The sequence below is a fragment of the Bacteroides xylanisolvens XB1A genome, assembly GCF_000210075.1.
Classification (GTDB): Bacteria; Bacteroidota; Bacteroidia; order Bacteroidales; family Bacteroidaceae; genus Bacteroides; species Bacteroides xylanisolvens.
The window spans coordinates 4,452,241-4,495,071 of record NC_021017.1 but is presented as its reverse complement, the minus strand read 5'-3'; the positions used below and the strand labels follow the sequence as shown (position 1 = coordinate 4,495,071).

37 protein-coding genes and 1 pseudogene are annotated in these 42,831 nt (G+C 44.0%); 13 read left to right on the top strand and 25 right to left on the bottom strand.

The annotated features are described in order from the left end of the window. Positions 1 to 199: 199 nt before the first annotated feature. Positions 200 to 2,044: a vWA domain-containing protein gene (locus tag BXY_RS17180; protein WP_015532520.1), complete on the bottom strand. Its 1,845-nt coding sequence runs from the start codon at positions 2,042 to 2,044 to the stop codon at positions 200 to 202. A gap of 189 nt (positions 2,045 to 2,233) precedes the next feature. On the opposite strand from BXY_RS17180, the gene BXY_RS17175 reads away from it, so the two are divergent. The 5 genes from BXY_RS17175 to BXY_RS17155 all read left to right on the top strand — a co-directional run bounded on the left by BXY_RS17175 (position 2,234) and on the right by BXY_RS17155 (position 6,376). Continuing rightward, a complete protein-coding gene (locus BXY_RS17175; protein ID WP_134993224.1) occupies positions 2,234 to 2,890 on the top strand; it encodes a CDP-alcohol phosphatidyltransferase family protein in 657 nt (218 codons plus the stop codon). Next, the gene (locus BXY_RS17170; RefSeq protein ID WP_008016953.1) at positions 2,887 to 3,843 is read left to right on the top strand and encodes a phosphatidate cytidylyltransferase; all 957 of its coding nucleotides are present in this window, start codon (positions 2,887 to 2,889) and stop codon (positions 3,841 to 3,843) included. Before BXY_RS17175 ends, BXY_RS17170 begins: the two co-directional genes overlap by 4 nt. Before the next feature lie 209 nt (positions 3,844 to 4,052). Next, positions 4,053 to 4,523: a lysophospholipid acyltransferase family protein gene (locus BXY_RS17165; RefSeq protein ID WP_208946834.1), complete on the top strand. Its 471-nt coding sequence runs from the start codon at positions 4,053 to 4,055 to the stop codon at positions 4,521 to 4,523. After that, positions 4,524 to 5,096 (top strand): RNA polymerase sigma factor, encoded by a 573-nt coding sequence (locus tag BXY_RS17160; protein ID WP_009039742.1) that lies wholly within the window; start codon positions 4,524 to 4,526, stop codon positions 5,094 to 5,096. Continuing rightward, complete coding sequence (locus tag BXY_RS17155) at positions 5,093 to 6,376, top strand: energy transducer TonB (RefSeq protein ID WP_009039741.1); 1,284 nt, start codon at positions 5,093 to 5,095, stop codon at positions 6,374 to 6,376. Before BXY_RS17160 ends, BXY_RS17155 begins: the two co-directional genes overlap by 4 nt. 117 nt (positions 6,377 to 6,493) lie before the next feature. On the opposite strand, the gene BXY_RS17150 is transcribed toward BXY_RS17155, so the two are convergent. The 6 genes from BXY_RS17150 to BXY_RS17125 form a co-directional block, all read right to left on the bottom strand. After that, positions 6,494 to 7,366: a pyridoxamine kinase gene (locus BXY_RS17150; RefSeq protein WP_004304792.1), complete on the bottom strand. Its 873-nt coding sequence runs from the start codon at positions 7,364 to 7,366 to the stop codon at positions 6,494 to 6,496. Positions 7,367 to 7,701: 335 nt separating this feature from the next. Next, entirely contained in the window at positions 7,702 to 8,283 is a 582-nt protein-coding gene (locus tag BXY_RS17145; protein ID WP_004320694.1) for a LutC/YkgG family protein, read from the bottom strand. Further along, complete coding sequence (locus BXY_RS17140) at positions 8,280 to 9,665, bottom strand: lactate utilization protein B (RefSeq protein WP_004316181.1); 1,386 nt, start codon at positions 9,663 to 9,665, stop codon at positions 8,280 to 8,282. The genes BXY_RS17145 and BXY_RS17140 overlap by 4 nt, the downstream gene beginning before the upstream one ends. Next, positions 9,662 to 10,402, bottom strand: a complete 741-nt coding sequence (locus BXY_RS17135) for a (Fe-S)-binding protein (RefSeq protein WP_004304789.1) — start codon at positions 10,400 to 10,402, stop codon at positions 9,662 to 9,664. The genes BXY_RS17140 and BXY_RS17135 overlap by 4 nt, the downstream gene beginning before the upstream one ends. Positions 10,403 to 10,453: 51 nt before the next feature. After that, positions 10,454 to 10,999 (bottom strand): 7-carboxy-7-deazaguanine synthase QueE, encoded by a 546-nt coding sequence (locus tag BXY_RS17130; protein ID WP_004304788.1) that lies wholly within the window; start codon positions 10,997 to 10,999, stop codon positions 10,454 to 10,456. A 21-nt stretch (positions 11,000 to 11,020) separates the two neighbouring features. Then, the gene (locus tag BXY_RS17125; protein ID WP_004304787.1) at positions 11,021 to 11,377 is read right to left on the bottom strand and encodes a 6-pyruvoyl trahydropterin synthase family protein; all 357 of its coding nucleotides are present in this window, start codon (positions 11,375 to 11,377) and stop codon (positions 11,021 to 11,023) included. 129 nt (positions 11,378 to 11,506) lie between these two features. Here BXY_RS17125 and BXY_RS17120 point away from each other — a divergent pair, with 129 nt between their 5' ends. After that, positions 11,507 to 11,866 (top strand): YbaN family protein, encoded by a 360-nt coding sequence (locus BXY_RS17120; protein ID WP_004304786.1) that lies wholly within the window; start codon positions 11,507 to 11,509, stop codon positions 11,864 to 11,866. On the opposite strand, the gene BXY_RS17115 is transcribed toward BXY_RS17120, so the two are convergent. The 16 genes and pseudogenes from BXY_RS17115 to BXY_RS17040 form a co-directional block, all read right to left on the bottom strand. Further along, the gene (locus BXY_RS17115) at positions 11,836 to 12,402 is read right to left on the bottom strand and encodes a 5'-methylthioadenosine/S-adenosylhomocysteine nucleosidase family protein (RefSeq protein WP_004316179.1); all 567 of its coding nucleotides are present in this window, start codon (positions 12,400 to 12,402) and stop codon (positions 11,836 to 11,838) included. The two genes, BXY_RS17120 and BXY_RS17115, sit on opposite strands and share 31 nt — an antisense overlap. Positions 12,403 to 12,428: 26 nt before the next feature. Beyond that, positions 12,429 to 13,715, bottom strand: coding sequence for a Fic family protein (locus BXY_RS17110; protein WP_015532516.1), 1,287 nt, complete (start codon positions 13,713 to 13,715; stop codon positions 12,429 to 12,431). Between the two features lie 203 nt (positions 13,716 to 13,918). Beyond that, positions 13,919 to 14,785: a carbohydrate kinase family protein gene (locus BXY_RS17105; RefSeq protein WP_015532515.1), complete on the bottom strand. Its 867-nt coding sequence runs from the start codon at positions 14,783 to 14,785 to the stop codon at positions 13,919 to 13,921. 4 nt (positions 14,786 to 14,789) lie between these two features. Further along, on the bottom strand, positions 14,790 to 15,818 hold the full coding sequence (locus BXY_RS17100) for a zinc-dependent alcohol dehydrogenase (protein WP_015532514.1): 1,029 nt from the start codon (positions 15,816 to 15,818) through the stop codon (positions 14,790 to 14,792). After that, on the bottom strand, positions 15,815 to 16,900 hold the full coding sequence (locus BXY_RS17095; RefSeq protein WP_015532513.1) for an SGNH/GDSL hydrolase family protein: 1,086 nt from the start codon (positions 16,898 to 16,900) through the stop codon (positions 15,815 to 15,817). The genes BXY_RS17100 and BXY_RS17095 overlap by 4 nt, the downstream gene beginning before the upstream one ends. Before the next feature lie 21 nt (positions 16,901 to 16,921). Continuing rightward, the gene (locus BXY_RS17090) at positions 16,922 to 18,244 is read right to left on the bottom strand and encodes a mannitol dehydrogenase family protein (protein ID WP_015532512.1); all 1,323 of its coding nucleotides are present in this window, start codon (positions 18,242 to 18,244) and stop codon (positions 16,922 to 16,924) included. Beyond that, the gene (locus BXY_RS17085; RefSeq protein ID WP_015532511.1) at positions 18,231 to 20,468 is read right to left on the bottom strand and encodes a histidine phosphatase family protein; all 2,238 of its coding nucleotides are present in this window, start codon (positions 20,466 to 20,468) and stop codon (positions 18,231 to 18,233) included. The genes BXY_RS17090 and BXY_RS17085 overlap by 14 nt, the downstream gene beginning before the upstream one ends. Positions 20,469 to 20,508: 40 nt before the next feature. After that, positions 20,509 to 21,783, bottom strand: a complete 1,275-nt coding sequence (locus BXY_RS17080; protein ID WP_004313401.1) for an FAD-dependent oxidoreductase — start codon at positions 21,781 to 21,783, stop codon at positions 20,509 to 20,511. Further along, positions 21,783 to 23,159, bottom strand: a complete 1,377-nt coding sequence (locus tag BXY_RS17075; RefSeq protein WP_015532510.1) for a ComEC/Rec2 family competence protein — start codon at positions 23,157 to 23,159, stop codon at positions 21,783 to 21,785. The genes BXY_RS17080 and BXY_RS17075 overlap by 1 nt, the downstream gene beginning before the upstream one ends. Continuing rightward, positions 23,147 to 23,476 (bottom strand): hypothetical protein, encoded by a 330-nt coding sequence (locus tag BXY_RS17070; protein WP_004313403.1) that lies wholly within the window; start codon positions 23,474 to 23,476, stop codon positions 23,147 to 23,149. Before BXY_RS17070 ends, BXY_RS17075 begins: the two co-directional genes overlap by 13 nt. Before the next feature lie 17 nt (positions 23,477 to 23,493). Further along, positions 23,494 to 24,447 carry a DUF6772 family protein gene (locus BXY_RS17065; RefSeq protein ID WP_004304775.1) on the bottom strand — a complete coding sequence of 318 codons (954 nt, stop codon included), beginning with the start codon at positions 24,445 to 24,447 and terminating at the stop codon, positions 23,494 to 23,496. Positions 24,448 to 24,468: 21 nt separating this feature from the next. Further along, on the bottom strand, positions 24,469 to 26,208 hold the full coding sequence (locus tag BXY_RS17060; RefSeq protein ID WP_008775556.1) for a RagB/SusD family nutrient uptake outer membrane protein: 1,740 nt from the start codon (positions 26,206 to 26,208) through the stop codon (positions 24,469 to 24,471). 24 nt (positions 26,209 to 26,232) lie between these two features. Further along, positions 26,233 to 29,317, bottom strand: a pseudogene (locus tag BXY_RS17055) (SusC/RagA family TonB-linked outer membrane protein). 5 nt (positions 29,318 to 29,322) lie between these two features. Then, positions 29,323 to 30,687: a BACON domain-containing protein gene (locus tag BXY_RS17050; RefSeq protein ID WP_134993232.1), complete on the bottom strand. Its 1,365-nt coding sequence runs from the start codon at positions 30,685 to 30,687 to the stop codon at positions 29,323 to 29,325. A gap of 31 nt (positions 30,688 to 30,718) precedes the next feature. After that, positions 30,719 to 32,509, bottom strand: a complete 1,791-nt coding sequence (locus BXY_RS17045) for a sodium:solute symporter family protein (protein WP_015532506.1) — start codon at positions 32,507 to 32,509, stop codon at positions 30,719 to 30,721. 14 nt (positions 32,510 to 32,523) lie between these two features. Continuing rightward, the gene (locus tag BXY_RS17040; RefSeq protein ID WP_004313408.1) at positions 32,524 to 33,843 is read right to left on the bottom strand and encodes an FAD-dependent oxidoreductase; all 1,320 of its coding nucleotides are present in this window, start codon (positions 33,841 to 33,843) and stop codon (positions 32,524 to 32,526) included. 330 nt (positions 33,844 to 34,173) lie between these two features. On the opposite strand from BXY_RS17040, the gene BXY_RS17035 reads away from it, so the two are divergent. Continuing rightward, entirely contained in the window at positions 34,174 to 35,196 is a 1,023-nt protein-coding gene (locus BXY_RS17035) for a LacI family DNA-binding transcriptional regulator (protein WP_004313409.1), read from the top strand. 147 nt (positions 35,197 to 35,343) lie between these two features. On the opposite strand, the gene BXY_RS17030 is transcribed toward BXY_RS17035, so the two are convergent. Continuing rightward, positions 35,344 to 35,547: a hypothetical protein gene (locus BXY_RS17030; protein WP_032811806.1), complete on the bottom strand. Its 204-nt coding sequence runs from the start codon at positions 35,545 to 35,547 to the stop codon at positions 35,344 to 35,346. A 457-nt stretch (positions 35,548 to 36,004) separates the two neighbouring features. Here BXY_RS17030 and BXY_RS17025 point away from each other — a divergent pair, with 457 nt between their 5' ends. From BXY_RS17025 to BXY_RS17010, 4 genes are all read left to right on the top strand, one after another. Beyond that, positions 36,005 to 36,298: a hypothetical protein gene (locus tag BXY_RS17025; RefSeq protein ID WP_004313411.1), complete on the top strand. Its 294-nt coding sequence runs from the start codon at positions 36,005 to 36,007 to the stop codon at positions 36,296 to 36,298. 11 nt (positions 36,299 to 36,309) lie between these two features. Further along, a complete protein-coding gene (locus BXY_RS17020; RefSeq protein WP_004304741.1) occupies positions 36,310 to 36,600 on the top strand; it encodes a cell division protein ZapA in 291 nt (96 codons plus the stop codon). Between the two features lie 123 nt (positions 36,601 to 36,723). After that, a complete protein-coding gene (gene rny, locus BXY_RS17015) occupies positions 36,724 to 38,259 on the top strand; it encodes a ribonuclease Y (RefSeq protein ID WP_004313412.1) in 1,536 nt (511 codons plus the stop codon). Between the two features lie 64 nt (positions 38,260 to 38,323). Then, entirely contained in the window at positions 38,324 to 39,079 is a 756-nt protein-coding gene (locus tag BXY_RS17010; RefSeq protein ID WP_004313413.1) for a copper homeostasis protein CutC, read from the top strand. A gap of 102 nt (positions 39,080 to 39,181) precedes the next feature. Here the strand turns inward: BXY_RS17010 and BXY_RS17005 are convergent, their stop codons facing one another. Next, positions 39,182 to 41,908 carry a transglutaminase domain-containing protein gene (locus BXY_RS17005; RefSeq protein WP_015532505.1) on the bottom strand — a complete coding sequence of 909 codons (2,727 nt, stop codon included), beginning with the start codon at positions 41,906 to 41,908 and terminating at the stop codon, positions 39,182 to 39,184. Between the two features lie 324 nt (positions 41,909 to 42,232). On the opposite strand from BXY_RS17005, the gene BXY_RS17000 reads away from it, so the two are divergent. Together BXY_RS17000 and BXY_RS16995 are read left to right on the top strand one after the other, a co-directional pair. Next, a complete protein-coding gene (locus BXY_RS17000) occupies positions 42,233 to 42,370 on the top strand; it encodes a hypothetical protein (protein ID WP_004301914.1) in 138 nt (45 codons plus the stop codon). Positions 42,371 to 42,463: 93 nt separating this feature from the next. Further along, the coding region (locus BXY_RS16995) for a C1 family peptidase (RefSeq protein WP_316927960.1) at positions 42,464 to 42,831 on the top strand (368 nt) is incomplete at its 3' end.

Sequence of the window (42,831 nt, the reverse complement as noted above, 5' to 3'; positions counted from 1 at the left end):
CGAAATTAATTATAGTGACGGTATCCGGCAAAGATAGTGACGGTATACAACAGTGATAGCGTCACTATCCCGAGCATATACCGTCACTATTATTTTCCAGGACTATCTATCTGGAATTGTACGTTTATTCATATCAGTGAATATTACGCATAATAATATGATGTACATTTCCAATGACTCCTGTTTGCTTTCCTAGTTCTTAATTTGTTCTTTCTAATCCTTTAGCAGCCTCAACCAAACGAATGAATTCTCTTCTATATCCTTTATCATCGTTATTCAGTCCCTGTTTGGCCAGATCAATCACTTTGTCGTAACTGGCATTTCCTTTAAAGTCAGACTCCCGGAGTAACTGTCCGAACATAGCCACTGCAGAAGCAAAGCGGAAATCGGAAGAAACATTATTTCCTTTATTATCTACGAAAGGAAGTTCCAGTTTCTTGCTGACATCTTTATCCGGGGCTTTATAACGCAGTTTCACAGTCAGGAGTTCATTAGAGCCTGTCGGCTTCACGGATACTTTCTCTTTCTTCTGATATTTCAAGTCGTCTATTTTACCTACATATTCATTCTTTACTCCTGTAGGAATCACTTCGTAAAAGGCTGTCACTGTATGTCCCGCACCCATATCTCCGGCATCTTTAGCGTCATTATTAAAGTCCTCGTCTTTCAACAGACGACTTTCGTAACCAACCAGACGATATGCCTGCACTTGGGAAGGATTAAATTCGACTTGCAGTTTGACGTCTTTTGCCACTGTATGCAGCGTAGCACCGAATTCGCCTACCAAAACACGGTTGGCCTCCTGCAAGTTATCTATATAAGCATGATTGCCATTTCCCTTTTCAGCCAACACCTGAATCTTCTTATCTTTATAATTACCCATGCCATAACCCAGTACGGTAAGGAATACTCCACTCTTGCGTTCTTTTTCAATCAATTGTTCCAATCCTTCAGCGGAAGAAACGCCCACATTAAAATCACCATCGGAGCAAAGTATGATACGGTTATTGCCGTTAGAGATCAGATTCTTCTTGGCTATTCTATACGCTAACAAGATACCTGCACCACCTGCCGTAGAGCCACCCGCCGTTAATTCATCTATCGCTTCGCGAATCTTCTGTTTGTCGCTACCCGGAGTTGCTTCCAGTTTCACACCGGCACTGCCTGAATAAGTCACAATCGCTACTTTATCTTTATCACGTAAGTTATTTACCAATAATTTGAGAGATGACTTCACCAAATCCAACCGGTTGGCTCCCCACATAGAACCGGAGACATCAATCAGGAATACCAGATTAGATGCAGGCAGATTATCCGTCGGGATTTCTTTTGCTTTCAGGCCGATACGTACAAGACGATGATTGGTATTCCAGGGACAGACTCCGGATTCCATGGTAATTTTCACAGGATCACTTCCTGTCGGCTTCGGATAATCATAAGAAAAGTAGTTCACTAATTCTTCTGTACGGATAGCATCAACCGGAGGCAGTTCACCTTTATTGATAAAACGACGCATATTACTATAAGAAGCGGCGTCTACATCAATAGAGAAAGTAGAAAGCGGAGTATCCGACACACTCTTGAAACCATTCTCCTGAAACTCTCCGTATTCTTCCGCATTTACAGCATCATACATGATTCCCGGAGTCGGACATACTGCCTTGTAAGCAGTAGACATTACTTTTGCAGCTCTTGTCTCATGGCCGTATCCTACCACCACACATTCTTCCAATACCAGTTCGTCGGCTTTCATTTTCACATCCAGCATGGCCGATTTTACCACCCTTCTCTCTTGCTTATACCCGATATACTGGAACAACAACGTTTCCCCTTTCTTAGCCTGTATCGTGTACCGGCCATTCATATTCGTTACCGTACCTTTCGTAGTACCCTTTATCTGTACCGAACAGCCAACAAGCGGAGTTCCATCCTTTGCATCCGTCACAGTACCCGACACGGTAATAGCTTGCGCGTTCACCATACCTAAAGAAACAACTGCCATCAGCAGTACGAGCATCATTGCTCTGAATTGATTTGTTTTCATAACTTCATTATTTAAAATGTTACTAATAGTTCGCTTTTACTATAGAGATGCAGATTTCACACTGATTCCATAAATGACTTGAACTTTTTTTATCCGGCAGAAAAAAAGAGTCCTTTCAAAATTCTCCCTTATTCCTTTGCCACTCATCAGATGATGTGTATATTTGCGAATCATAAACATATCACAAATATGAAAAACGAAGTCGACGGAAGGCGGGAAATAGCCTCGCGAAACACGGCCTGGGCTAATAACATTGCCCGCAAACTAACTCATTGGGGTGTCACTCCCAATCAAATTTCCATGATGAGTATATTCTTCGCTATGGTAGGTTGCCTCCTGCTGATTGGCACAGTCATTTATCCCGGCTTCAATAAATATGTAGCCTATATCCTGTTCATCGTTTGTATGCAGTCACGGTTGCTCTGCAACCTGTTCGATGGGATGGTTGCCATTGAAGGAGGAAAAAAAAGTGCCAACGGAGATCTTTATAACGATATGCCCGACCGTTTTGCCGATGCATTATTCATCATTCCCGTCGGGTATGTAGCAGGTGGATTCGGAGTCGAATTGGGATGGCTGGGCGCCCTTCTTGCTGTTATGACAGCTTATTTCCGCTGGATAGGAGCCTACAAAACACATCAGCATTTCTTTAATGGTCCAATGGCCAAACAACACCGCATGGCATTGCTGACACTGACCTTTGTAGTCGCCACCTGCACCATCCATTCAGGATACGACCGGATGGTATGCTTCATCGCCCTAATCATTATCAACATCGGTCTTATCGCGACACTGATACATCGCCTGTACCTCATGTCACACACAACAAACACTGAAATAAAATGAAAAATCTACTGGATAAAATATTCCCTACACTAAGCGATGAGTTGATTATTGTCATCTCGCTTATCATCGGACTGCTTGTTACGGCAAGCCTTATTCTTTTCCTTGTAAAAAAGATATCTCCGAAAACAAATATCAGCGAACTCGCCGCACGCACGCGCTCATGGTGGATCATGGCGGGTATGTTTATCGGTGCTGTATTTATCAGCTATAACATCTCTTATTTCTTCCTTGCCTTTCTCTCTTTCATTGCTTTCAGAGAACTTTATTCTGTATTGGGATTCAGAGAGGCTGATCGCGGAGCACTGTTTTGGGGCATACTGTCTATCCCCATTCAATATTATCTGGCTTACCTTGCCTGGTATGGAGCATTCATCATCTTCATTCCGGTAGTCATGTTCCTCGTATTGCCTTTACGGCTTGTTTTAAAGGGAGACACACACGGAATCACCAAGTCGATGGCACTGTTGCAATGGATTCTGATGCTTTCGGTATTCGGTATCAGCCACCTCGCTTATCTCCTGTCGCTTCCCGAACTACCGGGATTCAGTTCCGGTGGACGGGGCCTGCTGTTGTTCCTTGTATTCCTTACGGAAATCAATGACATCATGCAATTTATCTGGGGTAAACTTCTCGGACGGCATAAGATTCTTCCGAAAGTAAGTCCGAACAAGACATGGGAAGGTTTCCTGGGCGGTGTCATCAGTACCACTGTCATTGGTTACTTTCTCGGTTTCCTGACTCCCCTCTCCGCTCCCAACGTTATTCTGGTTAGCGCCCTCCTTGCGATTGCCGGATTCTCGGGAGACGTGGTCATCTCCGCTATCAAGAGAGATAAAGGAATTAAAGATATGGGGAACAGTATTCCCGGTCATGGAGGAGTATTCGACCGGATAGATTCGCTGTCCTACACTGCTCCTGTATTTTTTCATTTAGTTTATTACATTGCATATTAAACGGAGAGAATGGAAAAAAGATTCATGCAAGCTGCTGCGATGCAGATTATATATAAAGGTGTTTTCCAATGGTTCCTAAAATTAATCGTAGGGGTTCAGTTCACCGATTGCCGCTTCCTTAAAAAAGAAAAGCAATTCATTATCCTTGCCAACCATAACAGTCACCTGGACACCCTAAGCCTGTTGGCTTCCCTGCCCGGCGATCTTTTGTGGAAAGTCAAACCCGTAGCAGCAGAAGACTATTTCGGGAAAACCCGCTTTCAGGCTTCCATCAGCAACTTTTTCATCAATACGCTTCTTATCAGAAGAAAAGGGGAAAAAGATTCGGAGCACGACCGATCCGTAAGATGCTTGAAGCCATTGATGCCGGATATTCACTGATTCTTTTTCCGGAAGGAACCAGAGGGAAACCGGAGCAGATGGGAAAAATAAAATCCGGCATTGCCCGTATCCTATCGCTACGACCTGAAGTGAAATATATTCCTGTATTCATGACCGGTATGGGACGCTCTTTACCCAAAGGAAAGATGATCCTGTTGCCATACAAAGCATCCATCTATTATGGTATGCCCGCTTTGGTAAAGAGTACGGATACACATGAAATATTAGAGCAGATAACAGGTGATTTTGAAAGAATGAAAGAAAAATATCAAGTCGTTATCGACGAAGAAGAGGAATAGATGTTGTTTTTCAAAAGAAACATATCGAAACTATCGGACGAGGAATTACTGATACACTATACGAAGTCCGGCGATACGGAATATTTCGGTGAATTATATAACCGATATATCCCGTTACTGTACGGACTTTGCCTGAAATACCTGCATGATGAAGACCGGGCACAGGAAGCAGTCATGCAGTTGTTTGAAGATTTATTGCCTAAACTGAGAAATTATGAGATAAAAGTTTTCAAGCCATGGCTCTACCGGGTGGCGAAGAATCATTGCCTGCAACTTTTACGGAAGGAAAATAAAGAAATTCCGTTAGATTATACGGTTAATATTATGGAATCTGACGAATTTCTGCATCTATTAAGTGAAGAGGAAAGTTCGGAGGAACAACTGAAGGCATTACATCACTGTCTCGAAAAGTTGCCCGAAGAACAACGGACCAGTATTACGCGTTTCTTTCTGGAAGAGATGTCGTATGCCGACATTGTGGAACAGACCGGATTTACTCTGAACAATGTGAAAAGCTATATCCAGAACGGAAAGCGAAATTTAAAAATTTGTATCAAGAAACAAGCCCTATGAAACTATTGGACTACATACGAGGACTCCGCAAAGGAAAAGAGGCACACCGACTGGAACGAGAGTCGATGCAGGATCCTTTCCTGGCCGATGCTATGGATGGTTACAGCCAGGTGGAGGGAAATCACGAACAACGGATCGAGAAACTGCGGATGCAGGTTTCAGCTCATTCGGCAAAGAAAAAGAACACCCGTGCTATCACTTGGAGCATCGCTGCCTGTCTGGCTATCGGATTCGGTATCAGCAGTTATTTCCTGTTCCTGAAAAAGAGTATGACGGACGAAGTGTTCATTGCCAAAGAGAGTGTTTCCTCCAAGTTGGCTGAACCCGCAGTTCCGCCCACTCCGGCCATTCCTGCAACTCCAACAGTTCCGGCAACTCCACAAAAGGAAATCGCATTGGCTACCGCAAAGGTAAAAACGGATTCCACTCCTGCTTCCGAAGATTCCACGCCTGTTTCCGAAATTACTGCGAGACAAGCGGATAAGAAAGATATGATTGCCAAAATCCAAGCGACTTCCCAACCACAACAAGGTACGCCGCCTGTGGCAACTGTGCCGGTGATGGAGGAAGTGTCGGAAGAGACTGCCGCATTGCAAGAAGTAGTAGCAACGATGGATACTTTCGAATCTGAATCTGATAAGAAAATGAAGTTGGCTAAGGTAGCGACTATCCTTCCTCAAAAGAACATGATTAAAGGGAGAGTGACCGACGAAAAAGGAGAACCGCTTATCGGAGCCAGTGTGACATATAAAGGAACGAATATCGGAACCATCACAAATATGAATGGAGAATTTTCGTTAGTCAAAAAGGATGATAAGAAACGATTAACAGCGGAGTATATCGGATATGATCCGGTAGAAATCCGGGTAGATACCAGCCGGACGATGCTCATTGCCATGAACGAAAACAAACAGGTACTCAATGAAGTGGTGGTAGTGGGATACGGCGCTAAGAAAAATAAGAAGTCAACAACTGCCGGAAATGTTGTGACGGTTAAAGAACAGGCAAAGAAAGAGATTACTCCGCAACCTGTCATCGGAAAACGTAGCTATCAGAAATACCTGAAAGAGAATCTCGTTCGTCCAACGGATGATAACTGTAAAGATATTAAAGGGGAGGTAGTCCTTTCTTTCTTTGTTAATGAAGAAGGAAAGCCGCAAAATATCACTGTTATTCATGGATTATGTGAATTCGCTGATAAAGAAGCCATCCGGCTTGTCAAAGAAGGACCTAAGTGGACAAGTGGAAAACTCCCGGCAAGAGTAACAGTACGATTCTGAACTTAATAAATACCAATAAGAAGGCACATTTGTGCCAACACAGTGGCACAGACATGCAAACAAGGTGGCATTGTTGTGCCAACCTATTGGCATAGTAATAACAACACAAAGCCTATCTTAAATCAGTTCGTAACTAGCCATCTGTATTGGCATATCCAAATTATGAAGCACTTTCTCCAATAGAATACCCTCTCGGTTATCATATTCATACCCGAAAGTGGCACGAATACCTTGCAGGATAAACTGTGTGGCACGGTCCAATGCCATCGGCAGACTGTCTCCCTGCATTAAAGAGCCGGTGATGACACTTGTAAAAGTATCGCCCGTGCCGGGATAATGTGCAGGCAGATAAGGGCAGGTCACTTTCCAGTAGCGGTTTCCCTGACGGTTATATGCATAGACAGATGTTTTATGAGGCTCATCATGTACAGGAACACTGGTGATGATAACCACTTGCGGACCTTTGTCGGACAAAAGACGAAGATATTCTTTCAGCTCTTCATCCGTGTTATCTGCTTTATAGGGTTTATCCAATAAATAAAACAGTTCCGTCAGATTGGGGGTAATCACATCTGCTTTCGTGATTAAGTGGCGCATTTCTTTTATCATCTCTCCATCAAAGTTGGTGTATAATCGTCCGTTATCTCCCAACACCGGATCGGCAACGATCAGGCTGTCCGGCCGACGAAAGTCCCTGATAAAATCAGAAACAATCTGAATTTGTCTCGGAGAACCCAAGTATCCGGTATAGATAGCGTCGAACTCTACCTCCAGTTTCTTCCATTGGGCAATAATCTTCGGCATTTCGTCCGTCAGGTCGAGGAAGGAGAAACCGGGATATTGCGTATGATTGGATAATACAGCCGTAGGAAGCGGACAGACCTGAAAACCCATGGATGAAAGAATAGGAATGACGACGGTCAGAGATACGCGCCCCATTCCCGAAAGGTCATGGACGGCGGCTATTTTCTTTACTTTATTGGCATACATATAATTTATAATTAAACGTTTTACTACTCTTATCCTACAAATTCATTTATCTACTATGGACAAACAGAAACAGATATTCAATTTACATCAAAGGAGATTCGACTATATTCTCCCAAAGACTCTATTACATCCGATGGAAGCCGGACTTTATCCAAACAGAGCCTCTATTTACATCAAACGGAAGCTCTGTTTATATAAAACAAAAGCTCTATTTCTTATCAATAGAGCCTCTGTTTTTACAGCGTCAACGGAGTCTCCATTTCGTTTGCACTAACAAATATAAAACTCCATTGTTTTGAAACCAAATTTATTTTAGAATAATCAACACGGAAACATTAGGTTAATATCACTAACACGTCTCGTGCCCCATGCGCTCCCATCACTAAAGCCTGCTCAATATCGGCAGTCTTTGACGGACCGGAGATGAACGTTCCGAACTGATATTCCTGTCCGTCCAGTTCGCGGTAGGCGTCATACATGGTATCTACAATTTTATTCCGGTCGAGCAGAATGACCAACTTCTCCGAAATAAAATAGATTGCTTTATATTTCACCGTCTGCGGTATCCAGATGGCTCCGTTTTCGGCTACTCCGATTTCTCCTTTCACTACGGCAACATCTGTGCCGTCCAATTCTTTCGGATCATCCAAATTATCGGGATTGAACGTAGCACAGGAAATATCCGGCAATACGGAAGCAATGCGCATAGCCTCCGGATAAGTCCGGCGTATGACCGCATTCACATCTTCCCCTTCGCCCAATACAACTGCCGCACCACCCACTGCACGGCTGATTGCACAAAACTGTTCTATCTTATCAGGATATGACAATCGTTTCATATCCGCAATATCCGGTTTATCATAACGCGTCTGCGTATGCTGGCGGATGCTGGCTAATATTTCTTCTCTACTACTCATTTGGATTCCTCCTTTCCCTGTACTTTGTTTTTCTTCCACATTTCATTGAACGACTCGCTGGCAAATTCCGGCAGTTCACGCCCCTTTCCCCAATCGTCGAGATCGTTGTATTTCATGAAACGAGGCAGGCTATTTACCACCGGGGCTGCCCACAAGGCTGCGTTGAACAATGCCGGACGCTCCATCAGGAACTTCATACCACCGGACATGATCTTCTTTCCCGTATTGGCTTTCCCCAGTCCGTCCAAATCCTGACGCCATTTGTAAATCTGTTCGGCCAAATCTACTTTCACCGGACAGACATCGGAACAGGACATACACAGAGAACAGGCTGAAAGATTATCATAATACTTCTCCGGAGCGTGAGCCATACCCAAGTTGATGCCAATAGGTCCGGGGATGAAGTACGTATAAGAGTAGCCTCCACTCCGGCGGTACACCGGGCAGGTGTTCATGCACGCACCGCAACGAATACAGTTCAGTGTCTTGATATGATCGGGCTTGGACAGTAAGGCACTCCGGCCGTTGTCTACGATGATAATATGATATTCACCGCCTTCGCGGGGACGGCGGTAATGAGAGGTATATGTTGTCACCGGTTGTCCGGTGGCCGAACGGGCGAGTAATCGGGTGAACACACCCAATGCGTCCAAATCCGGGACGATCTTTTCCATACCGAAAGCGGCAATGTTCAGTTTCGGGTAGGAAGTACCCATATCGGCATTTCCTTCATTGGTGCAGACCACAATGTCACCGGTTGAAGCGACGGCAAAGTTGGCGCCTGTCATGGCGGCTTCGGCATTGAGGAAGAGATGGCGCAGGTTCTTACGTGCGGCATGAGTCAGGTAGGTAGGATCAAAGTTTCCCTTTTCCGTGCCCATCTCCTTTTCGAATAGTTCGCCTACCTGTTCCCGTTTGATGTGGATGGCGGGCAATACAATGTGGCTTGGTTCGAGATGCATCAATTGCAGGATGCGTTCGCCCAAATCGGACTCTACGACATCGATGCCCCGCTCCATCAGGAAAGGATTCAATCCACACTCTTCGGCGAGCATGGACTTGCTCTTGATGAAATGGTGGACGTTATGCTCATTCAGTATTTCGTAGACGATGGCGCAGTATTCATCGGCATCTTTTGCCCAATGTACGATGGCGCCGTTGGCGGTAGCATTCTTCTCAAACTCCAGCAGAAGTTCTTCGAGGTGGCTGTTGGAGTATAGTTTCAACTCGCAAGCCTTGTTACGCAACTCTTCCCATTCGGGAACTTCCTTGCTCATCTTGTCCCTTTTGGCACGGACCATCCAAAGGGTTTCATTATGCCATGCTGCCATCTTGCTGTCCTGCAAGAACTTTTCGGCAGCCTTTGAATGTTTTGTACTCATGATTGCGACGCTAGAATTTCTACAATATGGATAATCTGAATAGGCAGATGCTCCCGTTTGATGACACCTTGCATGTGCATCAGGCAGGAACTGTCCGCTCCGACAATATACTCGGCTCCGGTAGCGATGTGATCTTTTACCTTATCACGCCCCATGCAGACGGAGACTGCCTGCTCTTCCACCGCAAACATTCCGCCAAAGCCGCAACACTCGTCAATATGGCTGGGCTCGAATACTTCGATGCCTTCTACCAGATTGAGCAGGTCACGCAATTTATTGTAATAAGGGATGTTCAGTTCGGTGGGAGCGGAAATCAACAGTTCGCGCACCCCATGACAGCTATTGTGAATACTGACTTTATGAGGAAAGCGTGCAGGAATTTTGGAAGGTTTCAAGACATCGTGAATGAACTCACAAATATCATAAATCTTTCCCGCACTCTGACAAACATGTCCTTCTTTCTCCAAGATGCCCGGATGATTCTCTTTCACAAATGCCACACAACTGGCGGAAGGACCGACGATGTAATCGTATTCCCGAAACAGATCGTCAAAACGGAGTGCCAATTTCATCGATTCATCTTCAAAACCGGCATTTGCCATCGGTTGTCCGCAACAAGTCTGATCCAACGGATAATCGACGTCTACTCCCAAACTTTTCAATAGTCTATACGATGCCACTCCCACATTGGGGTAAATAGCATTGATATAACAAGGAATAAACAAACCTACTTTCATACTATATTTTGTAATAATTTAAGCTTCTTCCGCATCACCCGTCTATTTTGTTCAACGGATGTCGATTAATTTGTGTGTTTGCAGGCTGAGTCTCCATTTGGGATGTCGCATTACACAGTCCACTGTTGAAGCAGTGTTATTACAAGAACAAGGCTGGAGGAAAAAATGTTCGGCCGGAAGTAGTTCAAAAATACTTATATCTTGTCCTTCATAGACCACTTTCACTTCATCCATCCGGTCGATGGCAAGTTTCACCCCTTGTTTGGGGGAGCAGGTCACCCAGTCGATAGCTGCCGGCAGGGGGCGTGTACCGTTGGTTTCGATGGTCACATATTTGCCTGCTTGGTGCAAACGGTCAATCAATTCATCGTCTATCCATAAGGAAGGTTCGCCGCCCGTAAGGACAACGGTGACGGCAGGATATTTTTTCACTTCGGCGATTATTTCATCGTCGGTCATCATTTTTCCTTCTTCGTGTTGTGTGTCGCAAAAGTCACATTTCAGGTTGCAGCCGGAAAAACGGACGAAGATGGCCGGAGTTCCGGTATGGTAGCCTTCGCCCTGCAAGCTGTAAAAGATTTCATTAATCTTTCTCATCATCAAAATTTGTTTGGTTTGCTATTCTTGTCCTTCTGCGCCGACGGGATCTTTCTCGTAGATGACAATGTTTCCTTCCGATTCCTGCACTTCTACTTTATAGCATTGAGGAATCTGTTTGCATACCCACCGGGCGATATTCTCCGCTGTGGGATTAAATGGGAGTACTTCGTTCAGATTTTGATGGTCGAGTTTCTCCGTGACCACTTCTTTGATGCGGGTGAAATCTACCACCATTCCTTCGGAGTTGAGCCGTGCGGAACGGCAATAGACGGTGATAATCCAGTTGTGACCGTGTAAACTGGCGCATTTACTGCGATACGGGAGTACCAGCTTATGAGAAGCCGAAATCTCCATGCGTTTGATTACTGTAAACATGAGTGTATGTATTTTAATAGTTACACGCATCTAATGTCACCTCGATGCAACGGCAAAGGTAATATAAAATAGAGTTTTCATCCAGCAAAGAGTGTTATTTTTTCCCTTTTTTTGCACTATCTTTGCCGCATGAAAACTCTATATATTGTTTTAGGTAGTATTTCCCTTGCGCTCGGTATTCTCGGCATCTTTCTGCCGCTACTGCCCACTACCCCTTTTCTATTGCTCACCGCCGCCCTTTATTTCAAAGGGTCGCCCCGATTATATAACTGGCTGCTCAACCATCGGCACTTCGGTCCTTATATCCGCAATTTCCGCGAAAACAAGGCGATTCCTCTCCGTGCCAAAATAATTTCTCTCGTATTAATGTGGGGAACGATGCTTTATTGCATTTTCTTCCTAATACCTTTTATATGGGTAAAGATTCTCCTGGGATTGATAGCCGCAGGAGTCACTTATCATATTCTTTCTTTCAAGACATTGAAATAGTGTGATAGTCCCTGCCGTGCATCGGCAAGTTTATCTTCCCAATGTTTCACGGAGTTCTGACCAATAATATCAGTCACGTATTTCACGGAAATAAACGGGATTTCTTTTGAACGGCAGACAAATGCCTGTGCGTATGCTTCCATATCTACAACATCTCCGCTAACATGGGTCAACTCGGTGAGGAAGCCATCTCCTGTATTGCAGATTCCATGTTCCGTCCAATGCGTGCAATATCCTTTTTCTTCGAGCAGAGCTGATGAATCGATCTCACACTCCAATCCGAACTCTTTCATTTTCTGCATATCACGGTCTACAAACTTGCGACATACAAAAATATCTCCTACCTGATGGTTGACTGTTCCGGCACTTCCGATATTGAGCACCAAGTCCGGTTGTACCTGACGGATTGCCTCTGCCAAATGAAAGGCTGATTTCACTTTACCAATACCTGTACGAACGTAGTAAGGTTCTATATCCGGCCATTTAAGTTCTACAAATTCGCCTTGTACGGCGTAGGTTACTAATATTTTCAACATGGGTTTCTTTATTTCACAAATTATTATTATCCAATGAGATATGCAAAATACTTATATACCAAATCGTCGATTGACATCTCCTTTTGTTCAAAACGCATTTTATCCAATGGAGAAATTCTTTCCTCTACAGTTTTTTGCTTCTTATACATAGAAGATATATAATCATTTCCATCACGATTTATCAGTACAGAATCAGTAAAGTCAGCTACTCGGGTATCTGATTCTACATAATTTAATGTGTATGATACATCCCTGACACGCCCCTGTATAGGCGAAAGAATTCCCTTTGCCACTAAATCCTTCACATCCCTAGTAGCTGTATCTAATGAAACTTCGGCCAACTTGCTCCAATTTTTTGCAGTAAGTTTTCCTTCATAGCCATTCAGATATATATTGAGGATCATTCGTTGTCTTTCAGTTATAATGCTCCCCGAATGAGTTTTCCAAAAAATCGCTTTATTCAATATGCCGCTTAACAAGCCATTGGATTCATCAATAGCCCGTTTAAGACAAGCCAGATACCATTCTAACCATTCTGTAATATCACCATTTCCACGTTGAGCCTGTTCCAGCATACGATAATAAGCCTTCTTTTCCTTATTAATCTGCATAGACATACTAAAGAATCGCAATTTACTGCGATCTGTCTGGGATAATACCATATCTGATATAGCTCTCGCAATACGACCATTCCCATCGTCAAACGGATGGATACATACAAACCAGAAATGAGCAATTGCAGACTTTAATAATGACGGAGCTATATTGGGGGCATTAAACCATAAAAGAAATTTATCCATTTCGTCATATACACGTTCCGGCCCGGGAGCACGATAATGTATTCTTTCCCGCCCAAATGTACCGGAAACAACCTCCATAGCTTCAGTACGATAACTTCCCACTAAAATATCAGAAAAGCCACTTTTACCTGTTGGGAAAAGTGCGGAATGCCATCCGAATAATCTATCATGTGTTAACGGAGTTTCGTAATTCATTATAGCATCAAGCATCATCTCGACCATTCCATCAATATAATGCGTCGGTTCTTTCACATCGGGTACAGCTACACCTAATTTTCGGGCAACGGAAGAACGTACCTCTGCTGTATTCAAAGTTACTCCTTCAATTTCTGAAGATGCAACAACATCATGCGTCACAGCTTCCACCGTAGCGATCATCTGACTATCAAATCCAATTGTACTTAACCTTCCAACAAGATATCCGATAGCCCTGTTTGTCAGGGCTATCGCATCTGACAATCTTTCAGCGTTCCATCTGAATGAACTCCAATTTTCTATTTCATGGATAAACATACCATCAGTTATTTCTGCAAAAATAACTATTAAATTGGAGTTATCTATAAAAATGCGGTTAAAAGAGGTATGATAAGCCGCAAATTTTGCGGTTAATTAATGAGATTAAACCGCATTTAATAAAAACAAGGCATATTCATCACGCTTGGTTTGAAGAATCATTCAAACCAAGTACGAAACTTCCTTATGTGGAGTACCCAATATTACTTTTTACTATCCGGCAACGGATTAATAGCCCCCCTTTGTGTACAAGTATATGCCGATACATCTACCGCTTTGCGGTGTGATTCAGCAACCGACGCCCCTCTAAGTATGTTCACAACAAAGGTAGCAGTAAACGAGTCGCCTGCACCTACAGTATCGGCCACCTCGACTTTAGGTGTGTTTATGGATGACACTTCCCCACTTACATCATATATGCCACTACGTACTGCCCCCTGTGTGAATATAACATATTTGAGCGAGAAACGAGCAATGAGTTCTGCGATAGCTTCCACAAAATCAGTCGAAAGGGAAAGAAGAGAAATCAATAACGGCAATTCGTCTTCATTCAATTTGAGCACATTTGCCTTTTGCAAGGATTCCACAATCAAGTCTGTCGAATAAAAACGTTGCCTGATATTAATATCAAACACCTTCAAAGAGGTATCCGGCACGGCATCTATGAGTCTCAAGATTGCAGCACGTGACTTTTCACTTCGTTGTGCCAAAGAGCCCCAACAAACAGCATCTGCATCGCTGACAAGTTTCATGGTCGCAGGACTACACTCGATAGCATCCCAAGCAACATTCTCAACAATCTCATATTGCGGTACACCGGCCTCATTCAACGACACAAGCACTTTACCTGTCGGCAAAATATTACGGGAAATATATCCTAAATCAAGTCCGGTCTCTTTAAGCACCGTAAATGTTTCATCACCGAGTTCGTCGCCACCTATTGCCGTAACGGGATATGATTCTGCTCCCAACTCCTTTGCAAAAAAACAGAAATTGATAGGCGCTCCGCCAAGTCTCTTACCTTCCGGGAAGCAATCCCAAACAACTTCTCCTATACCTATTATTTTCATGGTTTTATAGTTTAATAATTATTTTCATGGATGTTGCACTATTCTCGTCTATAAATTTATATGCCTTGTCATACTGCTCGAACGGAAAATGATTTGAAATAAGCGGTTCGAGACGGATAGCTCCCAAACTTACCTGATCGATAGCCGTAAGATAATCTTCATGGCGATACATCATCGTTCCGTTCACCTTCAGTTCGTGCTCTCCCAAATAGAACATATCAAGCGACGGATCCTTGCCAAATACCGCCACTACAACGATAGTACTCCCTTTTTCAATACACTCCATAAGCGAACGAATACTCGACTCAACTCCGGCAACCTCAAACGCAGCTTGAAAATCTTCATCCCCGAAAAGCCTCTTCGCTCCTTCTTTGAGTGATGTCTTAGCTACATTGAGCGTATCTACTATACCACATTTACGAGCTATTTCAAGTCTGAAATCACTTACATCGGTAATAAGAACCCGTTTGGCTCCTCTTGCCTTAGCGAACTGCGCCACGAGGTTACCGATCGTTCCGGCACCCGATACAACCACATTCTTACCTTTCAAGTCCCCGCCACGCATGGTTGCATGCGCAGCTACTGCCACCGGTTCTATCATAGCCCCATAATCAAGTGACATACCTTCAGGCAACACCGCAATCCTGTCATCATCAACCACAAAAAAGTCTTGCGCAGCTCCATTTGCCTGAAAGGCTTGCACTCTTAGCTCCTCACAAATATTATACTCTCCCCGCTGACAAGGCTTGCACTTCCCACACGCAAGTTGCGGACGTGCGGTGACAACGTCACCCGCCTTGCAGATCGTAACCGCCGTCCCCGTAGCGACTACCACTGCCGAATATTCATGCCCCTGAACTACCGGATAGAAAGTTGCCGGATGACATCCGTGATAAGAATGTATCTCACTTCCACAAATACCAATTCTCTTAATATTCAGAAGTACCTGATGTTCTTTCAGGTCCGACGCCTTAGGCGCCTCAACTTCACGAAATTCAATATGTTTTGGTTCTACTAATACCGCTTGTCTCATTTTATACCATATTTACTTAAAATTTCTATTACCGGAGTCTCTATTGACTTCGCCCAAAGTGCATATCCATAACTACTTGGATGAGTTCCGTCGACCGATGTCTCATGCGCATCGGAAGCATCAGGCGTAATCAGATAAACGTCTTTATATTTCGGGTTCGTGAGGATTTTCGCAAACAACTCCTCTACGGTTGCCGCCTTAGCCCGTTCTTTCGCATCAAGAACTGTATCGAATGAACGTCGTTCACGATAGATAGTACGCTGAAATATCAACGGAGTAGCCGGATGTGCCGCTATAAGCCGATCGATAAACGGCATCAGGCGCTCTCTTATCAGTTCTGCGTCAGGATTTGAAAAAGTATCGAATATAAAGGCATCAGCCTTGACTTCCGCAAGAACGTCGAGCATGTAAGGTTGCATCAGGCAACGTCCGCTTGTTGCGAGCGACACGACTTGAAGACCTGTATTACGCATAAATTGCATGGGATAACTCATACCGGATCGATCCGTGCTCACTCCCTGCGTAAACGAAGAGCCATATACCGCTATCCTGTGACGAAAATCGGACTTCAACGGTTCGATAACAGCATCGTCATCTATCCCTATCTTACAAGAAATGACCTCCGAATACATCGGCATATACATCATACATTCGTGCATCGTACCATCCATATTCTCAATGAGCGTGAATGTCTCGGTTTTCTCGCCCTTATACGCTTTCAATGAACCGCTTGCCGCATACTGCCATTGACCGTCTGCATTTTTGATATAAAGATCATATCCTTTATAAGAGATCGGCATGGTTGAATGGCTCGAATATACATATCCCCACTTTGTCGTAATCTGTATATTACGTGTGTTCGTTTTAAACAACACAGCCATACCGGCAGAGCAACGGAGTTGTCGATTCTCCGTCCTGTTAAAACCTTTATAAACCAATGTATCGACTCTATGATACGGATTGGGAGTCGATTCAAACGACTTACCTATCAGGTTAAGCGTTGACGCCTCCGCCTGTTTTTGTGCCGAAACCGACAATACGCACGAAAGCGACAGAACAACCGTTATGAAAAACTTCTTCATTGCCTTGTATTTTTTAGTTGTTTACTGTAATAAGACCTTCAACCCTTCCGCTACCTGCATAGCATAAAACTGCTCATACTTTTCCATAAACACAGGATATTTGTCCAGTCCCAATGACACAAAAGGTGATATTTTCAAGAACTCGGCCGGCGATCCTCCCGAAATCAACTTCCTGTCCGCCGGGGTGATGTGAGGTTCGGAGATAGCTATATTTTCACCGGACTCGGTGCGCGCACCTATCAGGTATTTGCAATACACAGCTATCAGGAAAGCCTCTATCGAAATATCCTTCCCATCCTGCAACATCTGTTTGAGTATGGGTACCACATAAACCGCAAACTTAGCAATGCCATCGCCACAAAGCCGTGATACCTGATCGCTGATCGCCTTGTTTGAAAATCGTTCGATAAGCTGGTCTTTATACGCTTCAAGGTCAACGCCTTCGGGAACCGGAACATAAGGAGTAACGTCCCTGTTCATAAACAGCTTTATCATTGCACGATACCTCTCGTCTGCCATTACAGCATCGACCTTCCTGAATCCTTCCATATAGGCAGGATAAGAAAGAAGAGTATGTGACGCATTGAGAAGACTTAATTTCATGATTTCATACGGGGTCACATCATGGGTGAATGTAACTCCCACCTTCTCCCATGCAGGACGGCCTGCAATGAAATTATCTTCAATCACCCATTGTATAAAGTCTTCACAACACACATCTGTAACCTTACCCGGTTTTGTTACGGGAGTGATTCGATCCACCATCGAATTCGGGAACGTCACTTTCTTTTTCGCCCACGCTGCCACCTCGGGATATTTCGCTTCGAAGTATGACATAAACGCACATTTGGCGGCATTGCCGTTCATCTGCATGTTGTCACACGAAAGAATCGTAATCGGCAAATCTTTCTCCATCCGGCGTTTAAGTCCTTCGGCTACATACCAAAACACACTGCGCGATTGGTTAAAATCAACCTTATATCCCCCTTCGGTAATGGTGAGAGAGATGATTTTTATCTCCTCCGATGTTATTTTAGCGATGATAGGCTCACTATCTATTTCCCCCCATGCCAGTTCTACAAGCGAACCAATCAGCATACTATCCTGTTCGCCGGAAGGGCTGCATGTCGTCAACTGATATATGCCGTCGTCTTTCTTGAGGGCGTTGAACAAGACCCCGTCCGTAGGCATAATCATGGCTCCGAATACCCCCCAGCATCTTTGTGAAGGATCTTCAAGTAATAGATTTGTGTAAGCTTCGAGATGTGCACGATGGAAGTTTCCAACGCCGAAATGTACTATTCCGGCCTTTATTTCAGCACGATTATAATTAAAAGTCTTCATACGATAATTTCAATGTTTCGGCAAGTGATTTTTCCACCTTGTCGCAATGTTCTATATAGAATTTATAAACCTCATTCCATTTGTAATAAGATGCTTCAACCGCTTCCAACGGCAACCGGAGGTCTTTTTCATTCAGCATAAACTTAACTAAAACGTCCGGATTGCCTTCTGATTGGTAAAAGATCATCTGAAGGTTCGCACCCATCGGAATATCCCAATACTTCCAACTCCGTAACGCTTCTTTGGAATTACTAGCCTCCCGCGCCCACGTCCCGGCTTGCAAATTGGTCAAGATGGCCATCAGAACGCCATCGTGTCCGAAGTTGAGATTGATACCATGACGCTTGCGCACCAGATCTTCGGCAGATTCGTCTAACAAATGGCGTAACGTGCGGGATGCAAGTCCCCAACTACGCCCGTGAGATACCGGTTCAGGACCTTTCTGCGCAAAATACTTATAGTTCTCGATTTCCGCCCAAGCCAATATTTCCTCTTCTGTAAAGATATCCCATATAGGCACTTGGCGGTCGAGGCATTGCATCAGTGATGCCATTAACCAGAAGCGATGGATCAGGTCGTACTTGTCATATTCACTTTCTACTTGTGTAACATCTATAAACAGTCTTCTAAAAAAAGCATCCACATCCAACTTTTCATCTATATATGAACGATATTTTTTATACCAACTGTTTTCCTTACCGAGTATATACTTATCAAGCGGACTCCTGCCGGGACATACGTTACCGTATGGATTCAGTGTGGTAAGGAACGAACGGGAGTTGTCTATCTCCGCCCATTCAAGCCCGGGGCGCAGTGACAAAATGCCCGAATTTACAGATTGCATGGTGGCCGCCACCCGAAGCACATTCGTTGCGTTAGTCTTCAAATAGGGATGGCCTTCAAATACTTCCGGATAGTTTTGTACCATCCTCCGGCCTATCTCCCTTGTCTGACGATAACCGATTTGTGTCAGATCGCCTTCTTTGTAAAACACATTCTTCTTGAACGGTTCAAGACGTTCGTACAGGGCTTTTCCAAAATCGGTAAGGTTGTTTGTGGCATGAGCTTTCTCCAATACGCCGTATATGGCAGGATAAGTCACCTCATCGTCTATCTGACGCGCTCCGTGACGAAAATAGCCGTTTATATAGAAAGGCGTATATCCTTTGGGCGCCGGCGTAACCGGATGTGAAAGATCGGTCACATAATACACGCCGCCTGCACGTTCCGGATCCCTGCGTATCTCGTCGAGAGGATTTTCGGCCACCGGCTTTTCTTTCGGAAGAGAGAGTTTGAATATGCAAGGAAGATCAGACGTCTTTTTCGCATTCGTATTGGTATTGACATACATAACCCCGTCTTTAACCACAATATCTTCCGGTTCGTAAATAACCTGTTCCTGCACATTGTATCGGGCAGTAATCGTCCGCCTATCCGTATCGTACACCCGGATGCAGGAAGGACGGCTGTCATCCTGTTTCCCAACTCCGAAGCAGAAATAGATTTTACCATCATGCATACAGCCCGCTTGTGTGAACCATACCTCATAGGGGAACACCACCTGATCGAGAATGTCATTTTCGTCGAGGCGCACCTTTGCGCCCTCACTCAACGACGGTATGCGGAATTTGGTGGCGACATACTGGTTTTCCCATGCATGCTTTGTCACCTTCGCCACAGTACGTTTACGCGCCGAGAATATCCATATAAATCCCCGTTCCCGATCGACCAGCCAGCTTGGCGCACCAAAGATGGAGACATACCCTTTCTCCGCCCACTTCGAGCCATCGAGTTCAATTGTCTGCACGATTTCGCTGCTAAAACGTTTTCCACGACGGGTGATGCTCTCCACAAAGCACAACCATTCCAACTCGCTTCCTACCTTCCCGTTTGTGATATACAAGAGAGGAAACGATGCTCCGCGTTTTGTCTCGACGCCAAAGCATACATTATTTACATGGTTGTCCGGATGGGAGGATGCCAACTCAAAGCCTGCCACAGGTTTCGGATCGGCACTTTTGAAATCATAGATATTCACGTGCCCTCCATCCTCGCACGAGAATATGTAATCATCCCATATTTCAAGTCCTTGCTGTGCCCGCCCCCGTCCTTCCTTTGCCAGGAAGACAGAGCACTCCACCTCTTTCTCCGGCTCTACATACAACTGGGCGATAAGGGGAATAGAGATCAGTAAGCACACGACAGACAAATAGATCTTTTTCATAAGTATGCTCTATAAATTTAAAGTATGATTATGTTCTACGTTAATCGAACAGCTCTACGCCTAACGACTCAAGCCGTTTCTGCAACTCTCCTACATCGAGAGCCCGCGGAGTACAGTGCTGCGACGCACTCATAGCAGCAGCAATACCAACTGCCTCTCCCATCGCCATGCAAATACTCATGACACGATATGAAGCGTGAGCTCTGTGAGTACCCGATATACACCGTCCCGCCACCAGAAGCCCTTCCAAGCCCAACGGGAGAAAACAACGATACGGCAAATCGTATGGTTTGCAATATTGGATGGTTGGTTCCGCCTGTCCGGCTCCGTCAGGATTATGTATATCGACAATGAACAATGCTTTATGTACCACCACATCGGCAAAACGGCAGCCTTCCGCCATTTCATCGGCATCGATCACATAGTCGCCCATCACCCTGCGGCTTTCGCGCACTCCGGTTGTTGTACCACTTCCGATCACTCTACAGTTTTCGTAACCCGGCAAATTTTCTTTCAAGAATTGAGTCAGGAGGCGTATCTGTTGCCTAAGTTCAAGATCGGCGGTGAAAATAGAGCTTACCGAAGTTATATCCACCCTATTGACTTGTGTCGTATTTACCTGACGGCAACCCGGTCTGACCGATGGATGCAAACGCACGGCAGCAAGCATCCGGGGAAGTTTGCCCTCATCGGCTTTCTTTTTACACCAATCAAGAAAACACTCGCCATTCAATTGAACATTGTCTACATCTCCAATGCAGATAATTCCTTTCGACTCGTCTACGCCATCAATGGTGTATTCAAGGGTTACAGGCTGCATGAGTCCGTCAGCACGTCCTTTTTCTATTTTTGCACCGGCAAGAAAAGATACTATGGCATCACCGGTACAGTCAATTGTAACCGCGGCTTCAAAACAGAGCGTCCCCTCGTTACTTGCACACTTAATGCCTTTTACCACCTTTCCGTCACGAATAACATCCGACACGCAACATTGCAAAAAGACATCGATGTTCTTTTCCCTGGCGACAAATTCTGCCAATGTAAGTTTTGCCTCTTCGAAATCGTGAGCATTTCCATGTTCGCCAATCCAGTCATTGTCTTTGACGCCAAGAATAGCACAAACCTCATCGCGCATCGTGTTCTTGCTTACACTACCGAGAATAGGGCCGACATACCCGGCGGTCAGGTTACCTCCGATGACTCCGTATCTTTCGATAAGGGCAACACGTGCTCCTTGCCGGGCAGCGGCTACAGCCGCACATATCCCGGCAGGACCTGCACCTGCTACTATTACATCATAATATTTTGTATTCATTATCTGCTTGTATATGGACCAGAAATAGTCTTAACAGTCATTGCCCCGTCAGAATCTGTGATTGTCACAACTCTATATTTGTTTCCCCCGTCGGTCACACGAACTACAATATGTCCATCATATCCCTTTACTCTCGCAGCCTCTTCCGCCGTAACCCGGTCGTCTACTCCGCTGGGGCGATCGCCTTGCCAGAAGTTAGTGATAAACATGTCACACGCAGGGAGTGTTGTCTCCATCGAATTCAGTATATCGGTACGGGGATGACAATCTACCCACGAATTGACAACAATCGTTTGTGGATTGAGTGCTTTCAGAGCATCCACCTGATTGGTGTTGGTTACACCGTGATGGTTAGCTTTCAATAGTTCCACCTGACCTACTGCTTTTGCACAGGGCAGTTCGGCATCTTTCCACGCATGACTCGAACGTCCGTTATACTGAAGGTCACCACCGGCAAAGAAATCAAAGTTGCCATACGAAACTTTCATCACACAACTGGTTATATTCTCCGGCGGACAATTGTCACTGGAGGTAATGTTCTTACTGTTTTCGTATGTAATCTCCGAGAGTTCAGGGAATGTCTTCTTTGTGGTAGTGCCCGAACCTGTCCAGATCTCTCCATTCACTGCCACGTTTTGCACCTTTGCAGTAGGATACTTTGCAGGATTATACTTCTGAACGATCTGATTATTCGCCCCTGCTTTGAATATCGCAGCATCGAACTTTTGATTGGCGACATGCCATTTCACTGCATTGATATAGTTATTACAACTTGGAGCATTGTCTGCCATTGTCGCCATATTGAACGGATAGTTATAATCGGGATAGCCACGATCGAGAAGCGTACCAATCTTGAAATTGTCGAAAATCTCGGCAAAACCTATCAACGAATAAGTGTCGGAGTTGGAAGATTTCGGCAAGGAAGAAGTATAACCGCCGAAGTGGTCATTATGGAAGTGGGTAAGTACGGCATAATCAATCGTACTGTTACCTGTCCATACCATACACTTACGAATGTAATCAGTTATAATCTGTGAACCACGGGTAGAAGTCAGAGTCGGATCCCAACGACTACGGATACCGGTATTGGTCGTATTACTATTAGAGTTGGTCGTAACACTCGAACTTGCGGCATCGATAAGCATTTGCGTACCATCCGGGAATATTACAAACATGCTTTCACCGGTAGTTGTATTGATGAAATGAATATCCATCACACCCTCCTGCCAGGCAGGAATCGTTTTACCTACCTCTATTTCAGTGGCAGCATCTTCCCCACCTCCATCCGGGCGAATCAAAAATGAGTGAGACTCATTGGAGCTGCATCCTACAATCGCAAGGATGAACAGACTAAATATAAATATTAACCTTTGCATGCTATATGAAGATTTAAAAACATCTCTCCGCCTTCAATGCTGACGGCAAGACGAATATAATTACCAAAATTTGAATTTACCTTTATAATATGTTGGCCAAGTCCTTTGAAGATTACAGGATCACTACCGTCGTCAGCCCAATGTATACCGTCTTGCGATAGTTGTACACGACCTTCGAATACGGGATCTCCTTCTATTTTCTCAACCATAACAAAGAATATAGCCTCATCTGCCCAACCAGCCTCGTAAGGATGAGTGAAGAAAGTACCTTTAAAGAACTTCTTTACCTCAAGATGGGAATCATTAAACATTTTCATATATTACATTCCTCCATTTATTCTTGTGAAACAACAACAGAATCTATATAAAAGAATACACGACGATTGGTATCAGTACCCACCCAGAAAAGAGGATTGATAAGATTGTCGATGCGTCCATATCCGTCAACGGTATCGGCTGCAATGCCACGCATATCCCAAATTTTGTCCTGACATTGGAACTCTACATATTCACGAAGCTCTGTGTCAAGTTTCAGACGCATGTATTGCCAATTGAGTTTACAGTCGGTTTCATTATAAATGAGTTTCTGATGACCATCTTTCAAATCCTTGAACCCATCGTGGTCGCCATTAGGATAACGGCGGCCGAACCACCAGGGATCGACTCCCCTCTTACACCAGTCTCCGTCAAGTCCATAAGCCCAATCGCGGTCGGTTATGTCTTCATTGGAATGTTCATACTGCCACTTCTGCATTAATTTGCCATCTACTGCATTGAGATAGCGAATTCCTACATGGTAACGTTTTCCACCCTCCTGTACATCGAATCCCATACCAAAATCGCGGATGGAACTCTCATGCAAACCCGGTTGCGGACGGTCACCGCCATCCACCACATCCTGCTCCGCCGTGTATGTAAACCAACATTCTATCTGCAAATATTTGCAGCCCGGACGAGAGAACGAAAGCCGCTTAATGGCATGTCCCAGACAACCTTCCGCCGGAATCTCCGTATAAGGAGCGGCAACAGGTCTTGTCGAAAGTTTAAGAGAGTAAGTGCCGGACATAGCTCCGTGAGTGCCCGGATACCTGAAAGTAGCGGAACTAAGCATGACCGGTGGCCACTGGTCTTTATTGACCAATGTCTTGGGAACATCAAAATCGGGATATTCCGTAAAGTTAGGCATCAATGTCATCCAGCCGTTAAAGCCGGTGTTGAATACATCATAGCTCAACACCCTTTTCAATGGTTGATAGCGACTGCGCAATAAAATTTCTCCAATGCTCATAATATCATTTATTTAATAAAGTTAGTACCCTGGATTTTGAACAAGTTTGCCATTCATTATCAATACATCATCACTTGGCAATGGCCATAAATAAATCTTCTCATCATACTTACGTTCACCATGCTGGACGATATAGGTTCCGTCGGCCATCGCTTCAAAAGAAGGAAATCCGTCTTTGTCAAATGTCGGAGTCTCCGGCCAAAACCAGTTGCCTGCCGCAAAGTATTCCTTTGCCCTGTTGGCTGTACGGGTAAATCCGTACATATTGTGTCCGAAAGCATTCTCAAACTGATGCCAACGAAGCAAGTCGAAATAGCGCAGATTTTCCCATGCAAACTCCACACGACGCTCACGGCGGAGCACTTTGCGCAATGCCGTCTGATCGGTTGTCGTGATGGACGGATAGTCGTTGGTTTGTGTACGGGTGGTGCCATAAGCACGGGCACGGACATCGTTGATGCAAGCAAGGACAGTAGCGTCAATCTCCCCCAGTTCAATCTTAGCTTCGGCATACATCAACAAAACATCGGCATAACGCATGAGAATAACGGGGTTGTCGTTATACAAAGTAGTACGCCATGATTCTTGCGCGCCTTTGCGCAGGCAACAACCATTGTAAGCACAGTTGGAAGCATCCGAACCGCCTTTGGAATCTTTGTTTGTAATCATACGATTTTGCGTATAGTCCATTACTTCGAGTGCGTTTGGCGCAGGGTTCCACTCAATACCATAGATACGGCTGCCGGGAGCAGCAAATGTTTCCAGGCAACGGGGATCACGGTTGGCAAATGGAGCGTGAGGATCAAAGCCACTGCCCGGTTCATCAATCGTCTTGCCATTCGTCATTTCGTAGACAGCAAGAAGTTCCCACGAAGGTTGTGCATTATGTGTACCGCCTGCCGAACGGGCAATAAAGGAACCGATAGCCTGTGTAGTAGGTTTACCGTTTTCATCCAACTCAAGGTCGCTTGAGTGAGCAACAGAGAAGATAACTTCTTTGCTTCCTCTTGTCTTGTCGCGGAAAAGTTCTCCATAATCAGGGGCCAAGTCATATACTTCCAGATCCATACAGTCTTGCGCAGCGTTTGCGGCAGTCCCATAGTCGTGTTGATAGAGAGCGGTACGAGCCTTGTAAGCATAAGCCGTTCCTTTGTCCACACGGGTGGCGCCGCTATTATTATTTGCGACCGGCAAATTTTCTGCGGCATAGTCATAATCTTCATAAATTTGTTTCAGAACGACAGCTTTGTCGGTACGCCCCATCTCAAATGCTTCCTCCGGAGTAATCGAAGTCACGTAGAAAGGAACATCTCCCCAAAGAGTAATCAAACGTGAATAAGCAAATGCCCTGAAAAAACGGGCTTCGGCACGAAGCGTATTCAGTTCAGTGGTGGAATATTTGCCTTCAAGTTTGTCGAGTGCCTCCAAAATTCGGTTGGCACGACTAATGTTCTTATACGTGTAACTCCAAACAGTCTTGATGTTAGGATTACTTGTAGAAGACGCATTCAGTGAACCTGCCGCAATGGTATAAATGTTGGTTCGTTGCGCCCAGTCATCCGTATTACGATCCAGCGTCCAACCTTCTTCTATAACAAAGAAGGTACTGCGATAAAAATCGTTCAATGAGATTCGAACTTCCTCCGGTGACGAGAACCAGTTTTCACTGGATGCGGCTGAAGGAGGATTCAGATCGAGGTTCACACAAGAAGTTACAGATAGAAGAGCTATCATGCAAATCAATACATGTATTTTTTTCATATTATGTAATTTTTTCATACTCCATTAGAATTTGATATCCACTCCAAATGTATAAGTGCGTGTGATATAGGTAGAAGCGCCTGCTTCAGGGTCCCATCCCGAAAGATAACTATCAAAGCAGTATGGATCATCGATATTGACGTACACCCGAAGTCCCTTGATTCCGACTTTAGAGACGATTTTTTTAGGAACTGTATAGCCAACGTTGATATTCTTTATACGCATATAGGCACTACTCTTGAGCCAGTAATCCGACATTTTGTAGTTGTTGTATTCACCGCCCTGATGGCTCAAACGGGGATAGCTGGCTGCCGCGTTCTGCTCTGCAGTGTTATACACACTCCAATAATTACGGCTGCCATTGTCGTTCAGAAGGACTGACGGAGCCGGAAGCCATTGTCCCTGCATGGGGCGAATCATACTTTCGGTGAGGCGTGAAAGTTGTTTCCCGACACCATTGAAGAGTAAGGAGAAGGAGAGACCTTTCCAGCCCAAACTAATAGAACCTCCATATAGATAGTGTGGCAATGAGCTGCCAAGCACTACACGGTCGTATGTCTCATTGATAATTCCGTCAGGAGTGCCGTCCGGACCGCTGACATCTACATATTTCACATCACCCGGTTTGGTAGAAGCCGAAAGCAGAGCGCTTTCACTGACTTCCTCTGCGGTCTGGAACAAACCTGCAGTCTTATATCCGTACCAGGAGTTATATTCTGCACCTTCAGTAATAATGGTACCATCGCTGTTAAACTGCTGCTTGCCATTAAGATTATCTATTATAGACTTGTAATCAGAGATATTAAAACTTACCGCATAACTTACATCTCCGATACGGTCAGACCAGCCGAGTTTCACTTCCCAACCACGGGTATGCATTTTACCTACATTCCTGTCAGGTGCCGAATAACCTGTAAACGACGGGATTGCCACCGACAAGAGCATATCTGTTGTCTTCTTATAATAATAGTCTGCGCTAAAGTCAAGACGATTGTTAAAGAAAGCGGCATCCACACCTATATCCCAGCTCTGTGTTTTCTCCCAATGGATATTCTCATACGCATAATCCTGTTGAGCGGCAGACATCGATGATTGGGGCGTAGAACCTGCACTGTCATACATAATGGCATTATTGAACGATATGTATGTCTGGTAAGGATAATTTCCAATCCGCTCGTTACCGAGCGTACCGATAGAGGCACGGAACTTCAGATAGTTTATCGGGGTTATGTTTTGCATGAACTTCTCGTTAGAGATGACCCAACCCACCGATGCGGACGGGAAGAATCCCCAACGGTGATCCTTGTGAAAACGTGAAGATCCGTCTTCACGAGCATTGAGCTGGAGGTAGTAACGGCTGTCGTAATTATACATGACACGGCCAAAAAATGAACGGTATGCATTCTGATAAGAATTGCCGGCTACGGCAAGAGCATTCTTGTTCGCCAAATCAAGATAAGGGAAAGAAGACAAAGATATATCGTTGGTCGATCCCGACATCGTTTCATACGTATAACTATAATCTTCATAACCGACCATGGCATTGAAGTTATGTACCTTGCTAAAGGTCTTGTCGTATGTAGCGATGAATTGTTTCTCCAATGATTTGATGTTACGGCGTTCTTCACTTAACGAATTGGAAGTATATCCTGAAACATATCCCAGCATAACATCGGTTTCGTATGCATCGTAAACAGGTATGGCTTTCTTCATCTCCTTGATCGAAACAGTTCCGACGGTAGGAGTCAGATTGGCAGTAAGGGTCAAATCTTTTATGGGCTTATAGCTCAACGAGAATTTACCGGTCATTGTGTTGGATACAGTCTTCTTCTCTCCGCCTTCCAATAAGGCGGCAAGCGTATTGCTAAGACTGCCGTCTTTACCAGGACCTACACGGCCGTCCGGATAAAGTCCCAAATAAATGGAAGGATACATATAAGCTGCACGAATCGGACTACCGGAAGTCGGGTCATTTTTCGTGGCATAACGTACCGAGAAATCGATAGAACCGGAGAGCTTATCACTAATCTTCAGATTATTACGCGAACGGATAGAGATTCTTTCGTGGTTTGAACCTTTATAGATAGCGTCGGCATTTTCGTAGGTAGCGGAAGTGTGGCTCTTGATTACCTTGTTGCCATACGTCATGGTCAAGTTGTGCTTATGGCGCATAGCGGTATTCGAAAGAATAGCGTCTTTCCAATCATAGATAGGATATTGAATGGGATCATACCTGTTGTTGGTAGCATAGTTGTCGATGTAGTCCTGTGAATAGTTGGCAAACTCGCCTCCCGCAGGATTACCGGCATCGTTCCACGACCATTCATTGTACATTGTCATGTAGTGATAAGGGTCTGTCAGGAATTTCGGAAATTCGGTAGGAGAAGACAACGAAATCTCTCCGTTATAACCGATCGAAAGCTGTCCCTCGGTTGCCTCCTTAGTCGTTATCAAGATAACACCGGCAGCAGCACGGGCACCATAGATGGATGCAGAAGCTGCATCTTTAAGTACAGTAATCTGCTGTACGTCTTCGCTTGCTATATTGTCGAGGCTACTGACCATCATACCATCGACAAGGATAAGCGGACTCGAATCAGACATTGTTGTCACACCACGCACCTGAACCGTAGCACTCGCTCCCGGCATACTGCTCGAACGGGTAACCGTCAGTCCCGGAATCAGTCCTTGCAAAGATTGTGAAAGTTGAGACGTGCTCTGTTTCTCGATAAGCGAACTGTTGATTACACCGACCGCACCTGTAAGATCTTTCTTCTTTACAGATCCATAGCCGATAACAACCGTCTCTTCAAGTTGTACAGCATCCTCTTTAAGTTTTATATTTACTACACTTTTACCATCCCATACCACACTCGGTCACATAACCAAGATAACGGAATTCTATTGTATGGCCTGATTCAGCGCCATTGAGCGCATACTTTCCCGACATATCGGAGGTAGTACCTTTTGCATTGTCTTTATCGTGGATCACCACTCCGACAAGAGGACCATTGGCATCGCTAACGACACCCTTCATTACATTCTGTGCAAAAGCCAGATTGATTTGCAGGAAACATGCCAATAACAGGCTTAATATACTTTTTTTCATACTCTTTATTCTACGATTTCAAGCAATACATGTTGGTTATACTCTTTGATTGCCGCACCTGTTTCAGGATTACTCGGATGTTGCGCTGAAAAACGTGTCTGGCCGCTTGCATGTGTCCAGTCGATATACTTTCCAGCGAATTTGGCGCCATTAAGACATAAACGACCTGCCTGTCCGAATCTTAACACAATCTCATCCATATCCTTAGTCGTGGTAAATACTCCTTCGGCAGGGATATATGCGCCATTGTTACTGCTATCGAGCAACATTCCCGCAAAGTTGTAGGTAATAGTCACCGAGTAATTGATAGGTGCACCCGACAGTGTCTCTGTCGCACTTTCCTGAAGAGTCGAAGTCGGAAGAGCCGGTTTCCATTCTTCTCCATCCTTGAATTCGATCATCCAGTAGTTGGAACACATCGTTCCTAATTTGGTCACAAAATAGAAGTGTATCTTGGTACCGGCAGGAATGGTCGTACCTTTCATATCCCCATAGACATACCAATAATCACCCGGAATAGCTCCTGATACATACGGGTCACCATTAGCACCCACGGCACGGCTGCATACGACTTTCTGCTCTACATAACCTGTCCGGTCACATGCCCAATACTCAATCTTACCACTTCCGGCACTCGGAGCAATATACTTGCCATTGGTTCCCGGGAATACCGATTGTGCCTCATCATCAGCAAATGTTCCACTTGTGTTGGCAGTTAAACTCTTCAAGTCCCAATCAGCCAAAATGCCCGAGAAAGCATCTTGTACAAGAGTATAGGTATAGTCTGTATCATCCTGGATGGTTACCGTTACTTTAATTGTCCGTTTGGCAAATGTCTTGTTCTCCGGGAAAGTAAGTTTAATATCACATTCGCCTACCCCATTTGCAGGAGAAACGGTCACATCCGCATCTGTACACACAGCCTTCCACTCCTTATCGCCAAAGACTTTGAACGAAGATTCTGTTGTAGTTGCGTCAATCGATTCGGTGATAGGACTGATACCTTTCGGAACAATCATCTTTTGGGTAATAACCAGCTTTAGAGGAGTTACATCATCGCCAATGAAACGAATGGCACCGACACGTGAACTAGTCGACGAATTTTCAGAGACTTTGATTGTAAATTTAGTAATCTCACCTTGTGTCTCATGCGAATCAACAACTGCCCAATGGCTATCGCTTCCATCGGTCTGACAATCGTTATTGACTCTGTAATAGACATTAGATGAAAGGTCAACAGTGAAAAGTCCACCTTCTGCTTCTACATCAAGTGTCTTTGTCGCGAGTGTCATATACGGATCATCCGAGTTATGACAAGATGCAAAAAGCACAAGCGACACACTTGCAAACAATAACATCTTTAGATTCATTTGATTAGTATTTAGGGTTATTAATAATTGACTAGCTAGACATTTTCAGACGTCTTGCATATATAATTCTGTATATCACATAAGCAAGTATCATGGCAATCATCAGTATGATACTTCCTATCACAATTCCTTTGACCGCAAGGGTCTTCGGATCGCCGGCAATAAGCAGACCAATCAGTAAGAGCGCAACGACACCAATGGTAATACAGAAGCAGTTAACAGCCAAATGTGAATAGATTAATACCGCTTTCTTCTCCTTTAATGTCGGTTCACGATCGGCTTCAGGATCAGTATATTCACAAATGGCTTGATAACCATTGTCTTCATACTTTTTACGTGCCGACCAAACTTCCATAATTGCAAGGATAAGTACAGGAAGTACACAACCGGCAACTGACTCTATAAGGCTTGGACTAATAACGGAGGCGGGAATTATGACGCGAGCCATAATACCAACGAGCCAGGTAAGAATCATTGCAGAAATAAGTTGGTTGCCTGTCAGCCGCTTCGAGAACAGTCCCCATATCGACGGAATATATAAAGGACACATCACCATAGTAAGAAGGGTTACTACCACCTTTTCGGCACCTCCGGCAAACGGGATGAGCATTGACAAAGCGATAATCACAAGTCCAAAGACAAATGTGAAGAGACGTCCTACCTTGATACGCTTTTTCTCATCTGCCTGACGGTTTTTCTCTTTGTGTCCCCAAATATCATAAGTATATACATTGGCATATACATTCAAAATGCCCGAAACATTACTCAATGTAGCCGATAGCATCGCTGCCAACATCATACCGACCATTCCTTTCATAAGCACGAGTTTGCTCATATTCACATAAGCGTGTTCGCCGTTGAAAGTCATTGTGGTTGCATCCAAATCAAGCGCAAGTCCGGGTTCCATCACACGATAAATCATGGTAGGAAGATACCAGATAAGAGGAGTGACGAGATAAAGAATTCCGATTAAATAAGTACTCTTTTTTGCGTCTCTTGTAGTAGGCACGCTTATGTATCGCTGTACAAACGGCCAGTCACCGCCAATCATAGACACATTGAGAAATATCCACAGTAAAAGCCACCCCCATGTATAGGTCGGAGATGTGCCCGAGAAGAATCCCGGTATCTCACTGGCCTTATCGATAAATGCACTTACGCCTCCTACCGCGTTAAATGAAAGAGGTATCATAAATACAACCACGGCCAGAAGTACTCCGAACTGAATTACATCAGTCATTAGTACCGCAAGAAATCCTCCGGCAATGGTGTATCCAAGAGCGATGGCACCAAGGATAAGAAGCGCCCACCAAATACTTAGATAACCCATCGGTGAATCGCCCATCATACCCGTACTTGCAAAAATACTGCCACCATCGACTTTGATTAATGCACACATCACAACCGCTACCGCATACAGAGACACTGCCGTATGTACCGCACGGGCTATAATTCCTGAAATCGTGTAAAAACTTACCGTGCGATGTCCGAACCGGATGGTAAGGAACTCCCCCGGCGATTTGATACGTAGCTCCCGCCATTTGCCCGAGATCCATTTACCGACAATAAACGATGCTACGCCAAGACAAAGTGCAACAACTACCGCAACAAGTCCCGATTTATAAGCAACGCCTCCCCAAACGACAAAGGTACTTGCCGAGAAGATAGTCATGTAGGAAGAGACTCCCGACAGCCACCACGAAGAATTTCGCCCGGCAATAAACATATCTTCGGAGTTTTTAATTTTCCGGGACATCACAACACTCACGGCAATCAGTCCGAGAAAGTAGAGTAAAATAATAATATAATCTAACTGTTCCATATTCTGGTTCTTCTTTATATAATTGCTCCAAGTTTCTTCAATTCCTCTATGAGATTGTGAATATCAGCCTTTTGTACGGTCACACCTGCCTTTATACATTGTGCGGCTGCTACTCCTGCGGCTTGTCCTACCCCCATACAACTTGCCTGAACGCGAAGTGACGCAAAGGAAGTCTTATCAGCACTAATACAGCGTCCCGCTACGAGCAGATTCGGGAAATCTTCAGCTATAAGAGCACGATAAGGTACATACGCCGCTTTTTTAAGGAAAGTTACGCTCTGTTCCGCACCTGCTGCCACATGGATATCTATAGGATGTGCGCCGCGTGATATGCTATCAGGATATTTATAAGCATTCACATATTCTTCTGCTGTAATGGTATGTACACCTTTGATACGACGTGTCTCACGAATACCGGCATGTACGGCGACGGTCGTCACATAACTGTTTTTAAACTCTTCAAAGTTCTCTTTAAAGATTCGTGCTATTTTAAATACGTCTTCCCGTAAGCGACATTCCGCTGCGGTAAAATTTCTATTATCGATGGCATTTCCTGCAGTACGGGTCATATTAACCGTTACTTCGCCCGGACGAAGAGTGGTGCAAAACCAAGGACCTCCGAATTCGGGGATGCCAAGCTTCTCTTTCATTGCTAGAAGTTTCTCACGAACTGCAATGCAATGACAATTCTGCCCTTGTTTATTATGGTGCATGGCATCGATTATCATGGGCGAATCTGTATCCACACCGCCTAATATAAAATAGGTGGAAAGAGGTTGCAGCGGTTTACAATCATCTGTTTGCATCGGAACACCCGCCATAGCGGCAAGGTCACCATCCCCAGTGCAGTCGATATACATATCGGCACTTATGGCCTCTGTCCCATTCTTATTCTCAAAGAGGATACAGGATATTTTGCCGTCTTTTGCCTGGCAACCGCTTAAGTAAGAGTGCATATACATATCCACGCCGGCTTCCAGCATCATTTGCTGGCATAAAAGTTTGTAAAGCTCCGGATCAAAAGCTACATTGCCAAGAGGTTTCTCAATGATACAGCCTCCCATCTTCTCCAGCCGTTCGATAAATTCCCATGGAATACCGCCTATCACCTTTTCATTATTATAGGTGAAAACACTCAAAGGAGTAACAAGCCCCATTGTAGCCATTCCACCTAAAAAACCATATTGTTCCACAACAGCAGTTTTCGCACCACTGCGAGCAGCCGCAATGGCCGCAATGAAACCAGCTGGTCCGCCACCGCAGACAACTACATCGTAGTTGCCCACAATTGGAACCCGTTTCGAAATTTCTATACTTCGTACTTTCTTGTCCATGACCGTTTTTTATCCTTTAATTATTACCAATTCAAATAGATGGTAAACTTTGATGTGCTTTCGACCGCACTTATAAGAAAAGAGGTGTGTTTTCATAGTTCTTTTTCTTTAGTTCGACATCATGTTGATGTAGCAAAGATAAAGAACAAGAGCTTGAAAAAAAGTTTTTTCCTAACTCTTTTGCCTGCAAACGATTGCGGGAACGTTCCCAAAATCTGCAAACGTTACAAAAGCATTACACAAAGGCAAATGGGATTCGTATTTTACTCCAATATTAGGATTTATTGTTTGAAATCAATATCTTTGCTTTGATTTAAACAATCATTCAGCATGAAGTATATAACCATAAAAGACATCGCTCGACATTTGTCAATATCCGTCTCCACTGTATCTCGTGCATTGGGAGATGACAAGAATATCCGTAAAGAAACGAAAGAAAAGGTGATAGAAGCAGCTAAAAGATTGGGATATAGACCAAACCCTGTAGCAATCAACCTTAAATACGGACATACCAATACCGTGGGGGTGATCGTTCCTGAAATGGTTACGCCGTTTGCTTCACGAGTAATAAACGGCATACAAGAAGTGCTTCACACCAAAAATATAAAGGTGATTATTGCAGAGTCGGGAGGAGATCCGGAAAAAGAAAAAGAGAACCTGCAACTGATGGAAGGATTCATGGTGGATGGCATCATCATCTGTCTTTGCAGTTATAAAAGGAATAAGGAGGAATATGCTCGTTTACAGCAAGCGGGAATGCCTATGGTGTTCTATGATCGTATTCCCTATGGACTTGAAGTTCCGCAAGTAATAGTGGACGATTATATGAAGTCATTCTTTCTCGTAGAAAGTCTGATCCGAAGCGGACGCAAACAGATTGTTCATATACAGGGACCGGACGATATTTACAACTCCATAGAACGTGTCAGAGGATACAAAGACGCTTTGGCTAAATTCGGGATTCCTTTTGATAAGAATAATATGCTGATAAAAACCGGTATGACTTTTGAAGAAGGGAAAAAAGCAGCGGATATATTAGTGGAAAGAAATATTCCTTTCAATGCTATTTTCGCTTTTACGGAAACATTGGCTATTGGAGCTATGAACAGATTGAGGGAACTTGGAAAAAAAATACCCGAAGAAATCGCCGTAGCCAGTTTTTCAGGAACTGAACTTTCCAACATAGTCTATCCCAAATTGACTACAGTAGAACCGCCTTTGTACCAGATGGGGAAAAAAGCTGCCGAACTTATTTTAGAGAAAATCAAAGATCCGGCATCTCCCAATCATTCAATCGTGTTGGATGCGGAAATCAAAATGCGTGCATCGACGCCACGTTTGGAGGTATATTAATGACTTATCTACCAGATATTATATCTTAATACTTTCCTGAAAAACATACCGAAGTTACAAAAGTTTGCTGAATAGTAATCTTTTACGATACCAACAAAAAAGAAGAATTCAGATTTATATAGTTTTGAATCATTCAATGCTCTTTCTCTATAATACGTCCAATTCTTCCAGCTCCTTCACTTTTCTTCTGTATGGCCGATAAACAAGCAGTTTGTAGGTGAATAGCCGCCCCTTCACCTGCTCTTCATCGTGAATCAAATCAAATTGCAGCCTCCAGATTCCACCATTGAGTAAAATTAGTAAAGCTATTTCGTAATTAGTTTCAACCTTGTTTGAAACTAAAAGTTTCAAGGCGGGAAACACTTTGTTTCAAGTAGCGAAACGAAGTGTTTCTCGGTGTGAAACAGATTGTTTCAAGCCTTGAAACTATTTTTGAAACTACTCGCTACAGGTGAAGAGATGGTGAAATTGTTACTCTTCACCCGCAAACTCCTTATTCATCGAAGAGACAGAGAAAAGGTGAAAGAAGAAATAGAAAGATTGAAAATAAATACCCAGTAGAAAAATTTAATCGATTTTGTAATGATTCAGAATCGTACAAAAATGAATGACAATTCATTTTCAATTACTAATTCGCATTAATTTAAAATATACCATAATATTATAAGCAGGCTGTATTTGCTTCCTATGCAATACTCTACTTTCCCCTCCGTTCATAGCTAATTTAGGCTAAAAAGAACATTTTCTCCCGAAAAGTTTTTGTAATATCAGAGTTAATCGTATTTTTGTGTACAATTTTGGTGTAGTGATGACAGAAGAAGAAAAAAAGTTATTGAATTCCTTTGAAACGCAACTACGGCATTTGATTTATTTGCACGATGAACTTAAGCGTGAAAATGCCGAGTTGAAGAAGCTTCTCGAAAATGAAAAGCTGAAAAACGAGAAGGTACAAGCTCAATACGATGAATTGGAAGTCAGCTATACAAACCTAAAAACAGCTACGGCAATCAGCCTTAACGGCAGCGACGTAAAAGAGACGAAGCTGCGATTGTCAAAATTAGTGCGTGAAGTCGATAAATGCATCGCTTTGTTGAATGAATAAGAAGAAGATGTATGAACGATAAAATAAAGATAAACCTGCAGATAGCAGACTCAAACTACCCGTTAACCATCAACCGCGAGGAAGAACAAATGGTACGGGAAGCCGCCAAGCAGGTAAATATCAGGCTTAATAAGTATCGGGAAGTCTATAAAAATCTGGAACCCGAAAAAATTATTGCCATGGTAGCCTATCAGTTCTCGTTAGAGAGACTGCAATTGATGCAACGTAATGATACCAGCCCCTATGTGGAGAAGGTAAAAGAACTGACAGAATTGCTGGAGGATTATTTTAAGGAAGAATAAATCCCGACTGGCTATTCGCTGATAAGAGATAAAACAACCACGCACTGCACAATATCCAAGCAAAAATAATTGCTTTGATATTTGGCGGTGCGTTTTTATTTATATACTTAAATTAAATGTAGAATGATAGCAATAATAGCAACAGCAATTGCTTGCTTCATCGTAGGAGGAGTCCTTTCATATATACTATTCCGGTATGTACTGAAATCCAAATACGATAATGTCCTGAAAGAAGCGGAGACGGAAGCGGAAGTAATTAAGAAAAACAAGCTGCTGGAAGTGAAGGAGAAATTCCTGAATAAGAAAGCAGACCTTGAAAAGGAGGTAGCATTGCGGAATCAGAAGATTCAGCAAGCGGAAAACAAGTTGAAGCAACGTGAAATGGTACTTAGCCAGCGTCAGGAAGAAATCCAACGTAAAAAGATGGAAGCCGAAGCGGTAAAAGAGAATCTGGAAGCGCAACTTGTGATTGTTGACAAGAAAAAAGAAGAACTCGATAAACTGCAACAGCAGGAAATCGATAAACTGGAAGCAATCTCCGGATTGTCTGCCGAAGAGGCCAAAGAACGCCTGGTAGAATCACTGAAAGAAGAAGCTAAAACGCAGGCACAATCATTCATCAACGACATTATGGATGATGCTAAATTAACTGCCAGCAAAGAAGCCAAACGTATCGTTATCCAGTCTATCCAACGGGTGGCTACGGAAACTGCCATTGAAAACTCTGTTACAGTATTCCATATCGAATCGGATGAAATCAAGGGACGTATTATCGGACGTGAAGGACGTAATATCCGTGCTCTGGAAGCTGCTACCGGTGTTGAAATCGTTGTAGACGATACTCCGGAAGCAATCGTTCTTTCTGCCTTCGACCCGGTTCGCCGTGAAATTGCCCGTTTGGCCCTGCATCAGCTTGTGACTGACGGACGTATCCATCCGGCCCGTATCGAAGAGGTGGTAGCTAAAGTACGCAAACAGGTGGAAGAAGAAATTATCGAAACGGGTAAACGTACGACCATCGACTTGGGTATCCACGGTCTGCATCCTGAATTGATCCGTATCATCGGTAAGATGAAATATCGTTCTTCATACGGTCAGAACTTGTTGCAGCATGCACGCGAAACAGCCAATCTTTGTGCTGTGATGGCATCAGAACTGGGACTGAACCCGAAGAAAGCAAAACGTGCAGGTTTGCTGCATGATATTGGTAAAGTGCCTGATGAAGAACCAGAATTGCCACACGCATTGCTGGGTATGAAACTTGCCGAGAAATACAAAGAAAAACCGGATATCTGCAACGCTATCGGTGCTCACCATGACGAAACAGAAATGACCAGTCTGCTGGCTCCTATCGTACAAGTATGTGATGCCATCTCCGGTGCACGTCCGGGCGCACGCCGCGAAATCGTAGAGGCTTATATCAAGCGTCTGAACGATCTCGAACAGCTGGCAATGGCTTATCCGGGTGTAACAAAGACGTATGCTATCCAGGCAGGACGCGAACTCCGCGTTATCGTTGGTGCAGATAAGATTGACGACAAGCAGACAGAAAGCCTGTCAGGTGAAATCGCCAAGAAGATCCAGGATGAAATGACTTACCCGGGACAAGTGAAGATTACCGTCATCCGTGAAACACGTGCGGTAAGTTTCGCTAAATAACGTAACGATTCAAAAGAAGATTCATATAAGGGCGAAGAAATTCGCCCTTTTTTAATACACGACTATGGGAAAGTATCAATTTGAGATTTGTACCAATTCAGTGGAAAGTTGCCTGGCCGCACAGAAAGGTGGTGCAGACCGTGTGGAACTGTGTGCCGGAATACCGGAAGGTGGAACAACGCCCTCCTATGGTGAGATCGCCATCGCAAGGGAAGTACTGACTCATACCCGCCTGCACGTTATTATCCGGCCTCGTGGAGGAGATTTTCTGTATTCGGATATCGAAATCCGGACAATGCTGAAAGATATTGAAATTGCACGGAAATTAGGGGCAGACGGAGTGGTATTCGGTTGCCTGACAGCAGAGGGTGAAGTAGACTTGCCAGCAATGCAGAAACTAATGGAAGCTGCTCAAGGGCTATCTGTGACTTTTCACCGGGCATTTGATGTATGCCGTAACCCGCAGAGAGCATTGGAACAGATCATCAAACTGGGATGTAACCGTATTCTGACTTCCGGCCAGCAACCTACGGCTGAACAGGGAATCCCCCTTTTAAAAGAGTTACAGAAACAGGCTGCCGGAAGAATCACATTACTCGCCGGATGCGGAGTAAATGAAAATAATATCGCACGCATTGCCGCAGAAACCGGAATCAACGAGTTTCATTTCTCGGCACGTGAAAGTATTCAGAGCGAAATGATATTCAAAAATGAAGCCATCTCCATGGGAGGTACGGTACACATCAATGAATACGAACGGAATGTGACTTCCGTGCGAAGAGTGAAAGAGACGATCGAAACTTTACACAAAAGAATATAGGTGACTGTTTATCTCCACTATATAATAAGAAATGATAATCATTCTTTTCCGAAAAAACGCATTAAGGGCAAGAATTAACGATTATTGTATACCTCCTCTTTTCTATAACCCATGTACAACTTTCATCAATTGCTCACCCAAACCGATTGTATATCCTTGAGAAACAAAAACTACCCTATTAAATGTATCTGCAATAATAAATACCGGCAGAATAGAATTGTTCAAATTCATAGCCTGCACTATTTCTTTGCGGATGCTGTCATCGACATCAATACCGTAGGTGATGGTAGACGGAAGTCCTTTAAATTCGTCGGCATTAAATTTCTTGTATTGTTCTTCCGAAGGGAAAAGAAAGACCATCTTACGCCCCCATTGTTCGAAGTCATTGCCCAAAGCGGCTATATCTCTTAGCGCATGATTGGTAGGTTCCTGCCCTACTCCAAGCACAGCTACTACAAAATAGCCACGTCCACAGGTTTGCAGGATACTCCGCTGTTCAGTGCTGTCAACCGGACGATAGGTCGCTTCCGAATTAAAATTGCCGATCACTTGCACCTGATCTTTGCTTTCACGCATCACAAGGTCAACGGTGGTTGTCTTACCGGGTTCTATAGTAAAAAATGTACTGTTGGAAAGCACCGCGCCACTTGCCAACCGAGTTCCGGTCACCATCATATAATAGCCTTCATCAAGCTCTCTCCCATATTTTAATAAATTACGCCAGGTAGTTCCATCCCCCATATCCGTCTCTCCTTCGTCATAATTAAGCAACTGGAATGTGCCGTTTTTAAACTTGGAAAGAGTGAAATGCGAATAATATTTAGGATCTTCCACAGAACGGATAGGCGTGTAAGTCGCTTGTAACACTCCCTTTCGAGACTGTGCAGCTTCTGCCGTATCGAAGTTGACATCTTCCTTTGCAAATTCTTCATTTAGAATCTGCACCTTTCCGGTCACTTCATCAATCCAGGCAGCGGACGCCCATCCCATGCTCCGGTAAGCTGCCACAAAAAATATATCACGCGACTTTTCATCAGCCACCCGTGCTTTCCATACTCCCATCGGAGAGATAGGAATCTGTTGAGAATTCAGTTCATTATTGATTTTAATCTCTTTTCTGCACCATTCTATTAATACTTTGGGATCACGTTTCATGCTATCGGGCACAGACTGGTACACTGTTTTTTCAATGGCTTCACGAAGTTCCTTTTTATAAGGAGTCAACATCTCATTAGCTATACGAGGAGGATTGAGGTACATTCTTTTAAATAAATCAGTCTCTATCTTCTCCCAATCCGAGATATTAGTCAGCAGATGATCATTCAATACATCTAGAGTTACATCGCGGAGATCTTTAGCCGAAAGACTCTCTAATATCCATATAGCCCGTATTTCTTCCCATGAAACAGCGTCTTTCTCTTTTCGGATAGGCGAAAGGAAGTCTTTCAAGGTTTGGTGGTTTCCTCGCGAAGCAACCAGGAAGTTTACTAATTTTTCTTTCTTTTCCGATTGTAAGGTATTTCCATATAGTTTATCTATCCACTCTTTGGCCTGTTTTTCCGTCATCATTGTTGCTACATACGCATTGCGGATTGAATCTTCCTGCGCCATCCGCCGATCATTTTCCGCCCGTTGTTCGGGAGTGTCTTCGGGAATATTCGCTCCTTCCACCGGAGGTACAAGATCCATTGGCAAGGAATAGGCTTCACCTTCTTTCCTATTTAAAGAGAGTTGCAATGCATCATCTTTTCCAAATGAGATTTTGGCATAACCAAATTGTCCGTTGCGGGATGCCCAAACCAACATATCTCCTTTACCGGCAGTCAGGCTGGCTTTCCCCTCTGCATCTGTATATTTCGTGGCTACTGTATAGAACTCCGCATAATTGTATATCTTAAATTCGACTTTGGCATCTGCTACCGGTTGACCTTCGGCATCCGTCACCGTTACGATAGCTTTAGCAGTAGGGGCATAATTATCAATCACATTGATTTCCGTATAATTCGGTGTCTCAAGCATAATCTCTTCCGGACCGTTGTAACGTCCGAAAACCTTAGTATGCATCAACATTCCCCGACTGGCAGGGGAATTAAACCATCCCAGGTTCAAAACCGGTTCCGGTTCACAAGCTCCAAAGAAGTACCAATGTCCATCCGCCCATGCTTCCACCCAAGCATGATTGTCATCCGTATGCGCCCAGCGGGGCGTATACACTTGCCGTGCCGGAATACCGACTGCCCGGAGCGCAGCCACCGTAAATGTAGACTCTTCGCCACAACGTCCATACGCTGTTTTGACAGATGCCAATGGTGAGCTGGTGCGCGCATCACTCGGACGATAGACCACTTTCTCGTGACACCAGTGGTTCACTTCCAATATCGCGTCTTTCATCGGCAGTCCCTTCACCCTGTCTTTTAGTTCACCATAAAACACACGACGGGAATCATCCAAATTCTCGTTATTCACCCGGAGCGGCAGAACAAAATGACGGAACACTTCATCGGGAATCTCTTTACCCCAAGGCATCTCGTCACGTGTCTGCTTCGACAGCCGGACATTCTCCAAGTAATAATCTCCCGGATAATCCGTCACGTCCCCTATCGGCATATAAGCGTAGAGAAACATCAATGCTTCGCGCTCGTAGACTGACAAAATAGAATCGGCAAAGATCGCAAATAAATCTCCATGAGGAAGTGCCTGTTTTTTCTGCTCAAAGTCTTGAGCTACTTGATTCCGGTAGGATTCTTCTTTGAGGAAGTGAGCATTGTTACAAGCAAACAGTACAATCGACAAAATCAGGACGCACAAAAGATGGGTGAATGTTTTCATATAAGTGTTTGGTTTATTCTATTAATAAGGTTGCTGACTGACAAAAATAGAAGAATATTTTCTGAATACCTAGATAAGTACATAAAAATGTGATAGATAAGAATAATATTGTCATTGATGGGAAAATCCGGGAATTTTGTAACAGGTTTGTAATATAGACCGTGTTCGAACCCTTATAAAAAGAAAATTCAAAAGAAAAAGAAGATTTTTATGTTTTACAGCATATAATTCGAAAACAATTTGTATCTTTGCAGTGTTATTAGAGAAAACAAGATGTAAAACCGCTCTTCAAAACGTGGAGGGCAAAAAAAGAGGAAACAAATTATGAAAAAGAATGCAAATGAAAAAATTATGATGTTACAGTACCGTATTAAACGCTATCAAGCAATGGGAAATGGTGCCATGTGCCAAACATTAAACGGTAAACTTCAAAAACTGCTGTCACAGCAGGTTGCCATGTAAATAAACACACTAATTATAATAAATAGAGCGAGGAACTTTCGAGTATCTTCGCTTTTTTTATACATTTGCAGAAGAAAGATAATAAAACACATTATGAAAAAGCTATTTATGTCGGTTGCGCTCCTCTTATTGGTCGTAACCTCTTTTGCACAAACACCCGGTTATGAGTTCACAACCGTTGTATCTCACCAAGCAACGCCTGTTAAAGATCAGGGTTCCACAGGAACCTGCTGGTGCTTTGCCACCGCTTCTTTCATGGAGTCGGAACTGCTCCGAATGGGAAAAGGAGAATATGATCTCTCGGAAATGTTTATCGTTCGCCAAAAGTACATGAATCAGATGGAAGACAATTATCTCCGTCGTGGTAAAGGAAGTATCGGTGAAGGAAGTTTGGCACACACTTTCAAAAACGCTTATAAGAAAGCGGGAATCGTTCCTGAAGAAGTGTACACCGGATTGCT

Bases quoted from the DNA above. Each gene is read 5' to 3' on its own strand.
- BXY_RS17025 (WP_004313411.1), top strand. From the start codon at position 36,005: ATGACAGAAGAAGAAAAAAAGTTATTGAATTCCTTTGAAACGCAACTA.
- BXY_RS17000 (WP_004301914.1), top strand. From the start codon at position 42,233: ATGAAAAAGAATGCAAATGAAAAAATTATGATGTTACAGTACCGTATT.
- BXY_RS17155 (WP_009039741.1), top strand. From the start codon at position 5,093: ATGAAACTATTGGACTACATACGAGGACTCCGCAAAGGAAAAGAGGCA.
- BXY_RS17065 (WP_004304775.1), bottom strand. From the start codon at position 24,447: ATGAGCATTGGAGAAATTTTATTGCGCAGTCGCTATCAACCATTGAAA.
- BXY_RS17075 (WP_015532510.1), bottom strand. From the start codon at position 23,159: ATGCAAAGGTTAATATTTATATTTAGTCTGTTCATCCTTGCGATTGTA.
- BXY_RS17125 (WP_004304787.1), bottom strand. From the start codon at position 11,377: ATGTTTACAGTAATCAAACGCATGGAGATTTCGGCTTCTCATAAGCTG.
- BXY_RS17115 (WP_004316179.1), bottom strand. From the start codon at position 12,402: ATGTTGAAAATATTAGTAACCTACGCCGTACAAGGCGAATTTGTAGAA.
- BXY_RS17080 (WP_004313401.1), bottom strand. From the start codon at position 21,783: ATGAATACAAAATATTATGATGTAATAGTAGCAGGTGCAGGTCCTGCC.
- BXY_RS17005 (WP_015532505.1), bottom strand. From the start codon at position 41,908: ATGAAAACATTCACCCATCTTTTGTGCGTCCTGATTTTGTCGATTGTA.
- BXY_RS17040 (WP_004313408.1), bottom strand. From the start codon at position 33,843: ATGGACAAGAAAGTACGAAGTATAGAAATTTCGAAACGGGTTCCAATT.
- BXY_RS17180 (WP_015532520.1), bottom strand. From the start codon at position 2,044: ATGAAAACAAATCAATTCAGAGCAATGATGCTCGTACTGCTGATGGCA.
- BXY_RS17130 (WP_004304788.1), bottom strand. From the start codon at position 10,999: ATGAGAAAGATTAATGAAATCTTTTACAGCTTGCAGGGCGAAGGCTAC.
- rny (WP_004313412.1), top strand. From the start codon at position 36,724: ATGATAGCAATAATAGCAACAGCAATTGCTTGCTTCATCGTAGGAGGA.
- BXY_RS17010 (WP_004313413.1), top strand. From the start codon at position 38,324: ATGGGAAAGTATCAATTTGAGATTTGTACCAATTCAGTGGAAAGTTGC.
- BXY_RS17110 (WP_015532516.1), bottom strand. From the start codon at position 13,715: ATGTTTATCCATGAAATAGAAAATTGGAGTTCATTCAGATGGAACGCT.
- BXY_RS17100 (WP_015532514.1), bottom strand. From the start codon at position 15,818: ATGAGACAAGCGGTATTAGTAGAACCAAAACATATTGAATTTCGTGAA.
- BXY_RS17020 (WP_004304741.1), top strand. From the start codon at position 36,310: ATGAACGATAAAATAAAGATAAACCTGCAGATAGCAGACTCAAACTAC.
- BXY_RS17085 (WP_015532511.1), bottom strand. From the start codon at position 20,468: ATGAAAAAGATCTATTTGTCTGTCGTGTGCTTACTGATCTCTATTCCC.
- BXY_RS17035 (WP_004313409.1), top strand. From the start codon at position 34,174: ATGAAGTATATAACCATAAAAGACATCGCTCGACATTTGTCAATATCC.
- BXY_RS17050 (WP_134993232.1), bottom strand. From the start codon at position 30,687: ATGAATCTAAAGATGTTATTGTTTGCAAGTGTGTCGCTTGTGCTTTTT.
- BXY_RS17060 (WP_008775556.1), bottom strand. From the start codon at position 26,208: ATGAAAAAAATACATGTATTGATTTGCATGATAGCTCTTCTATCTGTA.
- BXY_RS17045 (WP_015532506.1), bottom strand. From the start codon at position 32,509: ATGGAACAGTTAGATTATATTATTATTTTACTCTACTTTCTCGGACTG.
- BXY_RS17175 (WP_134993224.1), top strand. From the start codon at position 2,234: ATGAAAAACGAAGTCGACGGAAGGCGGGAAATAGCCTCGCGAAACACG.
- BXY_RS17095 (WP_015532513.1), bottom strand. From the start codon at position 16,900: ATGAAGAAGTTTTTCATAACGGTTGTTCTGTCGCTTTCGTGCGTATTG.
- BXY_RS17150 (WP_004304792.1), bottom strand. From the start codon at position 7,366: ATGTATGCCAATAAAGTAAAGAAAATAGCCGCCGTCCATGACCTTTCG.
- BXY_RS17145 (WP_004320694.1), bottom strand. From the start codon at position 8,283: ATGAGTAGTAGAGAAGAAATATTAGCCAGCATCCGCCAGCATACGCAG.
- BXY_RS17140 (WP_004316181.1), bottom strand. From the start codon at position 9,665: ATGAGTACAAAACATTCAAAGGCTGCCGAAAAGTTCTTGCAGGACAGC.
- BXY_RS17070 (WP_004313403.1), bottom strand. From the start codon at position 23,476: ATGAAAATGTTTAATGATTCCCATCTTGAGGTAAAGAAGTTCTTTAAA.
- BXY_RS17105 (WP_015532515.1), bottom strand. From the start codon at position 14,785: ATGAAAATAATAGGTATAGGAGAAGTTGTTTGGGATTGCTTCCCGGAA.
- BXY_RS17170 (WP_008016953.1), top strand. From the start codon at position 2,887: ATGAAAAATCTACTGGATAAAATATTCCCTACACTAAGCGATGAGTTG.
- BXY_RS17135 (WP_004304789.1), bottom strand. From the start codon at position 10,402: ATGAAAGTAGGTTTGTTTATTCCTTGTTATATCAATGCTATTTACCCC.
- BXY_RS17120 (WP_004304786.1), top strand. From the start codon at position 11,507: ATGAAAACTCTATATATTGTTTTAGGTAGTATTTCCCTTGCGCTCGGT.
- BXY_RS17090 (WP_015532512.1), bottom strand. From the start codon at position 18,244: ATGAAGACTTTTAATTATAATCGTGCTGAAATAAAGGCCGGAATAGTA.
- BXY_RS17160 (WP_009039742.1), top strand. From the start codon at position 4,524: ATGTTGTTTTTCAAAAGAAACATATCGAAACTATCGGACGAGGAATTA.